A 55817-nucleotide genomic window follows, 5' to 3' on the forward strand; every position below is an offset into this window, starting at 1 on the left:
GGTGCGCCTTGGGGGGGCCGCTAGGCCGCCGGCCCGGGGGGGGGGGGGGGGGGGGCGGCGCGCCCCCCCCCCCCCCCCCCCCCCCCCCCCCCCCCCCCCCCCCGGCGAACCGCCCGCCGCTTGACATCCGCCCGCCGTGCCCGGACCATCACTCCCGTGAACCTGTCAGACAGCCAGACAGCCTCCCGGGTGCCGCGGCGCGTGAGCGCCATGGAAGCGGTGCTCGGCCATCTGCGCGACGCCATCGAGCACGGCGAGTACGCCGTGGGCGACAAGCTGCCCTCGGAGGCGGAGCTGTGCCGCAGCCTCGAGGTCAGCCGGCCGGTGCTCCGCGAGGCGCTGCGCGCCCTGCAGACGATGGGGCTGACGGTCTCCAGGACCGGCAAAGGCACCTTCGTCGTCGCCGGCGCCGTCCAGGACCCCACCTTCGGCGACTACGCGGCCGGCGACCTGATGGAGGTGCGCCGGCACGTGGAGATCCCGGTGGCGGGCTACGCGGCCACCCGCCGCACCCCCGAGGACCTCGACCACCTGACGCACGTGCTGCGGCGGATGGAGGAGGAGACCGACACCACCTCCTGGGTCGCGCTCGACACGCTGTTCCATCTCGCCGTCGCCCAGGCCGCCCGCAACCCGGTCTTCCGCCGGGTCATCGAGGAGATCCGCGACGCGCTGGCGCGTCAGTCGGCGTTCCTCACCGAGCTGGGCGGACGCCGCGAGCAGTCCAACCGCGAGCACCGGGCGATCGTCGAGGCGCTGATCGCCGGTTCCGCCACCGACGCGGCCGACGCGATGAGCCACCACCTCGACCGCGTCGAGACGACCCTCACCGACATCGTGCGCCCCGCGCGCACGGAGGCCCGCCCCCGGGCGTGAACAGGTCCCTCCCGCACGAGGACGCCGCCGAGCCGGCGGGCGACCCGCGCGCCGCTCCCCGAAGAAGAAGGCCATGATGCACAACAGTCCCGTCGCCGAGGCGCCCCCGATCCGCGAACCCCGCCACGCGCCCGTCGCCCACCTCGTCCGCGGCGGGCTCGTCGAGGGCGTCCACCACGGCTCCGTCGTCGTCCTCGGCGCCGACGGCGAGGCCAGGCTGCGGATCGGCGACACCGAGGCCGCCTTCTACCCGCGGTCCGCCCTCAAGCCCCTCCAGGCGGTCGCCATGGTCCGGGCCGGCCTCCCGCTCGACGGGGAACTGCTGGCGCTCACCGCGGCCAGCCACTCCGGCGAGGAACGCCACCTCGCCGGGGCCCGGCGGATCCTGGAACGCGCCGGGCTCACCGAGGACCGGCTGCGCAACGTGCCCGACCTGCCGTTCGGCCCGGTCGTCCGGGACAGTTGGGTGCGCCAGGGCCGCCAGCCCTCCAGCCTCGCGCAGAACTGCTCCGGCAAGCACGCGGCCATGCTCCTCACCTGCACGCTCAACGGCTGGTCCCTCCATGACTACCTCGACCCGCGGCACCCCCTCCAGCAGGCGATCGCGGAGATCGTCGAGGACCTCACCGGGCAGCGTGTCGCGCGGGTGAGCGTCGACGGCTGCGGCGCGCCCCTGTTCTCCGTCTCCCTGCACGGTCTCGCCCGCGCCGCCGCGCGCATCGCCGGCGCCGCCCCCGGCACCCCCGAGGCGCGGGTCGCCGACGCGATGCGCGGCCACCCCGAGATGGTCTCCGGGGCCGGCCGGGACGTCGCGGCGCTCATGCGGGCGGTGCCCGGGCTGCTGGCCAAGGACGGCTTCGAGGGCGTCCAGGTCGCCGCGCTCCCGGACGGCCGCGCCGTCGCGGTGAAGATCGCCGACGGGGCCGACCGGGCACGCGTCCCGGTCGCCGCGGCCGCCCTGGCCCGGGCCGGCGTCGACCCGGTGGCTCTCGTTCCGTTCGCGGGTGAGCCGGTGCTGGGGGGTGGCCGGCCGGTCGGCGAGGTCCGTCCGGTCCGCGGCCTGGCTCCGGAGAGCCTGCCGACGTGTGTCTGACGGAGGCGGCCTGCCGGGCCGCGGGCTGTGTGCCCGGGTGAGGTCGGCCGGGCGTGCCCCGGCCGCCTTGGCGCGGGCCGGTGCCGGGCCGGCGGCGCTCGCTCGGTTCGGGGGTGAGCCGGTGCTGGGGGGTGGCCGGCCGGTCGGTGCGATGTGTCCGGCCCGTTCCCTCGCCCGGACCGGCCTGCCGGCCTGCGTGTGACGACGGCGCCTGTCGGCCCGCCCAGTCCTGCCCGGGGGCGGCACCCGACCGTCCCGGCCGTCGCCGCCGGGGGCGGCGGGAACGGGCTCCGGGTGCCGGCCGGTGCCGGTGTCCCGCGACTTGGCGTACGGGGCGCAGGCGCCCTCGCAGTCGGTGCCCCGCACCGCCGGGAACGCGGAGGGCGCTTTCGCGTCACGGCTGACGGTCCGCCGCCCGCGACTGCCGGACGCTGCCGGGAACGGGCGGACCTGGGCCGAGGAGTCCCGGCCGGGGTGCCCGCGCCGATCACGCGGCGGTCACGTGCGCGCCCCCGGCCGGGGGGTGAGGCGTCGTCTTCCGGCCATGTGGCGCCGCCACGCTGTCCGCGTGCCGATCATGGCTTCTCCCGTCGATCTCCGCCGCTGTCAGCTCCTGGGGCTGACCGGCACCGCCTGCGTCGCGCTGGGCGGCGAGACGGCCGGCGCGCTGCCGGTGCGCGAGCTGCCCGCCTCCGCCGACGCCCGCGCCGCCCTCGGCCTGGTCGGCGCGTACTTCGGCGTGGTGCTGCTGATCGCGGCCTGGGTCCTGCTGGGCCGGCTGGTGCGCGGCGCCGAGCCGCCCACCCCGCGGGCCCTGGTGCTCGTCCTCGCCGTGTGGGCCGCGCCCCTGCTGCTCGCCCCGCCGCTGTTCAGCCGGGACGTCTACAGCTACCTCGCGCAGGGCGCCATGGCCGACGCCCACATCGACGTCTACGCGTACGGCCCCGACCGGCTCGGCGGCCCGCTCGCCGAGGAGGTCGCCCCGCCGTGGCGGCACACCGGCGCCCCGTACGGCCCGGTGTTCCTCGCCGTCGCCTCCGCCCTGTCCGCGGCGACCCGGGGGGAACTCCCCGCGGGCCTGGCCGGGATGCGGCTCGTCGCGCTGGCCGGGGTGGCGCTGATGGCGGCCGCGCTGCCCCGTCTCGCCCGGCACAGCGGCGCCGACCCGGCCGCCGCCCTCTGGCTCGGCGTCCTCAATCCGCTGGTGCTGCTGCACCTGGTCGCGGGCGCCCACAACGACGCCCTCATGCTCGGCCTGCTCGGCGTCGGCCTGGTGGCCGCGCTCGGCCGCCGGCCGGTCCTGGGCGCCGTGCTGGTCACCCTCGCCGCCCTGGTCAAGGTGCCGGCCGTGCTCGGGCTGGCCGCGGTGGCCGTGCTGCACACGCGCGCCGGAGCGCGTCCGCCGCGGGCCGTGCTGACCGCGGCTGCCGCGGCCGCCGCCACGACGGTCGCCGCGACGGCCGTCGCCGGCACCGGATACGGCTGGACGCGCGCCCTCGACACCCCCGTGTCACCGCGGAACTGGGCTCTCACCAGCCTGCTCGGCCGTGCCACCCGTGCCGTGCTGGCCCGGCTCGGCAGCGATCTGGCGCACCTGGCCGTCCCGGCCTGGCACCTGCTCGGCCTGGCCGTCACCGCGCTCGTCATCGCGGCCCTGTGGTGGCGGCTGCGCCCGCGGCCGGTGTACGCGCTCGGCCTGAGCCTGGCCGCCCTGGCCGCGTTCGGGCCCGCCGTCCGCCCGTGGTACGCCCTGTGGGGGCTGTTCCTCATCGCCGCCGCGGCCCCCGGCACCCCGGTACGGCACCGGGTGACGGCCGTGACCGGTGTGCTCGCCCTCGCCGTCCTGCCCGACGGCGGCCCCGCGGACGCGGGCCGGCTGCTGCTCGCCGGCTGCGGCGGCGCGCTCGCGGCGGTGGTGCTGTGGCAGGCCCACCAGACGGCACAGGCGCCCGCCCTGGGGCGCACGGCGTGATCATCCGTCCCCGCACCGACCGCGGCCGGCTCCTGCTGGTCCTCGCCCTCTGCACGGCCGTCACCGCCTTCACCGCGACCGTGCCGCTGCTGCGCGACTGGTTCGACCTGCGCGTCTACCACGGGGCCGTCGACGCCTGGGTCCACCGCGGCCGGGGACTCTACGCCTACCGGGTGCCGGGGACGGGCTACGGGTTCACCTACCCGCCGTTCGCCGCCGTCGTCATGCTGCCCATGGCCTTCGTGGGGCTGCGCACCGCGATCGTGGTCGCCCTGCTGCTCGACCTGGCCGCCCTGGCGCTGGTCGTGCACCTGCTGACCGGCGGTGCCTGGCGGCGCTGGGGCTGGTACGGCTGCGCCCTGGCCGGCTGCGCGCTCGCGCTGTTCGAGCCGCTGCGCGACACCGTCAGCTTCGGCCAGGTCAACCTCCTGCTGCTGGCCCTGGTGCTCGCCGACGGACGGCTGCTCGGCAGCGGACGGTGCCGCTGGGCCGGGGTGGGCATCGGTCTCGCCGCCGCGGTGAAGCTCACGCCCGCGCTCTTCATCGGCCTGCTCCTGCTCACCCGCCGGTGGCGCGCCGCCGCGGTCGCGGCCGGCGTCGCCGCCGGGGCGACGGCACTGGCCGCGTGGGCCGCGCCCGGCGCCTCCCGCCTGTACTGGACCCGGGCGCTGTGGGACACCGGCCGGGTGGGCCGGCCTCGACTACGTCTCCAACCAGTCCCTGCAGGGCGTCCTGGCCCGCCTCGGCGAGCCGGGGCGGGCCTGGTGGGCGGCGGCGGTCGTGTGCGTCCTGGGCGTCTGGGCGTGGCGGGCCCGCCGGGCGGCCGCGGCGGGCGACCGGCCGGCCGCGTTCGCCCTCACGGCACTGGCCGCCTGCCTGGTCAGTCCGGTCACCTGGGTGCACCACCTGGTGTGGCTGCTGCCGTCCTTCGCCGTCCTGCTGCGCACCGGGCACCCGCGCGTCGCGGGCGGCCTGTACGCCGTGCTGTGCACGAGCGTGGTGTGGCTGTGGGTCGACGACGCGTCCGGCGTCGGCGGGTTCCTCGGCGGCAACGCCTACGCCTGGATCACCCTCGGCCTGCTGCTGTGGCTGCCCGCCGGTCAGCTCCCGGACGGGCTCCGGCAGATGCCGCGCAGGACCAGCGCCATCACGCCGGCGCCGAGGGCGGCGGCCGCCGCGACGAGCCCCGCCTCGGGCCAGCCCGGCGCGCGGTCCGCCGGGACCGCGCGGGCCACCGGTACGGCGGGGGCCGCGGGCCGGGGAGCCGCGGGCCGGGGAGCCGGCGACGCGACGGTGGCTCCCGGCAGCGGCCGGGCGGGCCGCGGGTCCAGTGAGCCCACCGGGTCCACCCGGCCGGCCGCGTCGAACCCCCAGTCGAGCAGCTCGCGGGCCTCCTCGTAGACGGCGAACGGCACTCCCGCCTGCGGGTTCATCACCGTGACCAGGACGGTGCGGCCGTGCCTGCGGGCCGCGGCGACCAGGGTGTTGCCCGCGTGGGTGGTGTAGCCGTTCTTGACGCCGATCAGCCCCGGATAGGGCTGCACGCCGTCCGCGCCGGTCAGCAGCCGGTTGGTGTTCCGGATCCAGTACGTCCCGCCGGCCCCGTCGGGGAAGCGGGCCAGGGCCGTGCCGCAGTACCGGGCGAAGTCCGCGTTGCGCAGCCCGGCCCGGCCGAACACCGCCAGGTCGTACGCCGACGACACCTGGCCGGGCGTGTCGTAGCCGTCGGGCGAGCGCACGTGCGTGTCGAGGGCGCCGAGGGCGCGCGCCTGGGCCTGCATCCGCTCGGCGGTGGTGCGCCAGCCGCCGTTCAGCGCGGCCAGGACGTGCACGGCGTCGTTGCCGGAGTTGAGGAAGACCCCGCGCCACAGGTCGGCGACCCGGTACGTGCGGCCCTCCTCGACGCCGACCATGCTGCTGCCGGCGCCGATGCCCGCGAGGTCCTCCTCGACGACGCGGTGCCGGATGCCTCCGGGAAGGACCGGCAACACCGTCAGGGCGAACAGGGTTTTGAGCGTGCTGGCGGGCGGCAGCGGGCGGTGGGCGTCGTGCGCGGCCAGCACCTCGCCGCTGTCGGCGTCGGCGACCAGCCAGGACAGGGCGGACATGTCCGGCAGCTCGGGCGCGTTGCGATGAGGGCGGACCTGGGTCCCGGACCGGTGCAGCACGGCCGGCCCCGGCGCCGCCGTGGGGGGCCCGCCGGGCGTGCCGGGGCCGGTGACCTGCGGATCGGCCACCGCGGCGGGCGCGAGCGCCAGCAGCCCCGCCGTGCAGAGCGCGCAGGTGGACACGACGGACCGGAAATTAAATCCGAAAGTCATACTGCAAAACGTAGGAACCGGACCGCCCCGCGCCCCGCTGCCCGGGCCGAGCGGAACCCGCGAGCACCCGGATGCCGTAGTGCCCGGCCGGTGCCGCCCCCTCCGCGCGGACGCGGCCACGGACCGGCCGCGGGGGATCAGCCGCCGGGCAGGGTCGGCCACGGACCGGCACAGGGGATCAGCCGCCGGGCAGGGTCGGCTGGACGCGGCGCAGGAAGGTGGCGTTGTCCGGTGTCCGGCGCATCCGCTCCAGCAGCGTCTCCGTGCCCGCCTGCCCGTCCCGCGTCTGCAGCGCGCGCCGCAGGCCCGGTACGGCGGCCGATTCGGCCGGGGACAGCAGGAGTTCCTCGCGCCGGGTGCCGGAGGCGTGCACGTCGACGGCCGGGAAGACCCGGCGGGAGGCCAGTTCGCGGCTGAGCCGCAGCTCCATGTTCCCGGTGCCCTTGAGCTCCTCGAAGAAGTACTCGTCGGCGCGGGAGCCGGTCTCCACGAGCGCGGTGGCGAGGATCGTGAGGGAACCGCCCTCCTCGGCCGGCCGGGCGGCGCCGAAGAACCGCTTCGGCCCGGTCAGCGCCGTCGCGTCGACGCCGCCGCTGAGGATGCGGCCACCGGCGGCGGCCGCGTTGTTGTGGGCCCGGCACAGCCGGGTCAGCGAGTCGAGCAGGACGACGACGTCCTCGCCCGCCTCGACCAGCCGCTTGGCCCGCTCGACGACGAGGTCGGCGAGCGCGATGTGCTGCTTGGGGGTCCGGTCGAAGGTCGAGGCGTACACCTCGCCCCGCACCGAGCGCCGCATCTCGGTGACTTCCTCGGGGCGCTCGTCGAGCAGCACCACCATCAGGCGGCACTCGGGGTGGTTGCCGGCGACGGCGGCGGCGATCTGCTGCAGCAGCACCGTCTTGCCGGTCTTGGGCGGCGCCACGATCAGGCCGCGCTGGCCCTTGCCGACGGGGGCGACCAGGTCGGCGACGCGGCCGGTCAGACCGGCCGCCGGGTGCTCCAGGCGGATCCGCTCCCGCGGGTGCAGGGGCGTGAGGTCGCGGAAGTGACGGCGGCCGCGCGACGCCTCGGGCGTGCGGCCGTCGACCCGTACGACGTCGGTCAGATCGCGCCGGCCGTCGCGCACGCCCTCCACGAGGTCGCCCGCGCGCAGCTGGTGACGGCGGATCAGGGCGGTGGGGACGGCCGGGTCGGACGGCGACGGCAGAAGGCTCGCGGAGCGCAGGCGCCCCTTCCCGCCCGCGTCGACGTCCAGGACGCCGGTGACGATCTGGGGGGTGGACTCCCGCCGGACAGGGGGGTGTTCGACTGTGGTGGTCATGGTGGCGGTCCTTTCGCGGACTGACGGACTGACGGCATGGGACATGCGGAGGGAAGGAGAGGACGCCGCGACGGGAAGGCGGACACTGCGGCCTTCGGCGACGGTGAAGAGCGCCTCGGACACGGCATGGCCGTGCGGCTCACGAGGTGGTGCTGGGAAGCCGGAGCGCCGGCCGGGACACGACGGGCGGAGCGGCGAACTGAAGGAGAACCGGCACCGGCGCCCCGTACGGGGCGTACACAAGTGCCAACAGGTCCGTACCACAGGTAGTCGGCGTCCGGGGCCGGCCCGGCCCGCGCGCGGGCGTTCGGAGCCGCGCGGCATACCTGCCATACGTACGCCCGATGGGCCTTCGCCGACCGAATTCTTGTTCCGGACCGACCCCCTCCCTACGCTGCCACCACCGCACTCCGGCGGGCATGGGACAAGGGACTTGGGCAATCATGGGTCGACTGGCCGGAAAAATCGCTTTCATCAGTGGAACGGGGGCCGGAATCGGCAGGGCCGCGGCACTGGTGTTCGCCGCGGAAGGCGCCACCGTATTCGGCTGTGACATCGACGCGGAAAGCGCCGTGGAAACCGTGGAAATGGTCGAGAAAGCCGGCGGCGTGATGCGTTCCCTCGCTCCCGTGGACCTCTCCACGGAGGAGGGCGCCCGCGAGTGGATCGAGGCCGGCGTCGCGGCCTTCGGCGGGATCGACATCCTCTACAACAACGCCTCCGCGCTGCGCAACGGCCCGTTCGAGACGATGCCGGCCGAGGACTGGTACTTCACGATCAAGAACGAACTGGACATCCCGTACTTCTGTACGCGCGTCGCCTGGCCCCACCTCGTCGCCCGCGGCGGCGGCGCCGTCCTGAACGTCGCCTCGGTGGCCGCCGTGCGCGGCGCGCCGTTCATGCCGATGGTGCCGCACGGCGCCGCCAAGGGCGGGGTGCTGGCGATGAGCAAGCACCTGTGCGCGGCCGGCGCCCCGCACCGCATCCGGGTCAACACCATCGCCCCCGGCATGACCCGCACCTCCGCCACCGCCCCCTTCCTGGACGACCCCGACGGGCCCAGGGCCCGGCTGGAGGCGCGCATCCCGGCCGGCCGGGTGGGCGAGCCCGAGGACATCGCCCGCGCCGCCGCCTTCCTGTGCAGCGACGAGGCCGCGTTCGTCAACGGAGCCGACCTGATGGTCGACGGCGGCGACAGCGCGATGGCGGGCTGAGCGGCGTGACCGTACGACTCGACCACGTAGCCGTCACCGTACGCGACCTGACCGCCCAGACCGACTGGTACACCGCGGCCTTCGGGCTGAGAACGGTCTTCACCTTCCACCTGGAAGGGCCGGGCCTGCGCGGCGTCGTCCTCGAACATCCGCACGGCTGGCGCATCGAACTCCTCGCCAGACCCGGCTCCGCGCCCGGCCTCAGGGCGCCGGACCCGCTGACCGCCGCCCTGACCGAGGGATACGGGCACTTCGCGGTCAGCGGCCCCGAACTCGACCCCCTCTACACGGCCCTGGTGGCCCATGGAGCGGGCGAGGCCGTACCACCCGGGCCTTCCCCCGAACCCGGTGTGCGCATGGCCTGGGTCACCGACCCCGAGGGAAATCTCATCGAAATCATAGAGAAGAACGCAGAGTGAGGGCACGCACGATGACGGATTCGATCTCCCCGAAAAGACTCGACAGAGGGACGCTCATAGCGTGCTGTCTCGCCGTGGCGGCGGCACAGCTGTGCATTACGGTGCCTTCACCGATCAACGGCAATATTCAGGCCGCATTCGGCGCGTCGGGTTCCCAGGTCGCCTGGGTCACTTCCGCCTTCATTCTCCCCACCGCGATTCTCGAGCTGAATTTCGGAGTGGTCGGCGACCTCTTCGGCCGTAAGCGCCTGCTGGTGCTCGGCGGATTCATCCTCGCGCTCGGTGAACTCCTCAACGCCACCTCCCAGAACATCACCATGCTCTGGATCGGACAGGGCCTCGCGGGTGTCGGCGCCGCCGCGCTCTTCCCCAGTTCCCTCGCGGTGATCGCGGCCGCCACCCCCGGGGAGAAGGACCGCGCCAAGGCGGTCTCGACCTGGGCGCTCAGCATCTCCCTCGCCTCGGCCGTCGGACCGCTGTCCTCCGGCGTGCTTGCCACGGTCGCCGACTTCCGCTGGGCGTTCGTGCCGCCGGTCGTCCTGGGCCTCGTCGTGGGCGTCACCAGCTGGATCATGGTCACCGACTCCAAGGCGCCCGAGGGCCGCTCGCTGGACTGGCCGGGCCAGATCACCGTCGCCGTCGGCCTCACCGCGCTGCTGTGGGGCGTCATCGAGGGCGGCGACCGAGGCTGGAGCAGTCCGGCGATCGTCGGCTCCCTCGCCCTGGCCGCCGTGGCCCTGGCCGGCTTCGTCGTCGCGGAGAAGCGCTCGGCGTCGCCCATGTTCAACCTGGACCTGCTGAAGATCCCGTCGTTCGCCGCCGCGGCCGTCGTCGCGCTGGCCGGCATGTTCGGGTTCATCGGCACCGCGTACTGCGTCTCCATCCGGCTCGGCGCGGTGATGCACCTGAGCGCGCTGCGGGCCGGCATGCCGTTCGTCATCCTCCAGCTGATCCCGCTGCTGCTGGCGCCCGTGCTGAGCCGCATGCTCACCCGCGTCGAGCCGCGCCTGCTGCTGATGGGCGGCCTGCTGCCGATGGCCGCCGGCCAGTTCTGGATCGCCGCGCTGCCCATCACCACCACCTCCCTCGCCGCCTTCATCGGGCCGGTGCTGCTGCTCGGCGTCGGCTTCATCTGCGTCGTCTCCTCCCTCACCTCGGCGGCCGTCAACGCCGTACCGCTCAACATGACCGGCATGGCCAGCGGCGCCACCAGCCTGGTGCGCGAGTTCGGCCAGGCGCTCGGCCCGGCCGTCATCAGCGCGGTCGCGATGAGCGCCGCGTCCTCCGCCCTGGTGGGCAAGCTCAGCGGCCCGGACGCGGGCATGGAGGCGGCCGCGGGTCCCCTCGCGGTCGTCAACGCGGGCAGCGACGCCGCCCGGGAGGCCACGCAGTCCGCCCTCGCCCACGGCATGGCGCTCGGCGTGACCATCTGCGGCTGTGCCTCCCTGCTGGGCGCGCTGGTCACCCTGGTGCTGGTGCGCAGGAACAGCACGCGCGCCACGGTGGAGTCGGGCGAACCCACGGTGCAGACCGCGACCGCGTGACGATCCGTGCGGTTCGGAGGCCGGGGTCCAGCCCCGGCCTCTTTCGCGTGCGCCCGGGTGCGGCACCCGCCGGGACCAGGGCGGAGGGCCTCGGCCGAGGCCGCGTGCGGCCGCGGTCCGAACCGCGTGAGCCCCGCCGGCCGGCACCGTCTGCGGTGTCCGGGCGGCGGGGCTGCGGCTGGGCGGCCGGAGTCAGGAGGCGTCCAGCGCGTTGGTGATCGCCTGCACGCCGCCGTGTGCCGTGTACCCGCCGTCGACCGTGATCTCCGCGCCGTTGACGTACGACGCCTCGTCGGAGAGCAGGTAGACCACCAGCGGGGCCACCTCGTCGACGGTGCCGGGCCGTCCCTGCGGGGTCATCGACAGGTGCGCCTCGACGAACACCGGGTTCGCGCCCGACATCAGGGGCGTCTCGATGTAGCCGGGGTGGACGAGGTTGGTGCGGATGCCGCGTCCGGCCAGTTCCAGCGCCGCCACCTTCGACAGTCCCCGCAGCGCCCACTTGCTGGCCGTGTAGGCGACCGCGTGGTGGGCGGTGAGGGCGGCGACCGAGCCGACGTTGACGATGGAGGAGCCGGGCGGCATCAGCGGCGTCAGGGCCTGGATGCCGAGCAGGGCGCCGGTCGTGTTCACGGCGAACGCCCGGTTCCAGTCGGCCAGGCCGACTTCGCCGAGGCGGGCCCGCATCGGGATGCCGGCGTTGTTGACGAGGCCGTGCACCGCCTCCAGGCCGGCCGCGAGCGCGGCCCAGTCCTCGGGCGACGTCACGTCCAGGTGACGGAAGGCCACGTCCAGGCCGTCGGCGCGCGACGAGGCGGCCAGCTTCTCCCCGGCCTCGTCGAGGACATCGGTCGCGATCACCGTCGCGCCCTCCCGGGCGGCCGCCGTGACCTCGGCGGCTCCCTGTCCCTGCGCGGCCCCGGTGACGACGACGGTCCGGCCCGACAGACGCATGCGGCTCACGGCTTCCTCCCACGGGTGCGGGAGCCCTCCCGCAGGGCTCCTCGCGTCCACGCTAGGAAGTGGCGCTCAGCTCCGGAAACGCGTGTCGGCCATGCCTGTCATCCACGGGGACGATCCCGGGCCGCGGCGGCTCGCCCAGTGCGGCCCCGACCTTGCGCACCGTCTCGCGCAGCCACCGGTGGGCGGGGTCGGAGTGCCGGTTGTGGTGCCAGTACATGGCCTCCACCAGCGGTACGTCCGGGAACGGCGTCGGCACCACGGCGCACCGCGCGAAGCCCTCGTAGCGGCGGGCCAGCCGCTCGGGCACCAGGGCGACCAGGTCGGTGCCGCTGACCAGGAACGGCAGCACGCTGAAGCCGGGCGTGCTGACCTGCACCTTCGGTGTGATGCCGAGGGTCTCCAGCTGGCGCTCGGCGGGCGTGTGGCTCTTGCCGATGGCGCAGGCGGCGTGCGGCATCTCCGCCAGGTCGCGCAGGCCGAGCCGCCCGTCGGTCAGCCGCGGGTTGTCCGGGTCGACCAGGCACACGAACCGGTCGTGCATCACGGCCTCGCTGACGCCCGGCAGCTGGTAGCCCAGCGGCACGACCATCAGGTCGTGGCAGCGCAGATGGGTCTCGTTCTCCAACTGCCCGTCCACGATGGGGTGGAAGTCGATGCGCACCCCGGGCGCCTCCTCGGCGATGACCCGCAGCAGCGGCTCCACGAACACCGTCATCACGTAGTCGGACATCACCACGGAGAAGCGCTGGCGGCTGCGCGTCGGGTCGAAGTGCCGGGTCAGCGACAGCGCCTCCTCCGCCTTGTGCAGCGAGGCCTGCACGACCGGCAGCAGCCGCTCCGCGAGCGGCGTCAGCTCGTACTCCCGGCCCACCCGCACCAGCAGCTCGTCGTTGAAGTGCCGGCGCAGCCGGGCCAGCGAGCCGCTCATCGCGGACTGGCTGGTGGACAGTCGCACGCCCGCGTGGGTCACGTTCTTCTCCTCCAGCAGGGCTTCCAGCGCCACCAGAAGATTGAGGTCGATCGCTCCGAGACCCATCCGTGTTTCCTTCCGGCCGCGTCGTTGAAGCTCGGTGGAACCGGAGCGTAACCGCCGCGTTCCCGCCGAGGAAGAGCAGGGTGAACAATTCACAGGGACCCGATGGCAGTCATCGGGTCCCTGGATACGTGCAGGTCAGAGAGGTGTGCGCTACGGCCGGGGGGTCCGCCCCCGCTTGCGTGCCCGGGGCAGGTAGACCTCCGCGCGCCCCGGCACGATCCGGTTGGACAGCGTGCCGAGCCGCTCCACGGTCAGTGTCACCTCGTCGCCGGGCGCCAGCGGCGGCGGTGTCCGCTCGCCCAGCCGGACCCAGAACTCCGCCAGCGCCCCCCAGCCGCAGGTGCCGGAGCCGAGGACGTCCCCGGGGCGCACCCAGGCGTCCCGGGAGGCGTAGGCGATCATCTCCTCGAACGTCCAGGAGACGTTGGCGAGGCTGTCCCGGCCGATCAGCTCGCCGTTGAGGGTGACCGTCATCTCCAGGTCCACGAAGCCGTCCGCGTCCCGCCGGTCCTCCACCTCGTCCGCGGTGACCAGCCAGGGGCCGAGCGTGTTGGCGAAGTCCTTGCCCTTGGAGAAGCCCAGGCCGAGGTTCTTCTCCGGCTTCTGCAGATCGCGCGCCGACCAGTCGTTGAAGACGAGGTAGCCGGCGATGTGCTCGCGCGCCTGCCCGGGCGTGAGGTCCCGGCCGGCGCGTCCGACCACCGCGCCGACCTCCAGCTCGAAGTCGAGGTCCGAGCAGCCCGCCGGCACCGGGACGTCGTCGTGGGCGCCGTAGCCGGCGTGCGGGCTGGTGAAGTAGAAGTTGGGCGCCCGGTACCACTCCTCGGGCACGTGCTCAAGACCGTCCAGCGACTTCGACACGCCCTCGATGTGCGCCTCGAAGCCGACGAAGTCCCGGATGGACGGCGGCTTCAGCGGCGGCAGCAGCCGCACCTCGTCGACCGTGAGGCCGCTCGGCCGCCGCAGCGCCTCGGCGCCGGCCGCGTGCAGCACCTCCTGCTCGATCAGCGCCAGCACGGTGACGCCCTCGGGGAGCGGATGGACGATGCCGTCCCGGACCACCCCGGCGCGTTCCTCGCCCCGGTACTCGTACGTCGCGAATCGCATGCCCTACCGCTCCCAGTGGTTGGTGTTGGTGACGGTGCCGGCGCTCAGGTAGCCGGCGAACAGGCCCTTGGGGTCGCGCACCGCCCGGATCTCCTGGAGCCGCCGCCACTGCTCGTGGCCCATGAACTTCAGCTGCCGCACCGTGAAGTCGGAGTCGCCCAGGTACTGGCCGACGGTCACCGGCCGCATCGCCGCCGTGGCCTCGTCCAGCCAGGCCCGCAGCTCGGCGTCCCGTGTGTCGTCGTCGTGCACCACATAGGCGGCGCAGTAGATCTCCGACTGCAGCGAGAAGGCCATGTCGGGCAGTTCGCGCAGCGGCGCCATGGAGAACCAGATGGTGAAGGTCTGCCGGGTCGGGTGCTCGGTGAACGCCTTCCGGATCGCCGGCACCACCTGCTCGGCCGGCCCCGACAGCCACGCGTTGTCCACGAAGTAGCGGTGCCCCTCGGGGTTGGCTGTGCGCTGGCCCACGAGCTGCTCGGCGATCGTGGTCGGCTTCGCCTCCACCCGGAACAGGGCCCGGTCGGCGTAGGGGTTGGCGTGCAGCGGGGCCAGCGCCTCGGCGGCCTGCTCCGGGGTGTCGGTCATCGACACGCCGGTGACCAGCAGGACGGGCTCGTCCCGGTCGGGCGGGGTCTGGGTGACCGCGACGATCTCCACCAGCTCGGAGACCGTGTGGTGGGTGTCGTGCAGCCAGGTCATGACCTCGTCGAACAGGTCGAGCGGGTACGCGTGCACCGTGTGCGCCGGATGCCGGGGCAGCGGCCGGGTGCGCAGGTGGAAGCGGGTGACGACACCGAAGAAGCCGGGGCCCGCGCCGCGCGCCGCCCAGTACAGGTCGCTGTGGTGCGTCTCGTCCGCGCGCACCAGCTCGCCCTCGGCGGTGACGATGTCGATCGCCGCGATGTTCTCCGCCGCCCAGCCCCAGCCGCGCGCGTTCCAGCCCTGCCCGCCCTGCAGCAGGAAGCCGCCGATGCCGACGGAGGGGCAGTGCCCGCCGTTGAAGAACCGGCCGAACTCGCCGAGGTAGGGGTTGAGTTCGTCGCCCCCCTTGACGCTGGGCGTCGCCGAGACGATCCGCGTCCGCGGGTCGTACGCCATCTCGCGGAAGCCGCCCAGGTCGATCAGCAGGGCGTCCCCGCGCACCGACCAGGCGGCCCAGCTGTGCCCGCCGGAGCGGACGGCGACCTGCCAGCCCCGTTCCAGGGCGAGCCGCACGCCCTCGACGACGTCCTGCTCGGTGACGGCCTCCAGCACGGCGGCCGGCCTGCGGTCCGCGGGGCGGCGGGCGTTGAAGATCCGGCCGACGCACGCTTCCTCGAAGCTCTCGTCGCCGGGCAGGTGCAGGGTGCCGGAGAAACGGTTGTCGTTCATGAAGGTCTCGCTCACTTCACCGCGATCGGATTGACGGGGGCGCCCACCGCTCCGGTGACCGGAAGGGGCGCGGCGACCAGCAGGAACTCGTAGACGCCGTCGGCCGCGCAGTCCTCGGCCAGCGCCTCCAGGTCCCACATCTCGCCCAGCGGCAGCCCCATGTTGGGGATCGCTATCTGGTGCAGGGGGGACATCGCCGGCTCGGCGAACTCGTACGGGCGCACCTCCAGGCCCCAGGTGTCGGAGGCGATGGCCGCGATCTCCGTACGGTGCAGCCAGCCGAGCGTGGTGAACGACAGCCCCGGCGCGTCGCCCGCCGCGTAGGTGCCCCAGTCGCCCAGCCGCCGCACCCGGCCCAGCTGACCGGTGCGCACCAGCACCAGGTCGCCGCGGCGCACCGTGGACGTGGCGCCCTGCGCCTCGATCGTGGCGCGCAGGTGCTCCTCCCGGACCGGGAAGCCGTCCGGCAGTTCACCGTGCCCGTCGCCGACGGCGCGGCCCACGTCGAGCAGGACCCCGCGTCCGGTGAACGCGTCGCGCATGTGCTCGATGCCGGTGACCGAGTCGCCGTCGCCGTTCACGATGGTGCACGGGCGGCCGTTCCACGCCTGCTTGTTGTCGTAGATGTGGCCGAGGCCGTCCCACTGGGTGGACGCCTGGAGCGGCATCACCACGTGGTCGTCCGCGCCGCCGAAGCCGTGCGGGAAGCCCTGGGTGCCGGCCGCCGCGTCGGAGCCGGTGTCCTTCATGTAGTGCACCGGGTTGATACGGCCGCGGAACCCGCGCTGCGGTCCGTCCTCGTTGAACTCCAGCGCCAGCGAGAAGGGGCGCCCGCGCCGCACCAGCCCGGCCGCGTGGGCCCGTATCGCGTCGTCGAGGAAGTTCAGCGTGCCCAGCACGTCGTCCTCGCCCCAGCGGCCCCAGTTGCGGTAGGCGGCACGGGCCTTGGCGAGCTCTTCCTCGATGGGACCCAGAGTCATCGGGTACGTCCTTTCAGCAGCAGGCCGAGGGCGTTGCCCCCGGCGATCGCGGCACGCTCGGCCGGGGCCAGGCCGGCCGCGTCCAGGCGGGCCAGCGGGTCGCTCACGCCCATGTCGAAGGGGTGGTCCGTGCCGAGCACGACCCGGTCGGCGCCCACCTCCTCGACCAGGTGGCGCAGCGCGCGCGGGGTGTACACCAGCGCGTCGAACCACATGCGGCGCAGATAGGCGCTCGGCGGCTCGGCGCAGCCGCGGGCGTCCTCGCGCACCCGCCAGGCGTGGTCGGAGCGCCCCACGTACGTCGGCAGGTAGCCGCCGCCGTGCGCGGCCACCAGCTTCAGGCCCGGGAACCGGTCGAGGACGCCGGTGAAGATCAGGTGCGAGAGCGCCACCGTCGTCTCCACCGGCTGCCCGACGGTGTTGCCGAGGTAGCGGGTGGCCAGCCGCTCGCCCAGCGAGCAGCCCCACGGGTGCACGAACACCACCGCGCCCAGCTCCTCGGCCTTCTCCCACACCCGGTCGTGCGCCGGGTCGGCCAGCTCCCGGCCGTCCACGGTCGTGGACACGCTGATCCCGTACAGGCCCGGCCCGGTGACCGCCCACTTCAGCAACTCCACCGCCAGAGCGGGATGCTGGAGCGGCACGGTGCCGAGCCCGTACAGCCGCTCCGGCGCCTCGGCGCAGTGCGCGGCCACCGCCTCGTCGACCGTGCGGGCGAGCCGGCCGGCCAGCTCCGCGTCCGCCCAGTGGTGGTGCATCGGCATCGGGCCCACCACCTGGATGTCGACGCCCATCGCGTCCAGGTCCGCGAGCCGCTCCGCGACGCTCGTCAGCTTCCCGGCCAGACGCCGGAGCTGGGCGCGGTTGACGGACAGTGACTCGGGGGAGTGGGCGCGCTGCTCGGCCGCCAGTTCGGCGGCGAGCCCCGGCGTGCCCGCGACCAGGGCGTCGGCGGCCGGCACGGCCAGGTGGCCGTGGAAGTCGACGACCGGCGTGCTCATGCGGCCGCCGTCAGCGACTGCAGCGTCTCCGACATGATCCGCGCCGGGTCGGCGCCCGGCGTGGCCGGGTCGATCTCCCACTCGGCCAGCCGCAGCGAGTTCTCCAGCACCATCCGCACCCGCGGCAGCCGCCGCGCCATGAACCGGTCCAGGGCCTGCTCCACCGGCACGTCCCCGGTGACCAGGGTGGCCAGCAGCACCGCGTCCTCCATGCACATGGCGGCTCCCTGCGCGATCAGCGGCGGGCAGGCGTGGGCGGCGTCCCCGACGACCATCGCCCGGCCGCGGTGCCACGGCCCGTCGACCAGGACCGCCTCGATCCAGCGGTAGTCGACCGCCGTGTCGTCGGGCAGCGAGGCGATGATCTCGCCCCACATGCCCCCGTACCCGGCGCCGCGCTCGCGCAGCAGCGGCAGCGGGGCGCGCGGACCGATCAGCGAGGCGTCGAGGTTCTCGTCGAGGAGGTAGGCGTAGCAGCGGTCGGCGGAGATCGGGCTGTAGCCGGCCTTGAAGCGGGGGCCGCCGTAGTACACCTCGGCGCAGTCCATCCCGGCGGGCCGCTCGGCCACCACTCGGAAGATCGACATGCCGACCGGGCGCGGCCGCTGGGGGAGGCCGATGAGCGCGCGCATCGACGAGTTGATGCCGTCGGCGCCGACCACGAGGCCGTAGCGGCCGGTGGAGCCGTCGGTGAAGGACACGTCCACGTGTCCGGGCGACTGCTCCAGCCGGTCGACGCTCAGCCCGAGACGGACCCGCACGCCCTGCGCGTACACCGCGTCGCACAGCGCGTCCTGCAGGTCCGAGCGCAGCGCGCCCGCCGTGGACGGCAGGTCCGGGCCGCCGGTGTGCGGGGTCGGCAGCTCGCTGATCAGGCCGCCGTCCGCGCGCCGCAGCCGCATGACGTCGAACGGCACGGCCCGCTCCAGCACCCGGTCCAGCACGCCCACCGAGCGCAGCGCCTTCAGCGCGTTGCCCTGGACGGTGATGCCGTGCCCCACACCGAACCACTGGGGGGAGATCTCGGCGAGCTCGACGTCGGCGCCGCGCTGGGCGAGCGCCAGCGACAGCACGCTTCCGGTGATGCCGCCGCCGACGACGAGCACCTTCTGTACGGGCATGGGCGATCCTTGCGAACGTAGAGGACGAGGGGGTCAGCCGGAGAAGCGCGCGCCGAGCTCGTGGTAGTGCTCCACGGCCGGCGGCTCGGCGAAGAACGGGCCGACCAGGGCCCGCCAGCGCGCGAAGCGCTCCGACTCCCGGAAGCCGGCGGTGTGCGCCTCGACCGACTCCCAGCCGACCAGGAGCAGGAAGGTCCGTGGCCGCTCCTCGCACCTGAGCAGCTCGGCCCAGCGGAACCCGTCGGCCTCGGCGAGCACCTCCCGTGCCGTGCCGAAGACCTCCTGGAACTCCTCTTCCCGGCCGGCCTCGACGGTCAGCTGGGCATGCTCGACGACCACGTGTTTCTCCTCGTGACGGTGGGTGCTCCGAGACTGCTCGGGCGATCGACGCAGGGTCAACGGATCGAGGCATCGGCAAGGGGGACGTCATGCATCCCGCAGAGCGATGGAGCCGCAGTTCAGCCGCCGGGAGGGCCGCCGATGGCAGCCATCGCGAACGGCCATTTCCGCCGCCCGGCCGGGCTGCCTAGCGTCAGGGGCGATCCCCACCCCGACGAGGAGAGCCGCCCGTGCCCGATCCACTCACCCCTGCCGGACCGTTCGCGCTCGGCACGTTCCGCAGCAGTGCAGGCGCCTTCCCCGGCCTGGTCACCGGGGCCCGCGTGCGCGACCTGTCCGACCTGGTGCCGTCCGTGCGCGCCCTGGTCGAGGACTGGGACGCCCGGCTGCCCCGGCTCGGCGAACTCGCCCGGTCCGCCGACGGCGCCTGGCACGACCTGGCCGCGCTGCACGTCCTGCCCCCGCTGGAGCTGGGCCAGATCCTGCAGAGCGGCGCCAACTACCGCAAGCACGTGGTCGATCTGGTCGCCGCCGAGAAGGAGAGCGTGCACGGCGCCACCCCCGAGGAGGCCCGCGCCGACGCCGAGAAGATGATGGACGAGCGCATCCGCGGCGGAGTGCCGTACGTCTTCCTCGGCTCCCCGCGCGCGATGTGCGGCCCCTACGACGACATCGTGCTGCCCGCGCTCGGCGAGCAGCACGACTGGGAGCTCGAACTCGCCCTGGTCATCGGCAGGAAGGGCCGCGACATTCCGGCCGGGGAGGCGATGTCGTACGTCGCCGGCTACACCATCTGCAACGACCTCACCACCCGCGACCGCCTGTACCGGCCCGACCTGAAGGCCATCGGCACCGACTGGTTCACCGCCAAGAACGCCGACACCTTCCTGCCGACCGGCCCCTTCCTGGTGCCGGCCGCCTTCGTCGGCGACCCGGACGACCTGCGCATCACCCTGCGGCACAACGGAGTCGTCCGGCAGGACGAGTCGACCAAGGACATGATCTTCGACATTCCGCGGCTCATCGCGTACGTCTCCACGACCACCACCCTGCACCCCGGTGACCTGCTGCTCACCGGCTCCCCGGCGGGCAACGGCGCGCACTGGGGCGTCTTCCTGAAGCCGGGCGACGTCCTGGAGGCGGAGATCACCGGCCTGGGCCGTCAGCGCAACACCGTCAGGAGCCACGTCAGGAGCCACGCATGAGCTTCCGGCCCATCACCCACCTGCGCCATGTCGCCCTGGCCGTCCCGGACTTCGACGCCCAGCGCGCCTTCTACCGCGACACCTGGGGCCTGACCGAGGTCGCCGGCGACAGCGGCCTGGCGTTCTTCGCCGCCGAGGGCAGCCCCGAGCAGTACGTCGTGCGCGTCCGCGAGGACGCACGCAAGCGCATGGACCTGGTCGCCTTCGGGGCGGTGTCGCCCGCGGCGGTGGACGAACTCGCGCTGCGCCTCGGCCGGGCGGGGGTCCGCATCGTGCACGAGCCGAAGGCGCTGGACACCCCCGGCGGCGGCTACGGCCTGCGCTTCTTCGACCCGGACGGCCGGGTCGTGGAGGTCTCCGCGGACGTCGCCGTCCGCGCCCACCGCAGGATCGAGGAGCGCGAGGCGGTGCCCGTGCGGCTGTCGCACTGCGTCGTCAACTCCCAGGACCCGGCCGGGCTGCGCGACTTCTACGTCGAGCACCTCGGCTTCCGGCTCACCGACACCCTGTACTCCACGCACATGGGCGACCTCATGTACTTCCTGCGGTGCAGTCCGCTGCACCACTCCTTCGCCATCGCCCGCGGACCCCATGTGTCGCTGCACCACGCCTCGTTTGAGATGCGCGGGGTGGAGGAGTACATGCGCGGCACCGGACGCGCGCTGCGCGCCGGCACCCGGCTGACCTGGGGCCCGGGCCGCCACCTGGCGGGCGACAACACCTTCTCCTACTTCCACGACCCGCACGGCAACACCGTGGAGTACACCACCGAACTCGCCGTCCTCGAAGAGGACCTGTGGCATCCCGGCCGGCACGACGTCGACGACCCGATGACCCAGGACCAGTGGGGCACCGCCGACCCGATGAGCGAGTCGGTCGCCAAGGAGCAGTTCAACGACCCCGACGTGCTGTTCGAAGCGCCGCCCGTCTGATCCCCCGACTCCGCACAGAAAGGCCGCAGTTGTGGCAGAGATCCTGAAGCACGCCGTCCCCGGGGCGGAGGTCGCCGCCTCCCTCGACCAGGTGCGCGAGACCGTCGCCGGCGTCATCGCGGACATCCGCGAACGCGGCGACGACGCCGTGCGCGCGTACTCCGAGAAGTTCGACAAGTGGAGCCCGGACTCCTTCCGGCTGAGCGAGGAGGAGGTCGAGAAGATCGTCGCGTCGGTGCCGCAGCAGGTCATCGACGACATCCGGTTCGTGCAGGACCAGGTCCGCACCTTCGCCCGCCACCAGCTCGACTCCCTGAAGGAGTTCGAGGTGGAGACGCTGCCCGGCGTGCGGCTCGGGCAGAGGCACGTCCCCGTGCGGGCGGCGGGCGCCTACATCCCCGGCGGCCGCTACCCGCTCACCGCCTCCGCCCACATGACGATCGTCACCGCCAAGGTCGCGGGCGTCCCGCGGGTGGTCGCCTGCACGCCGCCCACCCGGCGCCCGACCGCCGCCCCTCAAGGACGCGCTACGCGCGGCTGGCTGGATTCCGGAGAGATCCCGGCCGCCACCGTCGCCGCCATGTACATGGCGGGCGCGGACGAGATCTGGCTGCTCGGCGGGGTCCAGGCGGTCGCCGCGATGGCCGTCGGCACGGACAGCATGCAGCCGGTCAACCTGATCGCCGGGCCCGGCAACGCCTACGTCGCCGAGGCCAAGCGGCAGCTGTTCGGCGGGATCGGCATCGACCTGTTCGCCGGCCCGACCGAGATCCTGGTGCTCGCCGACGAGCACGCCGACCCGTTCGTGTGCGCCGTCGACCTGCTCTCCCAGGCCGAGCACGGCCCCGACTCCCCGGCGGTGCTGATCACCACCTCCCGCGAGGTCGCCGAGCGGACGATCGCCGAGGTCGAGCGGCTGCTGCCGGGCCTGCCCACCCGGGACTTCGCGGAGCCCGCCTGGCGCGACCACGGCCAGGTGCACGTCGTCGGATCGCTCGACGAGATGTACACGCTCGCCGACGAGTTCGCCTTTGAACACGTCGAGGTGCTGACCCGCCGGCCGCGCGAGGCGCTGGAGCGGATGACGCAGTACGGCGCCCTGTTCCTCGGCGAGGGCACCTGTGTGTCCTTCGGCGACAAGGTCATCGGCACCAACCATGTGCTGCCGACCCGCGGCGCCGCCCGCTACACCGGCGGCCTGTGGGTGGGCAAGTACCTCAAGACGGTGACCTACCAGGAGGTCACCGACACCGCTTCGCAGGCCCTGCTCGGCCGGGTGTGCGGGCGGGCCTCCCGGGTCGAGCTGTTCGAGGGGCACGCCCGCTCCGGCGACGTACGCGCCGCGCGGGCCGTAGGGGACGAGCTGCCGTGGAACGCCGCATGACCCTGCGGGGGCGCACCGCCCTCGTGACGGGCGGCGGAGGGCCGCTGGGGCGGGCGTTCGCGCTGGCCCTGGCCGGCGCCGGCGCCCGCGTCGTCCTCACCGGCCGGAGCGAGCGGGCGCCGGCGGAGGCGGCGGCCCGGGTCACCGAGCGGGGCGGCGCGGCCCGCACCGCCGTGTGCGATGTCGCCGACCCGGCGTCGGTCGCCCGGCTCGCCGCCGAACTGGTCGACGAGGACGTGTCGTTGCTCGTCAACAACGCCGGCGTCGCGGGCCCGGTGCGGCCGCTCGTCGACATCGAGCCGGATGAGTGGGACGAGGTGTTCGCGGTCAACGTCCGCGGCGTCTACCTGATGTGCCGGGCCTTCCTGCCGCGGATGATCGCGGCCGGGCGGGGCGACATCGTCAACGTCGCCTCGGTCAGCGGCAAGCGCCCGCTGCTCAACCGCACCCCCTACACCGCCTCCAAGATGGCGCTGCTCGGGCTCACCCGGACCCTGGCGGGGGAAGCCGGCCCGCACGGAGTCTCCGTCAACTCGCTGTCGCCCGGACCGGTCCGCGGCCCGCGCATGGACCGCAACTTCCGGCTCACCGCCGAACTGACCGGCTGCTCGGTCCAGGAGGCCGAACGCGACTTCGCCTCCCGGGCGGCCCTCGGCCGGCTCGTCGAGGAGGACGAGGTCGCCCGCGCCCTGCTGGCGATGCTCGCCATGCCGGGACTGTGCGGCGCGGACATCGACCTGTCGGCCGGGATGATCGCCCCCGCGTGACCACGTATCACCCCTGAAACCGAACAGAGAACGACGAGGTGGACGGCGCGGACGCCGCCCGCCTCGTCGTCGTGTCCGTGCCCCCGAACCACCCTGTGGCCACTCTGTGTGATCGCCATGGAGCGGGCCGCCCGATCCGAGGCATCGGGTTCCGGGATGCGTGTGTGAGACGCCTATTGCCCTGTGGGCAGCGTTGGTTCACTCCGTCGTGCACCCCAGGTGCCCCGTCCCGGACCGTCCCGCCGCACGCCCCCGCGGGCCGGTTCGTCACGCTGCGCGACAGCGCACTCGAACCGTGGAAGGCACGCAATGACGCAGATCACCCGACGCTCCCTCCTGATCGCCGGTACCGCCACGGCCGGAGTCCTGCTGGTTCCGGCCGCCACCGCCACCGCCGCGCCCGCGGCGAGCGGGAACCGGATCACCATCGGCTCCGGCGAGACCTACGAGCTCACGGCGACCACCCGGGTGAGCCGGCTGACGATCGCGGAGGGCGGGCGGATCGTCGCCCCGGACGGCCACAGCCTCACCCTCACCGTCGACGGCGTGGAGACCGGCCAGCTGCTGACCGGTACCGGCGGCACCGCGACCCTCGTCCAGCCGGGCACCTACCGCGGCGACGTGGTCCTCACGGTGACGGCGCGGAACGACGTCACGTACCAGACGCTGACCTTCCCCTTCCGGCAGGCGCTCTACGTCGACGGCGACGGTGTCGTCCGCGACAGGTCCGTCCTCGCGGCGCTGGTCGGCGGCAAGCTCACCGACTCCTACGCCCGGAACGTGTCGATCACCTCCACCGGCGAGTGCTTCGACGGCGTGTACGTGCGGGACCGTGCCTACACGCTGCACCGGCCCACCATCTCCCTCACCGGCAACGGCCGCAGCGACTTCGCCGGCTACGGCGCCGCGGTGGTCGGCGCGGGCACTTCCGCCCGACTGGTCCTGGAGGGGGCCCGCATCACCAACAAGGGGGTCGTCCGCACCGCCGTCATCGCCGACGACGGCGCCGACGTCATCGTGAAGAACTCCTTCATCCGCTGCCGCGACGGAGTGCTGCCCGCCGACTACCGGGCCACCGTCGAAACCCCGTACATGCAGTCGGTGCCCTGGATGCTCGGCCTCGACGGCAACGTCCGCGCCACCAACCTCATCGGCAAGGACAGCACCGCCACCTATCTCGGCTCCACCGTCTTCTCGGAGACCTGGGGAGCCCTGTCGGTCGAGGGCGGCAGCGGGCTGAAGCTGACGGCGGTCAACAGCCACGTCGGCAACACCGGGCGGTACGGCTACGGTACCTACGCCATCGGCGACGCCGTGGTCCGCGTCCTCGGCTGCCGCTTCGACGTCGGCAGCTACGCCACCATCATCGCGGGCCCGGCCGCGGTCGTGCACTACGGCGACAGCACCCCGGCCGCCGTCGCGGCACTGAACACGGAGCTCGGGCTGGGCCTCTCGGACGCCGAGCCGGCGGACCTCCCGGCGCGCAACACCGTCGTGAACTCCGGTCACTTCGGCTACATGTTCTTCGGCGCCGGCACGCTGACCCTGGACGGCGGCACCGTCGTCCACTCCGAGCGGGCGACCTTCCTCAACAAGGGCCAGCAGACCGCCATCACCGTCGACGGGTCCAAGGGCGCCCGCCTCGAGCCGCGTGACGGCGTCATCCTGCAGATGATCGAGCTGGACGACCCGGGCCCGGTCGACGTCGACGGCAGGATGATGAACGTGGGCGTCTACACCGAGCCCACCGGCGACCCGGCGAAGGACGCCTCCTTCGACGTGACCGCCGCCCACACCGCCGACTCGGCCGCCACCTTCTCCTCCATCGCGCTGAAGGGCGACTTCTACAACGGCATGCGCAAGGGCAAGAACATGGTCCTCACCTTCGAGGACAGCACGGTCGAGGGCGTCATCTCGGCGTCCCGGACCCGGCACCGGGTGTCCACGATCGACTCCTCCGCCTTCTACGAGCTGGGCATCGTCACCAACACCGTCCAGCCCGCCGTCAACAACGGCGTGGTCGTCCGCCTGAACGGCGGCTCGGCGTGGACCGTCACCGGCACCTCGTACCTGACCGCGCTGACCGTCGCCGCCGACGCGGCCGTCAAGGCGCCGTCGGGCAGGTCGCTGGTCATGACGGTGGACGGCACCGAGACGGCCCCGACCGCCGGGAACACCTACACGGGGGCCATCACGCTGACCGTGGCGTGACGGGGTCAGGGGCGCCCGGCGGGGCGCGTGTTGGGCCGGTCGGGTCCGCGGGTGAGTCGTTCGGCCCCTGCTGCGGTGCCCCGCGCGCTGTGAGAGTGAGTCCCGAGTCCGCGAGACGTACGGCGGCGGGGTCCTCCCTCACAGGACCCCGCCACCGTGCCCCACCACCGGACCGCTCAGGGGGCGGGCCGGCGGTGTCACGTCCCGCGGGCGGGCGGCGGTGTGGGGACCGTGGCCCGTCGCCACGGCGGCTCCTCGGAAGCGGAGCGGGCCGGGTCACCCGCCTCCGCACCGGGCCCGCGCACCACCGGCGGCCGGCGACACGGTCGCCGTAGGGATCACCGCACGGCGGTGCGCGGGCCGCGACCCGTCAGGACGCCTCTGACACCTCTTGACCAGGGCCTGTTGGACCCTGATCGCGGGACCATCGCAGGGACTGCTGGGCCCTGCCGGGCCGGGCGGCCCTCCGATGATCATGTGGCGGCGGCCGGGAAGCGCCGCGTCGCGCAGCGCGCGCGCAGCACTCCCCGGCCGGTGAGCCATGTGAACGGATTCGGAGGACACCGCCCGGTGGACGAGGTACTGATGCAGCAGACGGAGCAGGTCCCCGGGGCGCGGACGCGTCCCGCGGTCCGCGAGCGGGCGGACGTGGCCGTCCGGCCGGCCGAGCGGCCCGCGTGGACGGAGTGGCTGACGACCACCGACCACAAGAAGATCGGGACCTTGTACCTGGTCACCGCGTTCGCGTTCTTCCTCCTCGGCGGCGCGCTGGCGCTGCTGATGCGCGCCGAACTGGCCCGCCCGGGTATGCAGGTGATGTCGAACGAGCAGTTCAACCAGGCGTTCACCATGCACGGCTCGATCATGCTGCTGCTGTTCGCGATGCCGCTGTTCACGGGCTTCGCCAACTGGCTGATGCCGCTGCAGATCGGCGCGCCCGACGTGGCCTTCCCGCGGCTGAACATGCTCGCCTACTGGCTGTTCCTGTTCGGCTCGCTGATCGCCGCCGGCGGCTTCCTCACCCCGCAGGGGGCCGCCGACTTCGGCTGGTTCCTCTACGCCCCGCTGTCGGACGCCGTGCACTCGCCCGGCGTCGGAGCCGATATGTGGATCATGGGCGTGACGCTGTCCGGCTTCGGCAGCATCCTGGGCGCGGTCAACTTCATCACCACGATCATCTGCATGCGCGCCCCCGGCATGACCATGTTCCGCATGCCGATCTTCACCTGGAACGTGCTGCTGACCGGTGTGCTCGTCCTCATCGTCTTCCCGGTGCTCGCGGCCGCGCTGCTGGCCCTGGAGATGGACCGGAAGTTCGGCAGCCACATATTCGACGCCGCCAACGGCGGGGCCCTGCTGTGGCAGCACCTGTTCTGGTTCTTCGGCCACCCCGAGGTCTACATCCTGGCGCTGCCGTTCTTCGGCATCGTCAGCGAGATCGTCCCGGTCTTCTCCCGCAAGCCGATGTTCGGCTACATGGGCCTGGTCGGCGCGACCATCGCCATCGCCGGCCTGTCGGTCACCGTGTGGGCGCACCACATGTACGTCACCGGCGGTGTGCTGCTGCCGTTCTTCTCCTTCATGACCTTCCTGATCGCGGTCCCGACCGGTGTGAAGTTCTTCAACTGGATCGGCACCATGTGGAAGGGCAGCCTGTCCTTCGAGACCCCGATGCTGTGGGCCACCGGCTTCCTGGTCACCTTCACCTTCGGCGGCCTCACCGGCGTGATCCTCGCCGCCCCGCCGCTGGACTTCCACGTCTCCGACTCGTACTTCGTCGTGGCGCACTTCCACTACACGCTGTTCGGCACGGTGGTGTACGCCATGTTCGCCGGATTCCACTTCTGGTGGCCCAAGTTCACCGGCAAGATGCTCGACGAGCGCCTCGGCAAGGTCACCTTCTGGACGCTGACGGCCGGCTTCCACCTCACCTTCCTCGTCCAGCACTGGCTCGGCGTGGAGGGCATGCCCCGCCGGTACGCCGACTACCTGGCGGCCGACGGCTTCACCGCCCTCAACACCCTGTCCACCATCGGCTCGTTCCTGCTCGGCCTGTCGTTCCTGCCGTTCCTCTACAACGTCTGGAAGACCGCCAGGTACGGCGAGCGGGTCCGCGTCGACGACCCGTGGGGGTACGGCCGTTCGCTGGAGTGGGCCACGTCCTGCCCGCCGCCGCGGCACAACTTCCTCTCGCTGCCCCGCATCCGCAGCGAATCCCCGGCGTTCGACCTGCACCACCCCGAGATCGTCCAGGCCGAGAAGGCGGCGTGACCCGTGGGCCGATCCGTCCTGGCGCTGGCCGCCGCGCTGGTGCTGTTCTCGGGGTGTGTCTGGTACGTCCCGGCCGTCGTCGACCTGCGCGCCGGCGACGACCGGCCCGCCTCGACCCGCACGGCCGCGGCGGCCTGCCTGACGGGTTGGGCCGCGGTCGCGGGTGTGGCCGTCCTGCTGGCCGCGACGGCCGTGTGGTGGGCGCCCGCCGGCGCGGCGGTCGCGGGCGCCGCGGCGACGGCCGGCCTGCGGCTCCGCGCCGGGGGCCAGCGCCGGCGCGAGGCGCGGGAGACCGCGTCGCAGCTGGCGGCGCTGCGCCTGGGCCCCGGCACACCGCCGCACGGCGGGAGGGGAGCCCGGGGCGTCTTCGCCGCCCTGGTCGGTTCCGGACTGCTCGGCGGCACGGCCGTCGCGGCCTGCCTGATCGTGGCCGGTCCCGGGGGCGGCCGGGCCTGGACGCCGGCCGCGGCGGCCTCCGCCGCGGTCGTCGCCCTGTTCGTCGCCCTCGCGGTGACGTACGCGATGCGCCCGCCGTACCGGCGGGCCGCCCGGGCCGCCCGGGCCGCCCGGGTGGCGGTCAGCCGATCCGCGCCTGAGCCTCCTCGGTGATCCGGTCGAACTGGGCGCCCATGGCCGCCGCCAGCGCCTGGGCGGCGGACAGCGGCCGCACCATGACCGTGAGCCGGTCGATCAGTCCCTCCTCGTCGAGGTGGATGAAGTCGCAGCCCGTCAGCGCGCGGTCGCCCACCCGCGCGCTGAACACCAGGGCGTGGTCGCGGCCGTCGGCCCCGGCGAGCTCCTGCTCGTAGCGGAAGTCCTCGAAGACGCGCGCCACCCCGCGCAGGATCGCCGCGGTGATCGCCTTGCCCGAATACGGCGCGAAGGCCACCGGGCTGGTGAACACGACGTCCTTCGCCAGCAGCGCCTCGACGGCGTCGAGGTCACCGGCCTCCACCGCTTCGCGGAACGCTCGCATCGGATCACCTCATAGTCAATTAGTGGAGTAGGTGCAGAGGAGACTAGTCAGCGGCCGGGGAGGTGTCCATGCGTGCGCTGCCCTAAGCTGACGCGGTGTTCAGCCCTGAAGGCCCCACCCTGCGCGAGCTCGCCGTCCAGGCGCTGTCGTCGGTCGAGCGCGGCTACGACCTGCTCGCGCCGAAGTTCGACCACACCCCCTTCCGGACACCCGACGCGGTGCTCGACGCGGTCGCCGCCGACCTGGCCCGCACGGGCTCCTTCGACGCCGGGCTCGACCTGTGCTGCGGCACCGGTGCGGGGACCGGCGTCCTGGCGAGGGTGTGCCGGCGCCGTGTCGTGGGCGTCGACTTCAGCGCCGGGATGCTCGCCGTCGCCCGCGGGCGCGCCACCGGCGCCGTGCCGCGCGCGGAGTACGTCCGGGCGGACGCCCGCGCGCTGCCCTTCGGCTCCGTCTTCGACCTCGTCGTCAGCTTCGGGGCGTTCGGGCACTTCCTGCCGCGCGAGCTGCCCGGACTGTTCGCGCAGGTCCACTCCGTGCTGCGGCCGGGCGGATGCTTCGCGTTCCCGGTCCTGGCCCCGCCGCGGCCCTCGTCGCCCGCGTTCTGGATGCTGCTCGGCTTCGACGCGGTGATGCGGGTGCGCAACGCCCTGTGGCGGCCGCCGTTCGTCATGTACTACCGCGCCTTCCGGCTCGGGCAGGTGCGGCGGGAACTGGAGCGGGCCGGGTTCCAGGTGGAACTGCACGCCCTGCCGGAGTTCGGTCGGCGCCGCGACGGCAGCCCGCGGGTGCGCACGGTCGTGGCCCGCCGCCCGGCCACGCCGGCCGGCCCGCCGCGGACGGCGTGACCTCGTGGACCGGGATGCCCTGCCCGGGCGGACCGGGATGCCCTGCCGGGTGTCCGCCACGCCGGCGGCCGGTCAGGTCGGCACCCGGGCCGCCGGTCCGGCCGGCACCGGCCCGCCGCGGATGCCGTTCACAGCGCGCTGTACGCCGCGAACTGGTCGTCAGGCGTACGACCGCAGCCAGCGCAGCTTGGCCGCCTCCTGGTAGGGGCCGCCGCCCTCGTGGTCGTTGAAGTCGTACACCTCGATCGCCTTGTCGTCGTGCGCCCAGGCGTTGAACGCCGCGAAGACCGTCGACGGCGGGCAGGTCTGGTCCTCCAGGGCCGTCGAGAACAGGGCCGGCGCCCGGCCGCGGGCGGCGAAGTGGACGCCGTCGAAGTAGGAGAGCGTGCGCAGGGCGGCCTCGCCGCGGCCGCGGTGGGTCTTGAGGAACAGCCCTATCTCCCGGTAGGGGTGACTGTCCGTCAGGGTCACCGCGCGCGGGTAGTCGCACAGGAACGGCACGTCCGGCGCGACCGCGGCCAGGTCCGGGACCAGTCCGCCCACGGCGAGGGTGATGCCGCCGCCCTGGCTGCCGCCGACGGCCACCGTGCGGGAGGCGTCGGTCAGCGGGTGCGAGCGGGCCGCCTCCACGGCGCGCACCGCGTCGGTGAACACCCTGCGGTAGTAGTAGTTCTCGGGCGCGTCGATGCCCCGCGTCATGAAACCGGGGAAGGCGGGCGCGCCGCCCACCGGGTCCGGCGTGTCACCGCCGCCGCCCCACGCGCTGCCCTGGCCGCGGGTGTCCATGACGAAGTGCGCGCGGCCCGTGGACGCCCACAGCAGGTGCTCGTGCGGCAGGCCCCGTCCGCCTCCGTACCCGACGAACTCCACGACCAGCGGCAGCGGTCCGTCCGCCGCGGCGGGCAGCCGCAGCCAGCCCTTCACCGGGTGACCGCCGAACCCGGCGAACGTCACGTCGAACACCCGCACCGTCGTCAGGCCCGTGTCCACCGGTTCGAAGCGGGCGTCCAGGTCGTGCTCGCGCGTCTCCTGCAGGGTCTTGGACCAGAAGGCGTCGAAGTCCTCCGGTTCGGTGGACGTGCTGCGGTACTCGCGGAGTTCGTCGAGGGGCAGGTCGAACAGGGCCATGAAGGACCGCCTTTGTGAAGGGTCAGTGCGGATGATCACACCGTACGCGGAAGGTCGGACGACTCGCCAGACCCGCACCGTATCCAGCGGCGGTCACGGTCCCCCGTCCCCGGTCCCGCCTCCGCTGGTCAAACGGGGCGACCAGTGCTCGCGCGGGGACGGAAGGGGACGCCCCGGCGGACTACCGGCCGGTACGATTCGTCGGGTCACCACCTGGCACCACCCGCACGCCCCAGGCGGTACGCGGGGCCCGGCGTCACGCCCGGCGGCGTGTCCACTCCGGTCCGGTACGGGCCCACGCCCGCTCCCACTCGGCGAGCCGGCGCCCGAGGGCCACGCGGCGCACGACGGCGTGCCCGAGGAGCACCAGAGCCGCCGTTCCCACGGCGGCGTAGGTGCCGACGGCGAGGGAGTGCCGCCGGACGTCGCCCCGGTTGGGCGGCGGGGGGACCGTCCGGCCGCGGGAGTCCAGCCACACGTCGACGGTGTCCCCGCGCCGGGTGCCCGCCGGGACGCGCGCCCTCGTCGTGTGAACCTCGCCGGCCGGATCCGTCCAGCGCACGGTCGCCCGGTAGGCGTGCCGTCGGCCGCTCTGCACCGTCGGCAGCATGTCGGGGGCGGCGCCGACGGCTTCGGCGCGCACGTGGTGCCGCTCGGCGCGCTGTGCCGCCGCGACGGCACGCGCGTCGTCATGGGCCCACCGCCCGGCCGTCGCGCCCGCGAGCGGCGCGCCCACCATCAGCAGGACGGCGACCACCAGCACGGTCCACGCCTCGACGACATCCGACCGGCGCCGCAGCGCACTGCGCCGCCAACGCCAGCCGCGCACCCGGGTTCGCATGGGGACCGGATACCCAGGCCACCGGAGTTCCTTCCTCACCAGACCCGTCGCCCGCCCGACCCACCACACACACCGGGCCCCCGAACCTGCCGGGCCCGCCGGTCGCGCCCCGCACCGGACCGGCCCGCCGCGCGCGCCGCCTTCGCCACGGCCGCCCGTCGGGTCCGCACGGGCGTGCCGTGCGTCCGCCGCGCGCGTCGCCCCCGCCGCGGCCGCCCGTTCCGCCTGCCGAGCCTGCCGGGCCCGTCGCGCGCGCCGGGACGGCTGGGCCTGCCGGCTGCCGGCTGCCGTGGCCATCGGCTCCGCTCGGCGTGCCGGGCGTGCGGGCGTGCCGGGCTCAGGCCCGGCATGCGTGCACGGGCCCGCCGGGCCGGCCCGGTCGGCACGCAGCCTGCCGGGGTCTGCCGGGGCCGTCGGCTGACCCGGGGGTCAGCCGAAGCGTTCGATGCGGATGCGGTCCACGGGCTGGCCGGCCTGTACCAGGAGCCGGGAGGCGTGTTCCGCGAAGCTGTTGGAGCCGCACACATAGGCCTCCCACCCGCCGGGTGGCCGCTCGGCCAGGAGCGGCGCCACATGTGCGGCCGTCAGACGTCCCACCGGCACACCCCGCGGGGCGTGCCGGGTGAACACCGGCGTCGTCTCCGCGCCGAACTCCCGCGCGTAGATCAGTTCCTCGGGACCGCGCGCGGACACCAGCAGCCGCAGCGGCACGGACAGGCCCCGCAGCCGGTGGTGGCGCACCATCGACATCAACGGCACGACCCCGGAACCGGCGCCGATCAGCAGCGCCGGGCGGTCCCCGGGCCAGGCGAAGAACCCGCTCAGCGGGCCGCGCACCTCGACCCGGTCGCCGGGCCGGGCCACGGTGTGGAACCAGCCCGAGACCTCGCCGCCCGCGACGTGGTCCAGGGTCAGTTCGACGTGGCCCGCGTCGTCGGGCGCGGACGCGATGGAGTAGTGGCGCTGCGCCACATAGCCGTCCGCCGCGGTCAGCCGCAGCATCAGGTGCTGCCCGGGCAGATGGCCGGCCCACGTCGGCACCGCGAACCGGAAGGTGGCGGCGTGCGGCGTCTCGCGGCGGATCTCGGTCAGGGTGGCGGTCTGCCACCGTCCGGCGACCCGCTCGTTCACGGCGATGCGGCCGGGCACGGCGAACCGCGTCGGGGGAGTGAAGGTCTCAGTCACCGGAGTACCGCTGCTCCTGCCAGGGGTTGCCGCGGGCGTGGTAGCCGTTCTGCTCCCAGAAGCCCGGCTCGTCGTGGTCGAGGAGCCGGATGCCGGCGATCCACTTGGCGCTCTTCCAGAAGTACAGGTGCGGCACCAGCAGCCGCGCCGGCCCGCCGTGCTCGGCGGTGAGCGGCCGGCCGTCGTACTCCCAGGCGATCCAGGCGCGCCCGCCGGTCAGGTCGGCCAGCGGCAGGTTCGTGGTGTACCCGGTGTGCGAGTAGGCGACGGCATGGGTGGCCGACCCATGGGGCCGGACCACATCGAGGAAGGCGTCCAGGGACACGCCCCCGAACCGCACCCCGAACTTCGACCAGCTCGTCACGCAGTGGATGTCGCCCTCGTACACCGACGCGGGCAGCGCGTGCGCCTGCTCCCAGTCCCAGGTGCGCGGCCGCTCGACCAGGCCGTCGACGCGGAAGGTCCAGTCGGCGGGCGCCAGGGCGGGCGTGACCTCCGCGGACAGCACGGGCCAGTCGTCGCCCGCGTCGTACTGGCCGGGGGGCAGGCCGGGGCGGAGGGCGCGGGGGCGTCCGGTGAAGCCTCGGGTGACGTTCATGCGGATCCAGCGGGACGGCGTCGGTAGCTCACGCACTCCACCGTACGTGCGTCCCGGGGGTGCTTACGCACCGGGCGGCCCGGCGGTCATCGCGGACGTGTGAAGTCTCCGGCGCCCGGGAATAGCCGCTCGTCGATCTTCCTTGCCGCCTGTGGCCGCCCGCGACAGCGAAGGAGAGTGGGAACAGACATGCCGAAGGCGTACGACTTCACACGGTACGGAGGGCCGGAGACCGAGGCCCTGACCGACGTGGACCGGCCCGAGATCGTGATCGAGGCCGGCGCATGAGCCACGTCCTCGACAACCCTGCCCTGGCGTCCCTGACCGGTCCGCACGCGCACTTCGCCGAGCGGCGCGGCCGGGTGCTGCGCTACCCCGCCGACGTCTCGCCCTGGCTGGCGCTGCCCGACGATCCCGACGCCGGCGACTGGGCGGACCTCGCCGCGCTCGCGGGCCCCGGCGGAGAGGTCGCGCTGGCCGGCTTCCACGGAACGGTCCCGGACGGCTGGGAGATCACCTTCCAGGCGGAGGGCGTGCAGTTCGTCGACGACGGGCTGGCGGCCGCCCCGGAGCCGGAGGCCGTCCGCCTCGGCCCCGCCGACGTGCCCGAGATGCTCGCCCTGGTCGAGCGCACCCGCCCCGGCCCGTTCCTGCCCCGCACCGTGGAACTCGGCACCTACCTCGGTGTACGCCGCGACGGCGCCCTGATCGCCATGGCGGGGGAGCGGCTGCACCCGCCCGGCTGGACCGAGATCAGCGCGGTCTGCACCGACCCCGCCTTCCGCGGCGAGGGCCTGGCGACCCGTCTGGTGCTGGCCGCCGCCCACGGCATCCGGGAACGCGGCGAGACCCCGTTCCTGCACACCGCCGCGGACAACACGAACGCCATCCGCCTCTACGAGTCCCTGGGCTTCCGGCTACGCCGCAGGACCGTCTTCCTCGGCGCCCGCACACCGGAACACCGTCCGGACGCACAGGCGGTGGCCGCCGCCCTCTAGGGTCTGCCCGGCACGATCCGCCGGACAGGCACTAATCCTCACCGGCGCCGGATCCCGGCCAGGCGTTGTAGCGCGTGAGATACCGCGCGAACCGTTCGAGATCCTCCTCCGACCAGTCCGCGAGCCGTTCCCGGACGGCGGTCCGGCGGCTGCGGGTGACCCGGGCGAGGATCCGGCGGCCGGCGCCGGTGAGGTGCAGCACCTGCACGCGGTGGTCCTCCGGGTCCAGGCGCCGCTCGACCAGGCCGGCCCGCTCCAGTGCCGTCACCTGGCGGCTGACCGTCGACTTGTCCAGGGCGTAGTGCGCGGCCAGGTCGGTCGCGCGGCAGCCGCCGCTCTCCTCCAGATGGCCGAGCAGGGTGTAGGAGACCAGCGACAGCTCGGGGTGCAGGCGCCCCGCGGACGCCCGGGCGCGGCGGGCGAAGACCGTCATCTCCCGCTGGATGGTCTCCACGGCCTGCTGCGCCTCCACCGGGCCTCCCTCGCTCTCCTGGTTGCACCGTACAACCCGGAACGCGGGATGCGCCGTGCGGCCCCGACCGGGACCGGGGAGGTGACCGGCGCATGCCACGGTGACCGGGGGCTGCGGTAGGGTGACCGTCCGGCCGAGGAACGTCCCGGCCGCCGGTGGACCGAGGAGGTGGGAGTCATCACCGCTGTGCCAGACCGGGTGCTCTCCCCTCGCGTCGACGCGGACCGTCGCCGGTAGGTGACCGCGGGAGCGCCCTTCGACTACCGAAAGGCCCTCGGCCCAGATGCCTGCGTCGTCCCCTTCGTCACCCTTCTCCCGTCCCGCTTCTTCTTCCGCGCCCTCTCCTTCTTCCTCCTCCTACGACTCCGTCGTCGCCGCGCTGCGCGCCGCGGGCTGCGTCTTCGCCGAGGAGGAGGCGCGGCTGCTGCTGTCCGCCGCCCGCACCCCGCGGGAGCTGGCCCTGCTGGTGGACCGGCGGTCCGGCGGTCTGCCCCTCGAACTGGTCCTCGGCTGGGCCGAGTTCCGGGGGCTGCGCATCGTCGTGGAACCCGGCGTCTTCGTCCCCCGGCGGCGGACCGAGTTCCTCGTCGAGCAGGCGCTGGCCCAGGCTCCGGCGGCCCGTGTCGTCGTCGACCTGTGCTGCGGCTCGGGCGCCGTCGGCGCGGCCCTGGCCGCCGCGCTCGGTCCCGTGGAGCTGCACGCCGCCGACATCGACCCGGCCGCGGTGCGCTGCGCCCGCCGCAACGTCGCCGCGGCGGGCGGTCAGGTCCATTCGGGTGACCTGTTCGAGGCGCTGCCCGCCGGCCTGCGCGGCCGCGTCGACGTCCTCGCGGCCAACGTGCCCTACGTCCCCACGGGCGAGGTCGGCCTGCTGCCCCCGGAGGCCCGGGACCACGAACCGCTGGTCGCCCTGGACGGCGGTTCCGACGGTTTGCAGGTCCTGCGCCGGGTCGCCGCCGAGGCGCACCGGTGGCTGGCCCCCGGCGGCTGCCTGCTGGTCGAGACGAGCGAACGGCAGGCCGCGGCGGCCGTGGACGCCTTCTCCTGCGGCGGGCTGACCGCCCGTCTCGCCTACGACGAGGAACTGGGCGCCAGTGTCGTGATCGGCGTCAGGTCGTAGCGCCACCGCCCGACGGGGTTGCCGCGACGGCTACGACATCTGCTGCTCCCAGGGGCCGTGCCCCCGCATCATGCCGTGGTCGGATCCGTTGCCGTACCCGGGCATGTCGTGGTCGGATCCGTTCTCGTGCCCCGGCATCATGCCGTGGTCGCATCCGTCGTGGTGCCCGTTGTAGCGGCCCTCGCCCCAGGTGCCCGTCATGGCGTACATCGCGGTCCTCGTGTCGCCGGAGCGCGGTCCGGCCAGGACGGCGTTCTCGCCCTTCTTCAGGTCGCCGGTGCCGGAGGTCTTGGTGCCGTCGTGGAAGAACACGGTGTTCTTGTTCACCGTCCACGTCCAGGCGGCGCCGTCCTCGCTCTTGACGGTCACCTGGTCGTCGTAGACCTTCTGGACGGTGCCGCGCTGCCAGGCGCGCACCACCCACTTGCCCGTGTCCGGGTCCTTGACGGTCGCCTCGCCGTGCACGGCCATGCGGAACGCGCACCGCTGGCCGGTCCCGTCCGGCGACGGCGTCGCGGAGGCGGACGGGGACGCGGCGGCGCCTCCGCCGGCGCCGTCCGAGGCCGCGGCGTGGGCGACGGTGCCGCCGAGGGCGAGGACGGCGACGGTGACCGCCGCCATCACGGGGCGCGCCCGGCGGGACCGGCCCCGCCCCGGCCTGCCCCGGCCCGCGCCCGGCGGACGGTCCGGCCTGCCCGGACCCGTCGTCACTTCCCGCTCCGGTGTCGGTTCGTGCGTCACGGCTCGCTCCCATCGGCCACGGCACCCGGTCTCCGGGTGCCCTGCCTTGTCCTGCTCTGTTCCCATTGTGAGCTGGTGACGATAAGGACTGGATAACAGATTTCCGGACTGACCGCCCCCGGGCGCGTCGCCCGGCGGCCGGTCAGTCCGGCTGCTGCACCCGGGCGATCAGCAGCGCCACGTCGTCGGGGTTGTCGGGCTGGTAGAGGGTGCGCAGCAGGAGGTCGCAGACCTCCTCCAGCGGGCGGTCGGGTCCGTCGAGCAGGCCGAGGAGCGCCTCCAGACGCTCGTCGAGAGGGTCCTGCCGGGTCTCCACCAGGCCGTCGGTGTAGAACACGAGCCGGTCGCCGGGCGAGAGGTCGATCGTCGTGGTGGAGAAGGCGACGCCGCCCACGCCCAGCGGCGCTCCGGTGGGCAGGTCGAGCAGTTCCGGGCGCCGGCCCTCGCGCAGCCGGGCCGGCGGCAGGTGCCCGGCGTTCGCGATCCGGCACTGCCGTGACTCCGGGTCGTGGACGGCGTACACGCACGTCGCGATGGAGTGGTCGAGGCCCTCGGTGATCCGGTCGAGGTGCTCCAGGAGCCGCGCGGGGTCGAGGCCGAGCGAGGCCAGCGTGTTCGTCGCGGTGCGCAGCCGGCCCATGGTCGCCGCGGCGGTGATCCCGCTGCCCATCACGTCGCCCACCACCAGTGCCGTCCTGCCGCCCTCCAGGGGGATGACGTCGAACCAGTCGCCGCCGACCTCGGTGGTGGCCCCGGCAGGCTGGTAGCGGGAGGCGACCTCCAGGCCGCCGGTCACCGCCGGATGGCTGGGCAGCAGGCTGCGCTGCAGGGTGAGCGCGGTGTTCCGGGCGTTCTGGTACCAGCGGGCGTTGTCGATCTGCACCGCGGCCCGGGACGCCAGCTCCCGGGCGAGCAGCAGGTCGTCCTCGGTGAACGGCAGCGGGTTGCGCGTGCGCTTCAGGTCGAGCGCGCCGAGCACCTCGCCGCGGGCGATCAGCGGCACGGCCAGGTACGAGTGGACGCCCGCGCCGGCCAGCAGTTCCGCCGCCTCGGGGGAGCGGGCGATGCGCGGCAGGTCGGCGTCCCGGACCTCGGCGACCAGGACCGGGCGGCCGGTGCGCACGCACTCGGTGACCAGGCGGTCGGGACCGTAGGCCGCCACCTGCCCCGGGGAATCGGCCGCCCGCAGCGCCTCCGGGGCGTCGTCCGCCCGCACGGCCAGGGCCCGGATCACCGCGGGCTCCGCGGGGCCGAGGCTGCTGCGTCTGCCCTCCGCGACCGCGTCGAGGAGGTCGACGGCGGCCACGTCGGCCAGTTCCGGCACGGCCACGTCCGCCAGTTCCAGGGCGGTGCGGTCCAGCTCCAGGGTGGTGCCGATGCGGGCCGAGGCGTCCGCGACGACGGCGAGCCGACGGCGTGCCGTCTCCGCCTCGATGCTCGCCCGGTGCTGGTCGGTGACGTCCGCGACGGAAGCGGCCACGCCCAGGACGGTGCCGAGCGCGTCCTCCAGCCGGTACAGCGAGATCGACAGGGCGTGTTCCTGGTCCGGGTCGGCCGGGGTGTGGCCGACCACCCGGTGGCCGACGAGCGGCCGGCCGGTCTCCAGCACCTCGCTGATCGAGGCCTCCATTTCGTCGACGTCGAGATGCGGCAGGACCTCGCGGACCGTGCGTCCGATGTGCTCGCTCGCCGGCATGCCGTTGAGCCGTTCCATCGCGGGGTTGACCGACACGTACCGCATGTCGGTGTCCAGGACCGCCAGCCCGTTCGGCGACTGGGCGATCATCCGCGTGGACAGCGCCACGTCGCGTTCCAGCTGCCGCACGGTCGACTGGTCGGCGCACAGGCCGAGCGCGTAGACGTCGCCCCGGTCGTCCAGCAGCCGCATGTTGCGGAACTCCACCAGACGGGTGCTGCCGTCCTTGCGCCGGACCGGGAAGGCCCCGGCCCAGCTCTGGCCGGTGTGCATGACGTCGGCGAACAGTTTGATCACCAGGTCGACATGCTGCTCGTGCACCATGATCCGGGCGGCGTACTGCCCGAGCGCCTCCTGGGCGGTGTAGCCGAACAACTCCTCCGCCTGGGGGCTCCACAGCACGACGCGCCCGCGGGCGTCCAGGACCACCGAGGCCACTCGCAGCACGTCGAGCAGGCCGCTGGGCCGTATCGACTCGTCGCCGTCGGCCAACGGGAACTCAGGTGCACTCATGCACGCACCGCCTCCGCCTCCTTGCGCGGCACGCCGTTCCCCCGTGCCGACTCCCCTGTTCTACCGCGCTCAACCGTCCCTGTGACGCCTTCGTCGTCCGCCCGCGTCTCCCGGCACGGCCGGAGGCGTCCGGCGAGCGGGTGACGACAGTACCGGGCGGGTCGTTCCCCGGGCCGACGCTTTCCCTAATTGGTCTGTACATGACCATCCAGGCGGGCCAGACTGTCCGCCGACCCCACACCCCCCGGAGGAACCCGCTATGCCGCTGCGCACCCGGCGACGCCGTACCGCCACGTCGGCCGTCCTCGTCGCCCTCGCCGTACTGGCCGTCCTGTCCGACACCCCGGCCGCCTCGGCCGCCGACACCTGGACCGAGGTGGGCTCCGACCGCGCCGACCCGCTGACCGAGAGCCAGGGGCTGGCCTCCGTCGAGGTCCCGGCCGGCAGCGCCAACCGGTACACCGGCATCGGCACCATCCCCCTCGGCGTGTCCAGCCGCGGCTGGAACCACGTCGGCGACCCCGACGCCTCCTACGACGGCCACTACATCGAGCCGTACCAGCGGGACGACGGCGCCGCGAAGATGTTCCGCGTGCAGGCTCCGGACGGCACCTGGTCCGAGTACACCCACGCGCTCGGCTCCGGCGAGGCGCTCAACAACTCCTGGGTCGCGGTCTCGCCCGACGGCCAGTGGATGCTGGCGGGCGAGTACGGCACCATGAACCGGCTGCTGGTCTTCCCGACCCCGGGCGTCAACCCGTCCACCTCGCCCTCGGCGAACCTGCCCCAGGTCTCCACCGTCCGCCTCGACCACGCCGTGCGGGACGTGCAGGGCTGCGACTTCTCCGGCCCGACGACGCTGCTGTGCTCCTCGGACGACCCGGACGGCGCGCTGTTCGGGGTCACCAAGCCGCTGCTCCAGGTCGACCTGTCCGCGCCGCCGAGCGGCACCTCGGACGTCTCCGGCCAGGTCACGGCCCTGCGGCAACTGCCGCTGCGCAGCGCCTGCTCGGGCACCTTCGAGGCGGAGGGGATCGACTACGACCGCCGCACCGGCACGCTGCGCGTGATCGTGGTGTCCCCGGGCTTCTGCGTGCTGACCGACAGCAAGACGTACCGCTTCACCCGCGGCTGAGCGGCGGGGCCGCGCCGAGGTGATGCCCACGTGCTGATGCCTCCGTGCTGATGCCGCCGCGGTGATGTGGTGCTTTTCTGGTGGGTGGGGCGCGGCCGTACGGGGAGACGGCCCCGTGGGGCAGCGGCCCGCCCACGGAAGGAGCGGCCACGATGGACAGGCATCCGGAATCGGTATCCGTCGAGATCAGCGACTGCAGCGAGGAGGACGCCCGGATCGTGTTCGACACCCTGTGCGCGTGCTTCGCCTCCGACCGGTGCGCCGAGGACGTGCCGGAGCGACTGGACGAGACGCGGCCGACGGTGTGGCTCGGCACGTTCGACGTCACCGACACGCGCGGGAGCTGCGCGCCCGCCCACCTCTCCGGCACCGTCACCGCGGACGTCCAGGGCGGCTACTGGGCGGTGGACCGGCTGCGCACGACCCTCGGCTCCCTGTTCTCGGTGCGGGACCTCACCGGCGCCTCCGGCGACCAGGAGCGCGACGTCCATCTGCGGCTCACGAGCCTGTGACGCGAGACGGCCCGGGACCACGGTGTCCGACGGTGGTCCGCGTCACGCCCCCATGATTGTGCAACTAGTTGCACAACCGGCGCGGCGTCCTCTACAACTGAGGCACCACACCGCGCACGGAGGGGCCGATGAGCCGTTACCCGCACCTGCTGAGCCCGCTCGACCTGGGCTTCACCACGCTGCCCAACCGCGTCCTGATGGGCTCCATGCACGTCGGCCTGGAGGAGGCCGAGGGCGGCTTCGAGCGCATGGCGGCGTTCTACGCCGAGCGCGCCCGCGGCGGCGTGGGCCTGATCGTCACCGGCGGCATCGCGCCCAACGAGGAGGGCCGGCCGTACGAGGGCGGCGCGAAGCTCACCACCGAGGCGGAGGCCGAGCGGCACCGCGCGGTCACCGACGCCGTGCACCGCGAGGGCGGACGGATCGCGATGCAGATCCTGCACTTCGGCCGCTACGCCTACCACGCCGACCTGGTCGCGCCGAGCCCGCTCCAGGCGCCGATCAGCCCCTTCGTGCCGCGCGAGCTCACCGACGCCGAGGTCGAGCGGACCGTCGACGACTACGCCCGCGCCGCCCGCCTCGCCCGCCTGGCCGGCTACGACGGCGTCGAGATCATGGGCTCCGAGGGCTACCTCATCAACGAGTTCATCGCCGCGCCGACCAACCACCGCACCGACCGCTGGGGAGGCTCGTACGAGAACCGCATGCGCTTCCCCGTCGAGATCGTCCGGCGGGTGCGCGAGGCCGTCGGCGAGGACTTCGTCATCATCTACCGGCTGTCCATGCTGGACCTGGTGCCGGGCGGCTCGTCGCTGGAAGAGGTGATCACCCTCGCCAAGGCGGTCGAGGCCGCCGGAGCCACGATCATCAACACCGGCATCGGCTGGCACGAGGCCCGCATCCCCACCATCGCCACCTCGGTGCCGCGCGGCGCCTACACCTGGGTCACCAAGAGGCTCATGGGCGAGGTGTCCGTCCCGCTCGTCACCACCAACCGCATCAACACCCCCGAGGTCGCCGAGGAGTTGCTCGCCTCGGGCTGCGCGGACATGGTGTCGGTGGCCCGCCCGATGCTCGCCGACCCCGACTTCGTCGCCAAGGCCGCCGCCGGCACGCCCGAGGCCATCAACACCTGCATCGGCTGCAACCAGGCCTGCCTCGACCACACCTTCAGCGGGAAGATCACCTCCTGCCTGGTCAACCCGCGCGCCTGCCACGAGACCGAGCTGGTCCTCGCCCCGACCCGGCTGAAGAAGCGCGTCGCCGTCGTCGGCGCGGGCCCGGCCGGACTCGCCTGCGCGGTGGGCGCCGCCGAACGCGGCCACGACGTCACCCTGTTCGACGCCGCGAGCGAGATCGGCGGCCAGCTCAACGTCGCCCGCCGGGTCCCCGGCAAGCAGGAGTTCGACGAGACGCTGCGCTACTTCCGCCACCGGCTCGCCGAGGAAGGCGTGGACGTACGGCTGGACACCTGGGTCTCCGCCGCCGACCTCACCGACTACGACGAGGTCGTCGTCGCCACCGGCGTCACCCCGCGCGTCCCCGACATCCCCGGCGTGGACCACCCCAGCGTGGTCGGCTACCTCGACGTCCTGCGCGACGGCGCGCCCGTCGGCGACCGCGTCGCGATCCTCGGCGCCGGCGGCATCGGCTTCGACGTCGCCGAGTTCCTCACCGACGCGGGCGACAAGGCGAGCGAGGACCCGGCGACGTACTTCCGCCACTGGGGCGTCGACATGGACTACCGCGCGCCCGGCGGGCTCACCGCACCCGAGCGGCCCGCCCCGCCGCGCACCGTCCACCTGTTGCAGCGCAAGACCAGCAAGGTCGGCGCCGGCCTCGGCAAGACCACCGGCTGGATCCACCGCACCGAACTCAAGCACCGCGGCGTGACGATGGTCCCGGGCGTGCGCTACGACCGCATCGACGACGCCGGACTGCACGTCACCGTCGGCGAGGAGAGCACGGTGCTGGCCGTCGACACGATCGTGCTGTGCACCGGGCAGGAACCGCGCCGCGGCCTGTACGAGGAACTGGTCGCCGCGGGCCGCGCCGCGCACCTGATCGGCGGCGCCGACGTCGCCGCCGAACTGGACGCCAAGCGCGCCGTCAAGCAGGGCACCGAGGTCGCGGCCGCCCTCTGATCCGGCGGGACGCGCCGTCCCTAGGATGACCCCATGTCACTCCCGCACGCGATCCTCACCGCCCTGCTGGAAAAGCCGTCCTCGGGGCTGGAGCTGACCCGCCGGTTCGACCGGTCGATCGGCTACTTCTGGTCGGCGACGCATCAGCAGATCTATCGCGAGCTGGGAAAGCTGGAGGCCGAGGGACACATCCGCGCCCTGCCGTCCGAGCAGCCGGCCCGCGGGCAGAAGAAGTGCTACGAGGTGCTGCCCGCGGGCCGCGCCGAACTGGCCCGGTGGACCGCCGCACCGCAGGACCCGCGGCCGCTGCGCGACCCGCTGTTTCTGCGGCTGCGCGCGGCGGCCGTGGTGGGGACCGCGGGTCTTCAGGACGACCTGCGCCGCCATCTCGACCTGCACCAGCGGCAGTTGGCCGAGTACGAGGAGATCGAGAGGCGCGACTTCCCGCCCGGCAAGGACGCTGCCCAGGACCGCCTGCGGCACCTCGTGCTGCGCGCCGGCATCGACCTGGAGACCTTCTGGACACGGTGGCTGGCGCACGCCCTGGAGGAGTTCGCCGAACTGCCCGGCCCTCCGGCGGCATGAGCGCCGCCGGGGTCACAGGCGTGCGGTGACCGTCCTGCGGTGACCGGCGTGCGGTCACGGTCGTGCGGTCACGGTCGTGCGGTCACGGCCGTGACGGTCACGGCCGTGTGGTCACGGTCGTGCGGTCACAGGCGGTGCGGTCACAGGCGGTGCGGCTTGGAACGGCGGCGCAGGTACCAGCCGGTGGCGATGACGCCCGCGCCGACCAGGGCGCTGCCCACCCCCAGCGTCACCGGGCCGTAGTCCCGGACGGCGCCGCCGAGCCCGCCCATGACCCCGCGCGACGGCGTGGCCGTGGCCGTGGCCGAGATCGTCGGAGTGACGGTGGGGGTGGCGGCGGAGACGACGACGGACTGCGTGCCCGCGATGCTGTTGTCGAACGAGCACATGACGATCACGGTGTACGTCCCGGGGGCCACACCCTGCCAGGCCGCCGTCTGCAGGGCGGTGGTGCCGGACAGGGCCACCTGCCGGCCCTGGGCGAAGCTCGTCTGGCTGCTGGTGAGCAGGGAGGCGGTGCCGAAGCTGCCGCTGCCGCTGGTCCGGGAGCACGCGGTGGTCGTCACCGAGACCGTGGAACCGCTGGTACTGACCGAGATGCCCGACCCCTGGGCGGTGGCCGGCCCGGCGGCCAGGGCGAGCGGGAGCGCGGCGGCGGCTGCCGCGGTCAGGAGCGAACGGGGAACGGGTGGCCTTGAATTGCGCATGTCCACTGCCTTCCGGCGGCACGGTTGGCGGTACATCCCTTGCGCCGCCGAGGATCGGGGAACGCCCGTGCTGCCTCACAGGAAGCCAACGTGCCCCGGCCGCGTCCCGCATGCGGACGGCCGCCGGGCGGGTGACGCGTCCGACCGTCCGGGTTACGCCCCCCGCCCTCCGGGGCCGTCCGCCGGGCTGCCCTTCGGACTGTCCGCCGGGGCCGTCCTCCGGGCCCCCCGTCAGGGCCGCGTGGTGGGCCCCGGTCCCGTGGTCACCGACCGCTGCGCCGACCAGCCGCCCCAGGTGCCGTCGGGCAGTCCGGCCCGGATCCGCACCCGGTGGCCGACCCCGGCCTCCCGGCCCACGTAGAAGCTGTAGGCCGCCCGGCCGCGCGGCGGGTCGCCGCCGAAGACCAGCGAGGTGGCCCCGCGGTCGTCGAGGCGGATCTCGTACCGCGTGACCGGCCCGTCGGTGCGCGGCGGGACCCAGCTCAGATCGATGTAGTACGCCCCGTCGGCGCGGTGCGTGCCCGCGCGGAAGCCGGTGGGCGCGGTGTCCCGGCCGTCGTCGGAGCCGGGGGTGGTCAGCCGGACGGCGGCGCCGGGCGGTGAGACGTTGCCGGCCGCGTCGCGGGCCCGCACGGTGAAGGAGTAGCGGGTGCCCGGCCGCAGTCCGGTGACGACGGCCGCCCGCTGGCCCCCGCCCACGCTGTGGATCTTCGTGCCGCCCTGGCAGACGTCGTACGACACCACGGCACGGTCGTCCCTCGACGCGGACCAGGACAGCTGGACCGCACGGCTGCCCGCCGTGCGGCCGCGGGTGCGGCCCGGCCGGGTCGGCGGCGTGGCGTCCGTCGCCACGGCCGCGGGCGTCCTGGCCCGCACCTTCCGGCTGTGCGGCCCGAGCCGTCCCGCGGCGTCGCGGGCCCGCACGGTGAACACGTACATGGTGGACGGCCTGAGCCTGGTGACGTCCACCATGTGCGCCGAACCGGGCACCCGCGCCACCTTGGTGGCGCCCCGGTACACCTCGTAGGCGCGGATGCCGGGATCCGCGGGCACCGCGTTCCACATGACGTGCACGCTGGTGGCGCTGCCCGCCGTGGCGGTGACGCCGCCGGGCACCCCGGGCAGCCGGCCCTCGTCGCCCGTGCCGTCCCGGCCGCAGGACGCGACCGGCGCCAGGACGGCGCACAGGGCGAGCAGTCGGCACAGGAGAAGGGCGGCGCGACGCACGGCTGTGCCTCCAGAGGCGGTACGGCGGTATTGGTCCGGACCAATATGGCGTCGCGGGCGGGACCGCGGCAAGAGGCCGTCGTTGGTCGGCTGCCGCGGGAGTTACGTATGCTGAAGTTCTTCACGGCGAACTTCCCATGAGGGCTGGGGAGTTCTCGCCGGTGGTGCGGGCCGCTGTCGTCGCTGATCCCGCGCCGGACGCGGGCGGCCGGGCAGCCGGAGCCGACGCAGGCTCAGGCGCCCGGCCCCTGTCCGGGTACAGGGTTGCACCATATGGCCCTCCAGCGGTGGCCGCGCGCGGGGAAGGTCATCAGAGTGGGCCGGGTGTCTGTCAGTGTCCCCCAGGAGAGGCTTTCCCATCGTGCGTGTCCAGTCGCTGACGCTGGCCGCGGCAAGCGCCGCCCTGCTCGCTCCGACGGTCCCACCGGCCACCGTTCAGACCCGCGTCCAGCAGGCGCCGGCGGCGTGGCGGCACACCCCGGTCACCGCCGCCGCCCTGCTGGCCAGGGCGCGTCCCTGTGTGCAGGTCTCCCGGGGCCGCTACCGCACTGACGTGGGCCGGCCTGCGGACATCCGGGTGTGCGGCACCCGCGACGCGGTCTACTGGAAGGCCGACCTGGACATCGACTGCGACGGGCGACCCGGCCCGCGTTGCAACAGCGACACCGATCCCGCCTTCTCCACCACCACCGCCTTCACACAGTCCGACGGCCGTCACCTGAGCGCCGAACGCCTGCCGTACATCGTGGTTCCCGCCGCCAGCCGCATCTGGGACCACCGCAGGCACGGGATCCGCGGCGGGTCGGTCGCCGCCGTCGTCTACCGCGACCGCGTGCAGTACGCGGTGGTGGGCGACATCGGCCCGCAGGGCATCATCGGCGAGGCGTCCTACGCCACCGCCGCGGGCCTCGGCATCCGCCCGGATCCGCAGGGCGGCGGCGCGTCCTTCGGGGTCACCTACATCGTCTTCAAGCGGTCCGTCGCGCACCCCATCCAGAGCCGCACGGCGGCGGTGAGGGCGGGGGAGCGGCTGGCCCTGGAGTTCATGCGCGGCGAGCGACTCGCCAGGTGACCCCGGGGGCCGTCAGACGGCCGCCCAGCCGTCGTCGACCGGCAGGACCGTGCCGTCGATAGTGCGGCGGCTCGCCCGATGCCCGAGCCCGCCCCGGTCACGATGACGCTGCGTCCGTCGAGTCCGCCGGCCATGAGGTGCTCCTGTTCATTGTGCGGGGAACGTGCGTGCCGGGCGCTGCGACCCGTGCACGCCCTCACCCTACGACTTAATGTCTCTGTGTGACATAAATTCGTGGGGGAGAATTCCGGAAGAGCGATCACCGTCAGCCGGAGGAACCATGACCGCGGGCCGCGGACGCACGGGACGACCGCCCCTGACCGAGCAGCGCAAGGCCGAGATCCGCCTCGAGATCGCCCGCGCCGCGGTCGACCTGTTCGTCGCCCAGGGCGTCACGGCGACCACGGGCGAGCAGATCGGGCAGGCGGCCGGCGTCTCCGCACGGACCGTGTGGCGCTACTTCCCGAGCAAGGAGGCCTGCGTACGGCCCCTGTTCACGGCCGGGATCGAGATGCTCGCCGCCCGACTGCGCGGCTGGCCTGCCGGCCGGCCGCTGGAGGAGATCCTCACGCCCGGGCACACCACCGGCCTGCCCCTGGTCGCGGGACCGGACGGCGCGACCGTCGCGGGACTGGTCCGGCTGACCCGCACCGAGCCGGGCCTGCGCGCGATCTGGCTGCAGACCTACGACGAGGCGGAGCCCGCCTTCGCCCGGGCCCTGGCCGAGCGGGCCGGGCTGCCCGCCGACGACCTCCGCCCGGCGATCCAGGCGGCGATGTTCAACGCGGCGCTGCGCGCCGCGGTCGAACACCATGCCTGGCGCACCGCCGAAGCGGGGCCCGACCGCGCGACGGCGGAGGCCGAACTGGCCCGCACCCTGCGCACGGCCCTGGCCACCGCCGCCCAGGGAGTGTCGTGAGCCACCGACCGCCCACGCCGCGCGCGGCCGGCGCCGTGTCCGTGTCCGTGTGACGGTCGGCCACCGGCTCCATGCGCAGTACATCGGTCTTCAGACCGGTGGTGAAGCGAATCTCTGGCCGCGAAGAACACCCCGGAGCGGGCCTGGCTCGGCGAGGTGCCGGCTGCTCTGACCTCGGACGTGGGCGGGCACCGTGATCGGCGTGCAGCTTCGGTACAGCTTCAGAGCCAGCGCCTGCCGAAGACCGGCGACCTCCACGCCGCGAGTTCCACCACCGGCTCTCCACGAAGCCGATCCGCGGGATGTCAAACCTTCCGGTACGTGTACGCCTCCGTGGCCGCCGCCTCCACCGCGTCGAGGCCGGCGCCCGTCGCCGCGGTGACGACGGCGGCCACCGCGCCCTCCACGAACGGGGCGTCCACCAGCCGTGTGCCGTCGGGCAGTTCGTCGTCCTCCGCGAGCAGCGCCTTGACGGTGAGGACCGCGCTGCCCAGGTCGGCCAGCACCGCGACGCCGGCGCCGCGGTCCACGGACGCGGCCGCCGCGGAGATCAGTCCGGCGCTCGTGCCCATACCGCCGCCCTCGGTGCCGCCCGCCGCCGCGACCGGCACCGACGCCGCGCCGCCCGCCAGGGCCTTCGCCAGTTCGGCCACGGCCGCGGCCACTTCGGCGCTGTGCGACACCAGCACGATGCCGACCGGCTTCGCGCCCTTCGCGTCCGTCTCGCCCCTGCCGTCACTCACCGGCGGCCTCCGCGAGCCCCGCGACGAGCAGCGCCGACGACGTGGCGCCGGGATCCTGGTGGCCGATGCTGCGCTCACCCAGATAGCTCGCCCGGCCCTTGCGGGCCTGCAACGGCGTCGTCGCCAGCGCCCCCTCCTCGGCGGCGGACCGCGCCGCGGCGAAGCCGTCGCCGAGGGCGTCCACGGCCGGCACCAGCGCGTCGATCATGGTCTTGTCGCCCGGGGCGGCGCCCCCGAGGGCCATGACCGCGTCCACCCCGGCCCGCAGCGCCTCGGACAGCCCTGCCTCGCTCACCTCGCGGCCGTCCCCGAGCGCCTTGCCGGTCCGGCGCAGCAGCGTGCCGTACAGCGGCCCCGACGCGCCGCCGACCGTGGAGATCAGCTGCCGCCCGGCGAGCGTGAGGACCGCGCCCGGCGTGTCCGGGACCTCCATCTCCAACACGGCGACGACGGCCTTGAACCCGCGCTGCAGATTGCTGCCGTGGTCGGCGTCGCCGATGGGGGAGTCGAGGGCGGTGAGCCGTTCCGCCTCGCGGTCCACGGACGCGGCGGTGACCGTCATCCAACGGCGGAAGAAGTCGGCGTCGAGCACGGGATCTCCTTGCGTGGTAGGTGGGTCGGCGCGGGGCTTCGCCGGTCACATGCCCCAGCGCAGCGCCGGGGTGCGGACCGGCGCGTCCCACAGCCTGAGCAGTTCCTCGTCGATCTGGCACAGGGTCACCGAGGCGCCCGCCATGTCGAGGGAGGTGACGTAGTTGCCGACGAGCGTGCGGGCGACGGCGACACCGCGCTCGGCGAGCACCCGCTGCACCTCGGCGTTGAAGCCGTACAGCTCCAGCAGCGGAGTCGCGCCCATGCCGTTGACGAGGACCAGGACGGGGTTGCGCGGGGAGAGGTCGTCCAGGACGGCGTGCACGGCGAAGTCGGCGATCTCGCGCGAGGTCATCATCGCCCGCCGCTCCCGGCCGGGTTCGCCGTGGATGCCGACGCCCAGCTCCAGTTCGCCGGCCGGCAGGTCGAAGGTGGGGCTGCCCTTGGCCGGTGTGGTGCACGCGGTGAGCGCCACACCGAAGCTGCGCGCGTTGTCGTTGACCTGCCGGGCGATCGCCTCCACCCGCTCCAGCGGCTGCCCCTCGTCCGCGGCGGCGCCCGCGATCTTCTCCACGAACAGCGTCGCCCCGGTGCCGCGCCGCCCGGCCGTGTAGAGGCTGTCGGTCACCGCCACGTCGTCGTTGACCAGCACCTTGGCGACCTGGATGCCCTCGTCCTCGGCGAGTTCGGCCGCCATGTCGAAGTTGAGCACGTCACCGGTGTAGTTCTTCACCACGAACAGCACCCCCGCGCCGCTGTCCACGGCCGCCGCCGCCCGCACCATCTGGTCCGGGACCGGAGACGTGAACACCTCGCCCGGGCACGCCGCCGAGAGCATCCCGGGGCCCACGAACCCGCCGTGCAGCGGCTCGTGCCCGGACCCGCCGCCGGAGACCAGGGCGACCTTGCCGGCCACCGGAGCGTCCCGCCGTACGATCACGCGGTTGTCCACGTCGACGGTCAGCTCGGGGTGGGCGGCCGCCATGCCCCGCAGCGCGTCCGCGACCACGGTCTCAGCGACGTTGATCAGCATCTTCATGACAATCTCCTAGTCGGCTCACTTCGGTGACGCTGTGTCAGGCCCGGCGGTGGATCGACGGCATGCGGCTGGAGTCCTCCCCAGGCAGTATCGGCCTTGCGGCGGTCAAGGTCACGTGAGGCGGGAACCGAGCGAGCCGGTGACGGGCACGCCTGCCCGTCACCGGCTACGCGGAGACGAACCATCACACTGTTGAAATGCGACACAATTTTCACAGCGTTCCTGACACTGTGATGCGCGATCGCCGCGGCAGCGGTCAGGGACACGATTCAGCACCTGCCGACGGAGCCGAGCGGGTGCGTTGCGCTCCGGACGCCGCTCGATCCCCCGCGGGCCGGCGTCCGCAGCGTCCGGTCAGGACCGCTGAGCGCGGTAGAGCCCACGGCCCGCCCGGCGGACACGGGAACTGCCGACGAGGCGGTCGAGGGTGCTGCGGACCGCGTTGATGCTCCCGCTGTCGCCGTCGCGGCCCAGCGCCGCCGCGACATCCCGAGCGCGCACATCGGCGTCGCCGACGCCCTCGAAGTACTCCAGGATCTGCTCGGTGAGCCGACCGTAGTTCCGCTGCTGGTCCACCTTGGCGCGGGGCGCGCGGGAGGTCCGCTTCGCCGCCTCCTGGCGGTGCTTCGGCTGCTTGACGCGGGGCTCTGTCCGGGGACCCGCGTCGGCGTCCTCGGAGCGGGCGTCGGTCTGCGCCGCGGCGGCTCCGGAGTGCCCGGTGTCCGAGGGGGCGGCGACACTTCCGCCGGGGCCCGCGGTGGCAGCCGGGTCGCGCATCAGGACCTCGAGGGCACTGAGGGCCCGCTGGACGGAGCCGAGGTGGGCCACGACCGCGGCCAGTTCCCGCTCGAGTGCCTGCTTCTGAAGCTCCAGGCGGGCCAGGTCCTCCTGGAGGCTCTCCGCGGTGATCTCGACATTGTGTGCCGCGCGAGTGCCCGAGACCATGTGTTCCTCTCATCCTCCGCTGTACCCGGACATCATAAGCGGGAGCGCACTCCACACAAGGATGAACCACTTGTTGCCACTGTCCCACAGGGAGTGCGACAGGTTGTCGGACGGAGTCCGTCTGGCCCGCGGTGACGACGCTCCACGTGCGACCCGGTGTCACACATACCGGCAGCGCCCGTTCTCAAGGGCCAGACACTTCGACACCGAGGAGGTCCGGCCGTGGACTGGCGTGAGAGTGCGAGCTGAGTGCGAGCTGCCGATACGAGGATCCCGACGCCGGACGGCACGCCGGGCCCGGGCAGCCGTGGGGGCCACCGCCTGATCGCTTCCGGAGCGATGCCGGCGGGGCACCGAGACAGTGTCATGTCACATCTTCACGCGACGCACGGTCGTAAGGGAGTCGGAAGTTCGCAAAACCTGACGTGGGAGTGCCGTCGTGAAGGAATCGGGTGAAAGGCTCGCCGAGTGGGCGAGGGCGAGGCTGGGTCACCGCGGCCGGGCCCGGGGCGCGCTGCGGAAGGCCTTTCCGGATCACTGGTCGTTCCTGCTGGGCGAGATCTGCCTCTACAGCTTCGTCGTCCTCGTCATCACGGGCGTGTACCTGACCTTCTCCTTCCACCCCTCGTCGGAGCAGGTGGTCTACGAGGGCAGCTACGCGCCGCTGCGGGGCCAACGGGTCTCGGAGGCGTTCGACTCCACCATGCACATCTCCTTCGACGTGCGGGGCGGCCTGCTCATCCGGCAGGCCCACCACTGGGCGGCACTGATATTCGTCGCCGCCGTGGTCGTTCACATGATGCGTGTCTTCTTCACCGGCGCGTTCCGCAAGCCGCGCGAACTCAACTGGATCCTCGGCTTCTCCCTGCTGATCCTGGCCATGTTCGGGGGGCTCACCGGGTACGACCTGCCGGACGACCTGCTGTCCGGCACCGGGCTGGCGGTCGTGAACGGAACCATTCTTTCGGTACCGGTCGTCGGCACCTGTCTGTCGATGTTCCTCTTCGGCGGAGAGTTCCCGGGAGACGATCTGGTGGCCCGCTTCGACACCATCCACGTCCTGCTGATCCCCGCCCTGATGACGGCTCTGATCGTCGCCCACGTGGTCCTGTCCCTCCGGCACCGGCACGCCCAGCGCCCCGGGCCGGGACGCACCGACGAGAACGTCGTCGGCATACCCGCCAAGGTGTATCTCGTGAAGTCGGCGGGATACTTGTTCCTGGTCGCCGGTGTGATCTTCTTCGTCGCGGCCGTCGCGCAGATCAACCCCGTCTGGCTGTACGGCCCCTACCGGCCCGACCAGGTCTCGGCCGGATCGCAGCCCGACTGGTACATGGGCGTGGCCGACGGTCTGCTGCGCGTCATGCCCGGCTGGGAGATCAGCGCCTGGGGTCGTACGCTCGCCCTCGACAACCTGATTCCGATGGTGGCGGGCGTCGGTCTGTTCCTCGCGATGGGCGCGTACCCCTTCATCGAGGCGTGGGTGACCGGCGGCGACCGGGAGCAGCACCTCCTCGACCGGCCACGCAACCGGCCCGTGCGCACCGCACTGGGCGCCGCCTGGCTGAGCGCGTACCTGGTGGCGCTGATCGGAGCGGCGAACGACCTGATCGCCACGCGGTTCCACGTCTCCGTCAACGCCGTCACGTGGGCGGTCCGCGTCGGCCTGTTCGCCGTACCGCTCATCGTCTGGTTCGTTGCCGAACGCTGGACCCTCGGCCTGCAGCGACGCGACCGCGACATGGTGCTGGACGGCCGTGAGACGGGCATCGTCAAACGCCTGCCGCACGGAGAGTACGTGGAGGTGCACGAACCTCTCGGCCGGGAAGAGCTGCACGCGCTGACCGCGCACGAGCAGTACACGCCGCTCACCCTGCCGGCGGACGGCAACGGTACCGACGGAGCTCACGGCGGGCCCACGCGCGCGCAGCGGCTGCGGATCCGGCTCAGCCGGGGCTTTTACGGCGAGGGTTCCCAGATCACCAAACCGACCGAGCAGGAGTACAAAGAGATCACCCATTCGTAGATTGCGCACAGCGGGGCCGGACGTTGATGCGGTTGTAGGCGTTGATGACGGCGATGAGGGAGAGCAGCGCGATGAGCTGCTCCTCGTCGTAGTGCTTGGCCGCGTTCGCCCAGGCCTCGTCGGTGACGCCGCCCGAAGCGTCCGAGATGCGGGTGCCCTGCTCGGACAGCTCCAGCGCGGCGCGCTCCGCCTCGGTGAAGACCGTGGCCTCCCGCCACGCGGCGACCAGGTTGAGCCGCTGCTGGGTCTCACCCGCGGCGACGGCGTCCTTGGTGTGCATGTCGGTGCAGTAGCCGCAGCCGTTGATCTGGCTGGCGCGGATCTTGACCGGTTCCTGGGTCGCCGTCGGCACGCCCGACTCCGAGGCGACCTTGGCCGCCGAGTTGATGTGCTTCAGCACCTTCCCGGCGAAGGGGCTGCCGAAGAAGTTGAGACGCGGTTCCATTGACGCTCTCCTGAGCCGTAGGCCTGGTGGTTACCCCCTATTGACCGGACGGCCCGCGGATGTGTGACAACGAGCGCGGCCGGAACGGGCCGCCGCGCGGATTCAGCCACGGGGGTGCCGGCCAGCCGGCGGCTGTGGATCATGGGCGGCCGACCTCGTCACAACAGTGTGACAAAGTGTTGTTTCCCGGCGTATGGTCACGTGTGGCGCTCTGCCACATGGTCGCGTGATGCTTCCGTGATTCTTCAGCTGTGAAGGACATCTCCCATGCCCGCAGTTCTCGTACACGGCGCCCCCGACACCCACCGCCTGTGGGACCCGGTCCGCACCTGGGGCGGGGGAAACGGTCCCGTCAGCTCCGAGTACGTCTGACATCCGCTCGCCAGGATCTGGCAGGACCCGGTCGAGGGCCCCCGTTACATGGACCGGCTGGAGGCGGAGTCCTTCGCCCGTGACCTGACGGAAGGCTTCGACGTGCCCGCCGAGGCGGCCGGGAAGACGGCCGCACGGGTCGACGCCCCGATGAAGGACAGCATTCTCCGGCTCTACCGTTCCGCCCTGACGGTGGGTGCGGAATGGGAGCCCGCGCCGGCCCGGGTGTCGGCGCCGTGCATGGTGTTCTGGGGTGCGCTCGACCCGGCCTGCCAGATCGAGTTCGGCCGCGAGCTGGGCAGGGCCCTGCACGCGCCCAAGATCGTCGAACTGGACTGCAATCACTGGACCGTGCTCCAGCGGCCGGCCGAGGTGGCGGCGGCCCCGGAGGCCCACTGGGGTGCCTGAGCGGGCTGCCGCAGGCTCAAACAGTGTCACTATTTCGGTGGCGCTTACACTCACACCGTCTCGGCCGCTACGGTCGTGGGCGCAACGGAGCCTCGGTACGCCAACCACGTAGGGAGTAGGCGATCTTGGACGTCCACGAAGCGGTCACCGGCCGACGAGCAGTGCGCGGATTCACCGACCGGGATGGAAGAAGCAGGCCGCTCGCGGGCTGGCCGACATAGAGGCCTTCCTCTACCGGGAGGCTCGACTCAGTGCGGCTCGCCGACGTGTGGCGGACTTCAGCGCACGGGTGGACGGGCTGTCCGTCGAGCAGAAGCGGGACATCGAGCGGTGGTATCTCGAGGAGCAGAGGTACGTGGCCCGCATGGTCACGGAGTACATCGCCGACAGCGTCAGCGCCACCGAGGAGGCGAACCGCATCCGGTTCGGGCGATGGCTGCGCGGGACGCTGATCGCCATGGTCCTGATCACGGTGGCGACGATCGTGTGCACCGCCGTCGTGGTGGGATCGGTGGCCTGATCACCTCGTGCGGCCCGGTCATCAGGGGCACGCGACCGGCGCCGGAGGCCGGGACGGTGCCCGGTGCGCCGGGGCCCGTCGAGCGGCCATGGCTGTCACCTGCCGCGCGGGACAGGGGCCGGGCGGCCGTGAGTCCCGGGACCAACGGGCACGTCCGGGGACCTGCGGCCACTCACCCGGCCCGGCCCCGCGCAGCAGGATCGATCCCGCAACGCACACCCGGCACCACCTGCCCGCGCCAGCGGGGCGTGGCCACTGTGGAGGGCTGAACCATGCGTATCGTCGTCGCTCTCGGCGGCAACGCCCTGCTGCACCGGGGCGAACGCCCCGACGCGGAGATCCAGACGGCCAACATCGTCCGGGTGGCCACCGCGATCGCCGCGCTCGCCCAGGACAACGAGCTCGTGATCACCCACGGCAACGGCCCCCAGATCGGCATGCTGGCGGTGGAGAGCGCGAGCGACCACGCCCTGAGCGCTCCCTATCCGCTGGACCTGCTCGGCGCCCAGACCCAGGGCCTGATCGGCTCCCTGCTGGTGCGGGCCCTGCACGACGCGCTGCCCGGCCGCAAGATCGCCTCGGTGGTCACCCACACCCTGGTGCGGGCCGACGACCCGGCCTTCGCCCGGCCCGACAAGTTCGTCGGGCAGGTGTACTCACGCGAGCACGCCCGGGCACTGGCCAGGGAGCACGGCTGGCACATCGCCGAGGACACCGGCGGCTGGCGCCGGGTGGTCCCCTCACCGGCGCCCGAGCGGTTCCTGGAGACGTCCACCATCCACGACCTGCTGGCCTGCGACACGCTGGTCGTGTGCGCCGGCGGCGGGGGCGTCCCCGTCGTCGCCGACCGGGTCACCGGGGGGCTCAGCGGGGCGGAGGCCGTCGTCGACAAGGACCTCACCGCGGCCCTGCTCGCCGAGGACCTCAAGGCCGACTTCCTGCTGATCCTCACCGACGTGCCGTGCGTGTACGCCGGTTTCGGCACCCCCGAACAGCGGCCCATCCTCGACGTCACCCCCACCGAGCTGCGCCGCGGCGGTTTCCCCGCCGGCTCCATGGGACCCAAGGCCGAGGCCGCCGCCCGCTTCGTCGCCCGCACCGGCGGGCTGGCCGCCATCGGCGCCCTGGACGCCGCGTACGAGATCGTGCACGGCCGCTCCGGCACGCTGGTCCGCCCGGACCTGACGGTGAGCTGAGGCGGACCTGGGCCCCGTGACCACGAGGAGGCCCGTGCACCCCGGACAGGGTGCACGGGCCTCCTCATGGGTCCGGGCGGACAGGGTCCGGCGACTCGGCGGGTGCGGGGCGGGACCGTGCGGTGGCGGTGGCGGTGGCGGTGGCGGTGGCGGGGCGCGAGGCCGCGGTCGTGCGGTCACGGTCAGCGGCCGCGGTCGCGCGGGCGCCGACAAGCCCGTGCCTCGCGCGGTGGCGGGGGCACGGGCTGGAGGGTGCTCGGCCGTGGTGCGGCGGCGGCTCGGTGGTGGTGGGGGCGGTGGGGGCGGTGGGTCAGCCGGTCTTGTGGCCCCAGGCGGGTCCGACCAGGTCCCACTCCTTGCCCCACTCCTCGAAGCGCCTGCGGTCCAGGCGCCAGCGGGCCAGTGCGCCCGCGCCGAAGACGGCGCCCGCGACGGCCAGCCCGGCGGCCCCGCCCAGCAGACCCGCCTCGAGACGGGCCTCCGTGGGCCCGGGCGGCCGGGTGGTGAGCGCGTCCCGGGCGTCCAGCCAGACCACGACCCGGCTGCCGGCCTTCTGACCGGCGTCCACCAGGGTCCTGCCGGTGCGGGTGGCGCCGTCCGCCGTCGTCCAGCGGACCCGGGCCGGGACCCGCTCGGCCGTCACCCCGGCCGACGAGTCGCCCGA

General features: G+C 73.6%; 52 protein-coding genes and 2 pseudogenes (1 of these 54 running past the window's edge). 27 read left to right on the forward strand and 27 right to left on the reverse strand.

Annotated elements, in window-relative coordinates; translation table 11 throughout:
- Positions 1 to 156 precede the first annotated feature (156 nt).
- From ACH4ZX_RS25835 to ACH4ZX_RS25850, 4 genes and pseudogenes are all read left to right on the forward strand, one after another.
- Positions 157 to 876 carry a FadR/GntR family transcriptional regulator gene (locus ACH4ZX_RS25835; RefSeq protein ID WP_398277176.1) on the forward strand — a complete coding sequence of 240 codons (720 nt, stop codon included), beginning with the start codon at positions 157 to 159 and terminating at the stop codon, positions 874 to 876.
- 76 nt (positions 877 to 952) lie between these two features.
- Positions 953 to 1969, forward strand: coding sequence for an asparaginase (locus ACH4ZX_RS25840; RefSeq protein WP_398277504.1), 1017 nt, complete (start codon positions 953 to 955; stop codon positions 1967 to 1969).
- A 577-nt stretch (positions 1970 to 2546) separates the two neighbouring features.
- The gene (mptB, locus tag ACH4ZX_RS25845; RefSeq protein ID WP_398277507.1) at positions 2547 to 3941 is read left to right on the forward strand and encodes a polyprenol phosphomannose-dependent alpha 1,6 mannosyltransferase MptB; all 1395 of its coding nucleotides are present in this window, start codon (positions 2547 to 2549) and stop codon (positions 3939 to 3941) included.
- 233 nt (positions 3942 to 4174) lie between these two features.
- Positions 4175 to 4570: pseudogene (locus ACH4ZX_RS25850) on the forward strand (glycosyltransferase family 87 protein); the annotation flags it as partial.
- 471 nt (positions 4571 to 5041) lie between these two features.
- Here the strand turns inward: ACH4ZX_RS25850 and ACH4ZX_RS25855 are convergent.
- Together ACH4ZX_RS25855 and rho are read right to left on the reverse strand one after the other, a co-directional pair.
- Complete coding sequence (locus ACH4ZX_RS25855; RefSeq protein WP_398277179.1) at positions 5042 to 6262, reverse strand: D-alanyl-D-alanine carboxypeptidase family protein; 1221 nt, start codon at positions 6260 to 6262, stop codon at positions 5042 to 5044.
- 178 nt (positions 6263 to 6440) lie between these two features.
- Entirely contained in the window at positions 6441 to 7706 is a 1266-nt protein-coding gene (gene rho, locus ACH4ZX_RS25860) for a transcription termination factor Rho (protein WP_398277182.1), read from the reverse strand.
- Between the two features lie 320 nt (positions 7707 to 8026).
- Between rho and ACH4ZX_RS25865 the strand changes: the two genes are divergently transcribed.
- The 3 genes from ACH4ZX_RS25865 to ACH4ZX_RS25875 are packed head-to-tail and all read left to right on the forward strand — an operon-like array spanning position 8027 to position 10760.
- A complete protein-coding gene (locus ACH4ZX_RS25865) occupies positions 8027 to 8797 on the forward strand; it encodes an SDR family NAD(P)-dependent oxidoreductase (protein WP_398277186.1) in 771 nt (256 codons plus the stop codon).
- 5 nt (positions 8798 to 8802) lie between these two features.
- A complete protein-coding gene (locus tag ACH4ZX_RS25870) occupies positions 8803 to 9216 on the forward strand; it encodes a VOC family protein (RefSeq protein ID WP_398277189.1) in 414 nt (137 codons plus the stop codon).
- Between the two features lie 11 nt (positions 9217 to 9227).
- The gene (locus tag ACH4ZX_RS25875) at positions 9228 to 10760 is read left to right on the forward strand and encodes an MFS transporter (RefSeq protein WP_398277192.1); all 1533 of its coding nucleotides are present in this window, start codon (positions 9228 to 9230) and stop codon (positions 10758 to 10760) included.
- A 192-nt stretch (positions 10761 to 10952) separates the two neighbouring features.
- On the opposite strand, the gene ACH4ZX_RS25880 is transcribed toward ACH4ZX_RS25875, so the two are convergent.
- From ACH4ZX_RS25880 to ACH4ZX_RS25915, 8 genes are all read right to left on the reverse strand, one after another.
- Entirely contained in the window at positions 10953 to 11723 is a 771-nt protein-coding gene (locus tag ACH4ZX_RS25880; RefSeq protein ID WP_398277195.1) for an SDR family NAD(P)-dependent oxidoreductase, read from the reverse strand.
- A 52-nt stretch (positions 11724 to 11775) separates the two neighbouring features.
- The gene (locus ACH4ZX_RS25885; protein ID WP_398277198.1) at positions 11776 to 12759 is read right to left on the reverse strand and encodes a LysR family transcriptional regulator; all 984 of its coding nucleotides are present in this window, start codon (positions 12757 to 12759) and stop codon (positions 11776 to 11778) included.
- Positions 12760 to 12909: 150 nt separating this feature from the next.
- Entirely contained in the window at positions 12910 to 13866 is a 957-nt protein-coding gene (locus ACH4ZX_RS25890; protein ID WP_398277201.1) for a fumarylacetoacetate hydrolase family protein, read from the reverse strand.
- A 3-nt stretch (positions 13867 to 13869) separates the two neighbouring features.
- Entirely contained in the window at positions 13870 to 15240 is a 1371-nt protein-coding gene (locus ACH4ZX_RS25895; protein ID WP_398277510.1) for an FAD-binding oxidoreductase, read from the reverse strand.
- Positions 15241 to 15251: 11 nt separating this feature from the next.
- Positions 15252 to 16220 (reverse strand): cyclase family protein, encoded by a 969-nt coding sequence (locus ACH4ZX_RS25900; RefSeq protein WP_398277204.1) that lies wholly within the window; start codon positions 16218 to 16220, stop codon positions 15252 to 15254.
- On the reverse strand, positions 16217 to 17221 hold the full coding sequence (locus ACH4ZX_RS25905; RefSeq protein ID WP_398277207.1) for an amidohydrolase family protein: 1005 nt from the start codon (positions 17219 to 17221) through the stop codon (positions 16217 to 16219). The genes ACH4ZX_RS25900 and ACH4ZX_RS25905 overlap by 4 nt, the downstream gene beginning before the upstream one ends.
- Positions 17218 to 18342 carry an FAD-dependent monooxygenase gene (locus ACH4ZX_RS25910; RefSeq protein ID WP_398277210.1) on the reverse strand — a complete coding sequence of 375 codons (1125 nt, stop codon included), beginning with the start codon at positions 18340 to 18342 and terminating at the stop codon, positions 17218 to 17220. Before ACH4ZX_RS25910 ends, ACH4ZX_RS25905 begins: the two co-directional genes overlap by 4 nt.
- 33 nt (positions 18343 to 18375) lie before the next feature.
- Positions 18376 to 18681: an antibiotic biosynthesis monooxygenase gene (locus ACH4ZX_RS25915; RefSeq protein ID WP_360748852.1), complete on the reverse strand. Its 306-nt coding sequence runs from the start codon at positions 18679 to 18681 to the stop codon at positions 18376 to 18378.
- 230 nt (positions 18682 to 18911) lie between these two features.
- On the opposite strand from ACH4ZX_RS25915, the gene ACH4ZX_RS25920 reads away from it, so the two are divergent.
- The 7 genes from ACH4ZX_RS25920 (at position 18912) to ACH4ZX_RS25950 (ending at position 28060) form a co-directional block, all read left to right on the forward strand.
- Positions 18912 to 19886, forward strand: a complete 975-nt coding sequence (locus ACH4ZX_RS25920) for a fumarylacetoacetate hydrolase family protein (RefSeq protein ID WP_398277214.1) — start codon at positions 18912 to 18914, stop codon at positions 19884 to 19886.
- Entirely contained in the window at positions 19883 to 20818 is a 936-nt protein-coding gene (locus tag ACH4ZX_RS25925; protein ID WP_398277217.1) for a VOC family protein, read from the forward strand. Before ACH4ZX_RS25920 ends, ACH4ZX_RS25925 begins: the two co-directional genes overlap by 4 nt.
- A gap of 31 nt (positions 20819 to 20849) precedes the next feature.
- Positions 20850 to 22202 carry a histidinol dehydrogenase gene (gene hisD / locus ACH4ZX_RS25930; RefSeq protein WP_398277220.1) on the forward strand — a complete coding sequence of 451 codons (1353 nt, stop codon included), beginning with the start codon at positions 20850 to 20852 and terminating at the stop codon, positions 22200 to 22202.
- Positions 22199 to 22969 carry an SDR family NAD(P)-dependent oxidoreductase gene (locus ACH4ZX_RS25935; RefSeq protein ID WP_398277223.1) on the forward strand — a complete coding sequence of 257 codons (771 nt, stop codon included), beginning with the start codon at positions 22199 to 22201 and terminating at the stop codon, positions 22967 to 22969. The genes hisD and ACH4ZX_RS25935 overlap by 4 nt, the downstream gene beginning before the upstream one ends.
- A 309-nt stretch (positions 22970 to 23278) precedes the next feature.
- Positions 23279 to 25180, forward strand: a complete 1902-nt coding sequence (locus ACH4ZX_RS25940) for a hypothetical protein (protein ID WP_398277226.1) — start codon at positions 23279 to 23281, stop codon at positions 25178 to 25180.
- Between the two features lie 585 nt (positions 25181 to 25765).
- A complete protein-coding gene (ctaD, locus tag ACH4ZX_RS25945; protein ID WP_398277513.1) occupies positions 25766 to 27451 on the forward strand; it encodes a cytochrome c oxidase subunit I in 1686 nt (561 codons plus the stop codon).
- 3 nt (positions 27452 to 27454) lie between these two features.
- Positions 27455 to 28060 carry a hypothetical protein gene (locus ACH4ZX_RS25950; RefSeq protein WP_398277229.1) on the forward strand — a complete coding sequence of 202 codons (606 nt, stop codon included), beginning with the start codon at positions 27455 to 27457 and terminating at the stop codon, positions 28058 to 28060.
- On the opposite strand, the gene ACH4ZX_RS25955 is transcribed toward ACH4ZX_RS25950, so the two are convergent.
- On the reverse strand, positions 28029 to 28427 hold the full coding sequence (locus ACH4ZX_RS25955) for a nuclear transport factor 2 family protein (RefSeq protein ID WP_398277232.1): 399 nt from the start codon (positions 28425 to 28427) through the stop codon (positions 28029 to 28031). The genes ACH4ZX_RS25950 and ACH4ZX_RS25955 overlap by 32 nt on opposite strands.
- Before the next feature lie 95 nt (positions 28428 to 28522).
- Here ACH4ZX_RS25955 and ACH4ZX_RS25960 point away from each other — a divergent pair, with 95 nt between their 5' ends.
- Positions 28523 to 29275: a class I SAM-dependent methyltransferase gene (locus ACH4ZX_RS25960; protein WP_398277235.1), complete on the forward strand. Its 753-nt coding sequence runs from the start codon at positions 28523 to 28525 to the stop codon at positions 29273 to 29275.
- Positions 29276 to 29434: 159 nt separating this feature from the next.
- Here ACH4ZX_RS25960 and ACH4ZX_RS25965 read toward each other — a convergent pair whose 3' ends face one another.
- From ACH4ZX_RS25965 to ACH4ZX_RS25980, 4 genes are all read right to left on the reverse strand, one after another.
- Positions 29435 to 30403, reverse strand: coding sequence for an acetylxylan esterase (locus ACH4ZX_RS25965; protein ID WP_398277238.1), 969 nt, complete (start codon positions 30401 to 30403; stop codon positions 29435 to 29437).
- A gap of 256 nt (positions 30404 to 30659) precedes the next feature.
- Entirely contained in the window at positions 30660 to 31244 is a 585-nt protein-coding gene (locus tag ACH4ZX_RS25970) for a hypothetical protein (protein ID WP_398277241.1), read from the reverse strand.
- 429 nt (positions 31245 to 31673) lie between these two features.
- Entirely contained in the window at positions 31674 to 32429 is a 756-nt protein-coding gene (locus ACH4ZX_RS25975) for a ferredoxin reductase (protein ID WP_398277244.1), read from the reverse strand.
- The gene (locus ACH4ZX_RS25980; protein WP_398277247.1) at positions 32422 to 33027 is read right to left on the reverse strand and encodes a sulfite oxidase-like oxidoreductase; all 606 of its coding nucleotides are present in this window, start codon (positions 33025 to 33027) and stop codon (positions 32422 to 32424) included. Before ACH4ZX_RS25980 ends, ACH4ZX_RS25975 begins: the two co-directional genes overlap by 8 nt.
- Before the next feature lie 284 nt (positions 33028 to 33311).
- On the opposite strand from ACH4ZX_RS25980, the gene ACH4ZX_RS25985 reads away from it, so the two are divergent.
- On the forward strand, positions 33312 to 34025 hold the full coding sequence (locus ACH4ZX_RS25985) for a GNAT family N-acetyltransferase (RefSeq protein ID WP_398277250.1): 714 nt from the start codon (positions 33312 to 33314) through the stop codon (positions 34023 to 34025).
- 31 nt (positions 34026 to 34056) lie between these two features.
- Here ACH4ZX_RS25985 and ACH4ZX_RS25990 read toward each other — a convergent pair whose 3' ends face one another.
- On the reverse strand, positions 34057 to 34497 hold the full coding sequence (locus ACH4ZX_RS25990; RefSeq protein ID WP_398277253.1) for a MarR family winged helix-turn-helix transcriptional regulator: 441 nt from the start codon (positions 34495 to 34497) through the stop codon (positions 34057 to 34059).
- A gap of 283 nt (positions 34498 to 34780) precedes the next feature.
- Here ACH4ZX_RS25990 and ACH4ZX_RS25995 point away from each other — a divergent pair, with 283 nt between their 5' ends.
- Entirely contained in the window at positions 34781 to 35617 is an 837-nt protein-coding gene (locus tag ACH4ZX_RS25995; protein ID WP_398277255.1) for a putative protein N(5)-glutamine methyltransferase, read from the forward strand.
- Positions 35618 to 35647: 30 nt separating this feature from the next.
- Here ACH4ZX_RS25995 and ACH4ZX_RS26000 read toward each other — a convergent pair whose 3' ends face one another.
- Both ACH4ZX_RS26000 and ACH4ZX_RS26005 read right to left on the reverse strand, forming a co-directional pair.
- Positions 35648 to 36358: a hypothetical protein gene (locus tag ACH4ZX_RS26000; protein WP_398277257.1), complete on the reverse strand. Its 711-nt coding sequence runs from the start codon at positions 36356 to 36358 to the stop codon at positions 35648 to 35650.
- A 142-nt stretch (positions 36359 to 36500) separates the two neighbouring features.
- Positions 36501 to 38567 (reverse strand): SpoIIE family protein phosphatase, encoded by a 2067-nt coding sequence (locus tag ACH4ZX_RS26005; RefSeq protein WP_398277260.1) that lies wholly within the window; start codon positions 38565 to 38567, stop codon positions 36501 to 36503.
- Between the two features lie 259 nt (positions 38568 to 38826).
- On the opposite strand from ACH4ZX_RS26005, the gene ACH4ZX_RS26010 reads away from it, so the two are divergent.
- The 4 genes from ACH4ZX_RS26010 to ACH4ZX_RS26025 all read left to right on the forward strand — a co-directional run bounded on the left by ACH4ZX_RS26010 (position 38827) and on the right by ACH4ZX_RS26025 (position 42943).
- The gene (locus ACH4ZX_RS26010) at positions 38827 to 39702 is read left to right on the forward strand and encodes a hypothetical protein (protein ID WP_398277263.1); all 876 of its coding nucleotides are present in this window, start codon (positions 38827 to 38829) and stop codon (positions 39700 to 39702) included.
- 152 nt (positions 39703 to 39854) lie between these two features.
- On the forward strand, positions 39855 to 40214 hold the full coding sequence (locus tag ACH4ZX_RS26015; protein WP_398277266.1) for a hypothetical protein: 360 nt from the start codon (positions 39855 to 39857) through the stop codon (positions 40212 to 40214).
- Between the two features lie 128 nt (positions 40215 to 40342).
- Positions 40343 to 42358 carry an FAD-dependent oxidoreductase gene (locus tag ACH4ZX_RS26020; RefSeq protein WP_398277269.1) on the forward strand — a complete coding sequence of 672 codons (2016 nt, stop codon included), beginning with the start codon at positions 40343 to 40345 and terminating at the stop codon, positions 42356 to 42358.
- Positions 42359 to 42391: 33 nt separating this feature from the next.
- On the forward strand, positions 42392 to 42943 hold the full coding sequence (locus tag ACH4ZX_RS26025) for a PadR family transcriptional regulator (protein ID WP_398277272.1): 552 nt from the start codon (positions 42392 to 42394) through the stop codon (positions 42941 to 42943).
- 140 nt (positions 42944 to 43083) lie between these two features.
- Here ACH4ZX_RS26025 and ACH4ZX_RS26030 read toward each other — a convergent pair whose 3' ends face one another.
- The gene (locus ACH4ZX_RS26030; RefSeq protein WP_398277275.1) at positions 43084 to 43650 is read right to left on the reverse strand and encodes a hypothetical protein; all 567 of its coding nucleotides are present in this window, start codon (positions 43648 to 43650) and stop codon (positions 43084 to 43086) included.
- A gap of 231 nt (positions 43651 to 43881) precedes the next feature.
- On the reverse strand, positions 43882 to 44877 hold the full coding sequence (locus ACH4ZX_RS26035) for a fibronectin type III domain-containing protein (protein ID WP_398277278.1): 996 nt from the start codon (positions 44875 to 44877) through the stop codon (positions 43882 to 43884).
- Between the two features lie 361 nt (positions 44878 to 45238).
- Here ACH4ZX_RS26035 and ACH4ZX_RS26040 point away from each other — a divergent pair, with 361 nt between their 5' ends.
- A complete protein-coding gene (locus tag ACH4ZX_RS26040; protein WP_398277281.1) occupies positions 45239 to 45949 on the forward strand; it encodes a glycoside hydrolase family 75 protein in 711 nt (236 codons plus the stop codon).
- 50 nt (positions 45950 to 45999) lie between these two features.
- Here ACH4ZX_RS26040 and ACH4ZX_RS26045 read toward each other — a convergent pair.
- A pseudogene (locus ACH4ZX_RS26045) lies at positions 46000 to 46083 on the reverse strand (3-ketoacyl-ACP reductase); the annotation flags it as partial.
- Positions 46084 to 46229: 146 nt separating this feature from the next.
- On the opposite strand from ACH4ZX_RS26045, the gene ACH4ZX_RS26050 reads away from it, so the two are divergent.
- Positions 46230 to 46868 carry a TetR/AcrR family transcriptional regulator gene (locus tag ACH4ZX_RS26050; RefSeq protein ID WP_398277284.1) on the forward strand — a complete coding sequence of 213 codons (639 nt, stop codon included), beginning with the start codon at positions 46230 to 46232 and terminating at the stop codon, positions 46866 to 46868.
- Between the two features lie 305 nt (positions 46869 to 47173).
- Here the strand turns inward: ACH4ZX_RS26050 and ACH4ZX_RS26055 are convergent, their stop codons facing one another.
- The 4 genes from ACH4ZX_RS26055 to ACH4ZX_RS26070 form a co-directional block, all read right to left on the reverse strand.
- Positions 47174 to 47611 carry a PTS fructose transporter subunit IIA gene (locus tag ACH4ZX_RS26055; protein ID WP_398277287.1) on the reverse strand — a complete coding sequence of 146 codons (438 nt, stop codon included), beginning with the start codon at positions 47609 to 47611 and terminating at the stop codon, positions 47174 to 47176.
- On the reverse strand, positions 47604 to 48203 hold the full coding sequence (gene dhaL, locus ACH4ZX_RS26060) for a dihydroxyacetone kinase subunit DhaL (protein WP_398277290.1): 600 nt from the start codon (positions 48201 to 48203) through the stop codon (positions 47604 to 47606). Before dhaL ends, ACH4ZX_RS26055 begins: the two co-directional genes overlap by 8 nt.
- Before the next feature lie 45 nt (positions 48204 to 48248).
- Complete coding sequence (gene dhaK, locus ACH4ZX_RS26065; protein ID WP_398277293.1) at positions 48249 to 49241, reverse strand: dihydroxyacetone kinase subunit DhaK; 993 nt, start codon at positions 49239 to 49241, stop codon at positions 48249 to 48251.
- 354 nt (positions 49242 to 49595) lie between these two features.
- Positions 49596 to 50186, reverse strand: coding sequence for a hypothetical protein (locus tag ACH4ZX_RS26070; RefSeq protein WP_398277296.1), 591 nt, complete (start codon positions 50184 to 50186; stop codon positions 49596 to 49598).
- A 439-nt stretch (positions 50187 to 50625) separates the two neighbouring features.
- Between ACH4ZX_RS26070 and ACH4ZX_RS26075 the strand changes: the two genes are divergently transcribed.
- Entirely contained in the window at positions 50626 to 52212 is a 1587-nt protein-coding gene (locus ACH4ZX_RS26075; protein WP_398277299.1) for a cytochrome bc complex cytochrome b subunit, read from the forward strand.
- On the opposite strand, the gene ACH4ZX_RS26080 is transcribed toward ACH4ZX_RS26075, so the two are convergent.
- The gene (locus ACH4ZX_RS26080) at positions 52199 to 52657 is read right to left on the reverse strand and encodes a carboxymuconolactone decarboxylase family protein (protein WP_398277302.1); all 459 of its coding nucleotides are present in this window, start codon (positions 52655 to 52657) and stop codon (positions 52199 to 52201) included. The two genes, ACH4ZX_RS26075 and ACH4ZX_RS26080, sit on opposite strands and share 14 nt — an antisense overlap.
- A gap of 420 nt (positions 52658 to 53077) precedes the next feature.
- Between ACH4ZX_RS26080 and ACH4ZX_RS26085 the strand changes: the two genes are divergently transcribed.
- From ACH4ZX_RS26085 to ACH4ZX_RS26095, 3 genes are all read left to right on the forward strand, one after another.
- Entirely contained in the window at positions 53078 to 53437 is a 360-nt protein-coding gene (locus ACH4ZX_RS26085) for a hypothetical protein (protein WP_398277305.1), read from the forward strand.
- Positions 53438 to 53705: 268 nt separating this feature from the next.
- On the forward strand, positions 53706 to 53957 hold the full coding sequence (locus ACH4ZX_RS26090) for a hypothetical protein (protein ID WP_398277308.1): 252 nt from the start codon (positions 53706 to 53708) through the stop codon (positions 53955 to 53957).
- Positions 53958 to 54229: 272 nt separating this feature from the next.
- On the forward strand, positions 54230 to 55153 hold the full coding sequence (locus ACH4ZX_RS26095) for a carbamate kinase (protein WP_398277311.1): 924 nt from the start codon (positions 54230 to 54232) through the stop codon (positions 55151 to 55153).
- Positions 55154 to 55463: 310 nt separating this feature from the next.
- Here the strand turns inward: ACH4ZX_RS26095 and ACH4ZX_RS26100 are convergent, their stop codons facing one another.
- Positions 55464 to 55817, reverse strand: the 3' portion of a protein-coding gene (locus tag ACH4ZX_RS26100; protein WP_398277314.1) for a hypothetical protein. It continues 222 nt past the right edge of the window; 354 of the gene's 576 nt are visible here — the last part of the coding sequence; its start codon lies off the right edge, out of view; the stop codon is at positions 55464 to 55466.

This window comes from Streptomyces sp. NPDC020490 (assembly GCF_044335305.1).
Classification (GTDB): Bacteria; Actinomycetota; Actinomycetes; order Streptomycetales; family Streptomycetaceae; genus Streptomyces.

Coding starts and splice junctions, on each gene's coding strand:
- ACH4ZX_RS25840 (WP_398277504.1), top strand. CDS start 953: ATGCACAACAGTCCCGTCGCCGAGGCGCCCCCGATCCGCGAACCCCGC.
- mptB (WP_398277507.1), top strand. CDS start 2,547: ATGGCTTCTCCCGTCGATCTCCGCCGCTGTCAGCTCCTGGGGCTGACC.
- ACH4ZX_RS25855 (WP_398277179.1), bottom strand. CDS start 6,262: ATGACTTTCGGATTTAATTTCCGGTCCGTCGTGTCCACCTGCGCGCTC.
- ACH4ZX_RS25865 (WP_398277186.1), top strand. CDS start 8,027: ATGGGTCGACTGGCCGGAAAAATCGCTTTCATCAGTGGAACGGGGGCC.
- ACH4ZX_RS25875 (WP_398277192.1), top strand. CDS start 9,228: ATGACGGATTCGATCTCCCCGAAAAGACTCGACAGAGGGACGCTCATA.
- ACH4ZX_RS25885 (WP_398277198.1), bottom strand. CDS start 12,759: ATGGGTCTCGGAGCGATCGACCTCAATCTTCTGGTGGCGCTGGAAGCC.
- ACH4ZX_RS25890 (WP_398277201.1), bottom strand. CDS start 13,866: ATGCGATTCGCGACGTACGAGTACCGGGGCGAGGAACGCGCCGGGGTG.
- ACH4ZX_RS25895 (WP_398277510.1), bottom strand. CDS start 15,240: ATGAACGACAACCGTTTCTCCGGCACCCTGCACCTGCCCGGCGACGAG.
- ACH4ZX_RS25900 (WP_398277204.1), bottom strand. CDS start 16,220: ATGACTCTGGGTCCCATCGAGGAAGAGCTCGCCAAGGCCCGTGCCGCC.
- ACH4ZX_RS25905 (WP_398277207.1), bottom strand. CDS start 17,221: ATGAGCACGCCGGTCGTCGACTTCCACGGCCACCTGGCCGTGCCGGCC.
- ACH4ZX_RS25910 (WP_398277210.1), bottom strand. CDS start 18,342: ATGCCCGTACAGAAGGTGCTCGTCGTCGGCGGCGGCATCACCGGAAGC.
- ACH4ZX_RS25925 (WP_398277217.1), top strand. CDS start 19,883: ATGAGCTTCCGGCCCATCACCCACCTGCGCCATGTCGCCCTGGCCGTC.
- ACH4ZX_RS25935 (WP_398277223.1), top strand. CDS start 22,199: ATGACCCTGCGGGGGCGCACCGCCCTCGTGACGGGCGGCGGAGGGCCG.
- ACH4ZX_RS25940 (WP_398277226.1), top strand. CDS start 23,279: ATGACGCAGATCACCCGACGCTCCCTCCTGATCGCCGGTACCGCCACG.
- ctaD (WP_398277513.1), top strand. CDS start 25,766: ATGCAGCAGACGGAGCAGGTCCCCGGGGCGCGGACGCGTCCCGCGGTC.
- ACH4ZX_RS25955 (WP_398277232.1), bottom strand. CDS start 28,427: ATGCGAGCGTTCCGCGAAGCGGTGGAGGCCGGTGACCTCGACGCCGTC.
- ACH4ZX_RS25965 (WP_398277238.1), bottom strand. CDS start 30,403: ATGGCCCTGTTCGACCTGCCCCTCGACGAACTCCGCGAGTACCGCAGC.
- ACH4ZX_RS25970 (WP_398277241.1), bottom strand. CDS start 31,244: ATGCGAACCCGGGTGCGCGGCTGGCGTTGGCGGCGCAGTGCGCTGCGG.
- ACH4ZX_RS25980 (WP_398277247.1), bottom strand. CDS start 33,027: ATGAACGTCACCCGAGGCTTCACCGGACGCCCCCGCGCCCTCCGCCCC.
- ACH4ZX_RS25985 (WP_398277250.1), top strand. CDS start 33,312: ATGAGCCACGTCCTCGACAACCCTGCCCTGGCGTCCCTGACCGGTCCG.
- ACH4ZX_RS25995 (WP_398277255.1), top strand. CDS start 34,781: ATGCCTGCGTCGTCCCCTTCGTCACCCTTCTCCCGTCCCGCTTCTTCT.
- ACH4ZX_RS26005 (WP_398277260.1), bottom strand. CDS start 38,567: ATGAGTGCACCTGAGTTCCCGTTGGCCGACGGCGACGAGTCGATACGG.
- ACH4ZX_RS26010 (WP_398277263.1), top strand. CDS start 38,827: ATGCCGCTGCGCACCCGGCGACGCCGTACCGCCACGTCGGCCGTCCTC.
- ACH4ZX_RS26015 (WP_398277266.1), top strand. CDS start 39,855: ATGGACAGGCATCCGGAATCGGTATCCGTCGAGATCAGCGACTGCAGC.
- ACH4ZX_RS26020 (WP_398277269.1), top strand. CDS start 40,343: ATGAGCCGTTACCCGCACCTGCTGAGCCCGCTCGACCTGGGCTTCACC.
- ACH4ZX_RS26025 (WP_398277272.1), top strand. CDS start 42,392: ATGTCACTCCCGCACGCGATCCTCACCGCCCTGCTGGAAAAGCCGTCC.
- ACH4ZX_RS26030 (WP_398277275.1), bottom strand. CDS start 43,650: ATGCGCAATTCAAGGCCACCCGTTCCCCGTTCGCTCCTGACCGCGGCA.
- ACH4ZX_RS26050 (WP_398277284.1), top strand. CDS start 46,230: ATGACCGCGGGCCGCGGACGCACGGGACGACCGCCCCTGACCGAGCAG.
- dhaK (WP_398277293.1), bottom strand. CDS start 49,241: ATGAAGATGCTGATCAACGTCGCTGAGACCGTGGTCGCGGACGCGCTG.
- ACH4ZX_RS26070 (WP_398277296.1), bottom strand. CDS start 50,186: ATGGTCTCGGGCACTCGCGCGGCACACAATGTCGAGATCACCGCGGAG.
- ACH4ZX_RS26080 (WP_398277302.1), bottom strand. CDS start 52,657: ATGGAACCGCGTCTCAACTTCTTCGGCAGCCCCTTCGCCGGGAAGGTG.
- ACH4ZX_RS26085 (WP_398277305.1), top strand. CDS start 53,078: ATGGACCGGCTGGAGGCGGAGTCCTTCGCCCGTGACCTGACGGAAGGC.
- ACH4ZX_RS26095 (WP_398277311.1), top strand. CDS start 54,230: ATGCGTATCGTCGTCGCTCTCGGCGGCAACGCCCTGCTGCACCGGGGC.